A 56,315-nucleotide genomic window follows, 5' to 3' on the forward strand; every position below is an offset into this window, starting at 1 on the left:
AATCGCCGCCACCGATGAAGGCGATCTCGCCCATCAGCGCCTGGCGCAGATGCACGCCTTCTACGACTTCCTGCTCGGCGAGTTGCCCGCCCTGCTGGACCGTTGGCACCAGCAGACCGGCTGACCCCAATCCGGCCGATTCTGCCTGGCCAGGGCCGATGCGCATCATGCCGGAGCCTTATCTGGAACCCGGGTTTGATCCTGCTTCTGACCTGAGGTGATGCAGTGTGGACAGTGTCGTCGACGACGATCATGGAGTTGGCCTGTCGGCAAGGTCCGGCACGTTCGGCGAAAAGGCGCTCCGGCGTGTCGCGAGTTGCGATCCGTCTCAGGATCTCGTCGGCGCGGCGCTCGCCAGGTGCTCGGGTGGATGCGTCGCGGAGTTGCGGGTTGTCGGCTTGCAGCCGGCGGATATGCGTTGTGGAGACCTCCGGGCGGCGTGACAACGGGGGTCGAAACCCAGAGGACGAAAGGTGAGGTCGCCGCCATCTGGTGGACAACCGGCGGCGCTGTTACTGTCGTCATCGGAGCGCCGGGAAGTCTGGTCGGCAATGTCATAGCGGACCGGTTCATGGAGGCGCCCCGTGGCGAACAACCCTGCCTTTGTCGTCAGTGGCCTGACCAAACACTTCGGCAAGGCCCGCGCCCTGAACGGGCTGGACCTCACCGTACAGACCGGCGAGGTCCACGGCTTCCTCGGCCCGAACGGCTCGGGCAAGACCACCACCCTGCGCATCCTGCTCGGCCTGCTACGCGCCGACGCCGGCCACGCCGAACTGCTCGGCGGCCACCCGTGGCACGACGCCGTCGAGTTGCACCGGCGGCTGGCCTACGTGCCCGGCGACGTCGTGCTGTGGCCCACTCTGTCGGGCGGCGAGGCCATCGACCTGCTCGGCCGGCTGCGCGGAGGCCTCGACCGGCGGCGCAAGGCGGCGCTGCTGGAACGCTTCGACCTCGACCCTGCCAAGAAGGGCCGCGCCTACTCGAAAGGCAACCGCCAGAAGGTGGCCCTGATCGCCGCGCTGGCCTCCGAAGTCGAGCTGCTGCTGCTGGATGAGCCGACCTCCGGTCTGGATCCGCTGATGGAGGCCACCTTCCGCGAGGTCGTCGGCGAGGAACGCGCCCGCGGCCGGACGGTGCTGCTGTCGAGCCACAGCCTGTCGGAGGTCGAGGCGCTCTGCGACCAGGTCACCATCATCCGCGACGGGCGGACGGTGGAGACCGGCACCCTGGCCGGGCTGCGCCACCTCACCCGTGCCACCATCGACGCCGAACTCGACCATGTCCCCGACGGCCTGAACGATCTGGCGGGCGTGCACGGCCTGGCCGTCAGCGGCTCCCCGGTCCGGTTCCAGGTCCGCTTCCAGGTCGACGGCGAACATCTCCAGGCGGTGCTGCGCCTGCTCACCGACGCCGGCGTGCGCGCACTGACCTGCCGGCCGGCCACCCTGGAGGAGCTCTTCCTGCGCCACTACCGGGCCGCAGCATGAATGGCATGACCGGCACGCTGACGCTGGTGTGGCTGGCGCTGCGCCGGGACCGCGTCCTGGTGCCCGTCTGGATCGTCGTGATCGCCGGCCTCGTCACCGTCAGCGCCTCGGCCATCGCCGAGTTGTATCCGCAGGCCGGCCAGCGCATCGCGCTGGGCGTCACCATCGGCGCGGCCCCCGCCCTGCAGGCGCTCACCGGACCGGTCTTCGACGCCACCTCGATCGGCGGGCTGACCGCGTGGCGGGCCACCACCATCGCCGCGGTGCTGGCCGCCTTGATGAGCATCCTCGTGGTGACCCGGCACACCCGCGCCGAGGAGGAGACCGGCCGCGCCGAGCTGGTCGGCTCCTGCGCGGTGGGCCGCCAGGCGGTCCCGGGCGCGGCGGTGCTCGTGGCCACCGCCGCGAACGTGCTCATCGCCCTGCTCATCACGGTGGGCCTGGCCGGCCAAGGGCTGCCCGTCGCAGGTGCGCTGGCCTTCGGCGCGGCGGTGGGCGGGACAGGCTGGGTGTTCACCGGCGTCGCAATCGTCGCCGCCCAGCTCACCACGCATGCGCGCACCGCCAATGCCCTGGCCTGCGCGGTGCTCGGGGTGGCGTTCCTGCTGCGGGCGCTCGGTGACGCCGCGAAGGTGGAAGCGCTTGCCTGGTCGTCCCCGCTGGGGTGGGCGCAGCGGGTGCGGGCCTTCGCCGGCGAGCGCTGGTGGGTGGTCGCGCTGCTCGCCGTCACCGCCCTGGCGCTGATGGCCGCGGCGGCGCTGCTGGCCAGGCGGCGCGATCTCGGCGCCGGACTTCTGCCGTCGCGCCCGGGCCTGCCGGAGGCCCGCCCGTATCTCGCCGGCCCCTTGGCATTGGCGTGGCGGTTGCAGCGCGGTGGCCTGCTCGGCTGGGCGATCGGCTTCGCGGTCGCGGGCATGCTGTTCGGCGCCCTGGCCCACAGCATGGGTGACATCGTCGGCGACAACCCGCAACTGGCCGCCCTCCTGGCGCAGCTCGGCGGCACCGACGCGCTGACCGACGCGTTCCTGACCGCCGAGCTGAGCGTGCTGGGCCTGGTCGCCGGCGGTTACGCGGTCCAGGCGACGCTGCGGCTGCGCGATGAGGAGTCGGCGCTGCGGGCTGGACCGGTCCTGGCCGCGGCCGTGACCCGCCGCCGATGGAGCCTCAGCCACCTGGGCGTCGCCCTGGGCGGCAGTGCCCTGATCCTGTCGGTGGGAGGGTTGGCGGCCGGGCTCGCGCACGGCCTGCGGATCGGCGAACCGGCCGCTCAGGCCGCGCGCATGCTGGGTGCGGCGCTGGTGCAGGCGCCCGCTGCCTGGACCCTGGCCGCGATCGCGATGCTGTTGTTCGGGCTGCTGCCCCGGCTGACCGCGCTGGCGTGGGCGGCCTTGCTGGCCTTCGCCCTGCTCGCCCAGCTCGGCGAACTGCTTCAGCTGGACGACTGGGTCATGAACCTGTCTCCCTTCGCCCACGTCCCGCAGACGCTGAGCCAGCCCGTGGACGCCGGTCCGCTGTTGGGTCTCGGCGTGGTCACCGCTGCGCTCCTGGTCGCCGGGATCACCGCCTTCCAGCGACGTGACCTGCAGGAGGGCTGACGGTTCGCTCTGTCTTTGGGCTGCTGCCAGCTCCTGGGGTGATCATCACCGGCTGCGTCACCTGCTTGACGCAGCCGGTGACGGCCTCGATCTCGCGCCCACGGTAGCGACGCATCCACGCGTTCGGCAGCTTCGGCAAGACCTCGGGCACCTGACACGCCTGCCTGCCCGCGCTCGCACCGTCTCCGGGCGGAAGGTGCCCGGCGATGTCAGCGGCTAACCAGTCACCTGTTGCTGCGACCCGCCGGTCCCTGACAAGCGCGATGCTGGTGACTGTCTGCGCCCTGGCGCCCCGGTAGCGGGCGTGGCTCAGTGCTGCGTGGCCGAGGACGGCAGGTGCGGCGGCCTCCAGCGCCAGGTGGCGTTGCCCTCAGCGGCGATGCCTCGGCGCCAGAGCGAGGCGGGCGTCAGCCGGATCATGGTCGTCAGGCCCCGGTGCAGGGCGGGGGAGGTGGTGCGGCGCCCGTCGGCGCGGGCGCCCCGCGCGGTGGCCTGAGTGTGCGGGCGGCGTTCAGTGTCGTAGCTGCGCAGCGCGGCCGCGACCGTCGGTTCACCGGTCAGGGCCGCGGCGAGCACGACCGCGTCCTCCAGGGACTGGCCGGCGCCTTGGCCGCGGTCGGGGCTCATGGCGTGCGCGGCGTCGCCGAGCAACGCCACCCGGTCGCGGACGTAGGCCGGCAACGGGTCCAGGTCGCAGATGTCGATGTGGATCACCGCATCGTCCGGGGTCGCTGCGATCAACGCCGGAATCGGCTGATGCCAGGTGGTGACCCGGCGGGCGACCTCGGTCTTTTCCTCGGCGTAGCGGATCTCAGGGTGTTCGGCGGCAGTGACGTAGGCCCAGTAGGCGCGGCCTCGGCTGATCGGGTGGATGAGGAAGTAACCGCCGGAGCCCATGGTGATGCTGCCGGGCAGTCCGTCGGCGGCGGCGTTGGCGATGCCCAGCCAGGCGGTACGCCCCAGAAAACGCGGTGCCGGCGCCTCCGGCCACAACAGCCGGCGCACCGTACTGCGGATGCCGTCCGCGCCGATCAGTAGATCGGCACTGGCCTCCCCGCCGCTCCAGGTCACCGTCACCTGCCGCTCGGTTTGCCGGATGCCGGTGACCTCCGTGCCGGTGCGCACCCAGCCCGCGGGCACCGCCTCCAGCAGCACGCGATGAAGGTCGGCACGGTGGAAGGCGGTCAATGGCGTCGGGTCGCCGGGACGGGCCTGCTGCAGGTAGCGGCCGTCCGGCAGGCGCAGGTTGGCGGCGGAGTAGGTGGGCACCCCGGCCGATCGGGCCTGCTCGCCCACACCGAGCGCATCCAGCGCGCGCATCGCGTTCGGCGCCTGGGACATGCCCGCGCCGATCTCACGCACCTCGGCGGCCCGCTCCAGGACGACGGCCCGCCAGCCGATTCGATGCAGCGCGACGGCGGCGGCCAGGCCACCGATGCCGCCGCCCACCACGATGGCCTGTCTGGTCACGACTTCTCCTGCTCGGTTCCGGTGTTCAGGGATGGGGCGTTGTCGAAGATCTTGGCCATCCAAGCGAAGGCGGCGTGCGCCTGGCGGACTCGCGCGGCCCGCTCGTCGTCCGGACCGGCCAGTTCCACGCCGTCACGGGTGATTTCCAGGAAAGAGGTGATCGAGGCGATCTGCCGCTGCACCACGACCGCCCAGGCGTCCTCGGCCATCCGGTAGTAAACGGTCCGATCCCCCGGCCGTGTCCGCCAGGTCAAAAAGCCCATGCTCGTCAGCAGCCGTAGGTTGGACGTCAGCGACGCGCGACTGGCACCGATCGCCTCGCTGATCTGCCCGGCCGACTGCTCGGGCGGATCGCAGATCATCAGCCAGCCCAGCACCCGCCCGGCGATCGGCGGCACGCCGTCACGCGCCAGGTACATGGCGACGCGCTCCACCCACTCCAGCAACGACTCTTCGTCACTCAAGTCATCCCACCTCTCCACACTTCAGTTATTTCAGTATGAACTAAAATAAATGTATGCGGCAAGGAGTCCCTGCGGCGGGCTCACCACGAAGCACCTTCCAGCGCAACACCGCCCGAGCATGGGCGGGAGGTGGACCGGCTGAGCATGCCGGTCCACCTCTATGAGCTGCCATGCCTTGGAGGTTGTGTCCAATGATGTGCTCGGCACCGCCAGTGGTGGTGACCCAGGCCGTGGATCGACTGGTCGATGGAGCACCACTTGCCCACGTCCTGTCGAGTCGCCGGGACATCGGCGCCGGCCTCGCGCTGCCGCGGCCCGGTCCCGCCCATGTGCCGAACACCCTGCGCGGGCCGCTCGGGCCGGGGCGTCTGCTCTCGGCTGTCCGGCACCGTCGTCATCGTCTTGGCCTTCGCCTACCGCCTGGACTGCGGGGAATGCCGAGGTGCCCCTCAGCCGTCCGACAGCTTCTCCAGGCGGGCGACGGCGACGGCGACACCGTCTTCGGTCGCCAGATGTCCGGCGAGCGCATGTGCGGCCGGGGCAAGGTCGGCCGCGGCGGTGATGGCGGCGGCAAGCCGCTCGGGCCGGAGCCGGCGCGGCAACGGGGGCGCGGCGACGCCGAGGTGGTGCAGGCGGGCGGCCCAGAACGGCTGATCGCCCAGGAACGGGCGGACGACCTGCGCGACGCCCGCGCGCAGCGCCGCCGCCACCGTGCCGACACCCCCATGGTGGACGGCGACCGCCATGTGCGGCAGCAGCCAGTCGTGCGGCGCCTCCTCGATCACCAGGACGTCGTCCGTGTGCCGGCCCGGCCGTAGCGCACCCCAGCCGGTGGCCAGCACCGCCCGCCGGCCCGACATCCCGATCGCCTCCAGCACCGTGGCGGCCAGCGCTTCGGGATCGCCACCGACCGAGCTGCCGAAGCCGACGTATACCGGTGCTTGCCCGTCCGCCAGGAACCGGGCCAGAGGTTCGGGCGGCGCCCAGGCGGCCTCGGCGGGCATCGTCCAAAAGCCGGTTGGGTGGGCCGCGGCGGGCCAGTCGGCCGGAGCGGGCAGCAGGTGCGGGCTCCACGCGTGCAGCACTTCGCCTTCGCGCACCAGGTCGGACATCGGCCGGAAGGCGCCCGCCAGGCCCAGTTTCTCGCGGCGCCAAGCCCGTACGGTGCCGCGGTAGGGGGCCTCGATGGCCGAGGTGATACGCCAGCTCGCCCGGTTGAGCACGGGCGGCACCCGTACCGGCAGGATCGGCGAGGCGAAGGCGGAGGTCGGCAGGTACAGCGGCAGCAGCAGGCCGGCCAGGGCGGGCACGCCGAGCTTCTCGGCGACGTACGGCCCGCCGAGCGACTTGGGATGGTAGACGACCACGTCGAACTCCCGGCGGGTGGCGAGCGCGGCCTGATCATCCAGCAGGCGGCGCAGCATCGGCGTGACCGAACGGGCGGCGGTGATGGCCGCGCGCACCCCCTGACCCTTGACCGAGTCCTGCAGGCCGAGCATCTCGTCGTCGAGCGGCGCGAACTCCACGCCGCGCGCTGCGGCCAGGGGCGCGAAGCGGCGGGGCGCGGCCAGCAGCGGCCGGTGCCCGGCGGCCAGCAGCCCACACGCCAGAGCCAGGTACGGCTGGACGTCGCCGCGGCTGCCCACAGTGATCAGTAACGGTCTCATCGCCGGTCCTTCAGCTCGTCCCACTCCTGCAGCAGGCGCGGGAAGCGGTCCATCATGAACGCGTACATGTCGCGCATGAGCTCCAGCCGCCGCCGGCGCTCCGGATCGTCGCCCACCGCCTGCAGCCCCTGCTCCGCAAGCGCCCGAAAACCCTCGAACTCGGCCATCTTGGCGCGAAACGCGCGGGCGAAGACGTCCTCGGCCAGCCGGTAGCGGTCGCGCCGCCCGCCTCGCACCCGGAAGCGCTCCACCAGCCCCGCCTGCTCAAGCTGCCGCAGCGCGACACTCATGCTGCTCTTGGCCACGGCCAGCGCCTCGGCCAGTTCCGGCGCGTCGGCGTCGCCGGTCTCGGCGACCAGCAGCCAGCCCATCACCCGCCCAGCCGTGCGGCTCAGGCCGAGCCGCTCATAGAACAGCCCGGCGTCTTCCACGAAAGCATCCACCATCATAAGACGAATATATCGGATTGTTCGGATATATCCGAACAATGTGTACGCGGTTCCTGGCTTGAAAGCGGCGGAGCCGGTCCGCTTGCGCCGATCACCAGGTGCGCCGGCGGCCACGATCGCCATCCGGCGACGGTCTTCCAACTTAATCCACCCGCCTTCCGTTGCCCCTGGCAGGTGAGGCGTCGCCGGCTGTCCACCGCCCGGAGCCGGACCGCAACGAACCGGACGAAAGCGCCCAGATCGTGGCAGACCCTTCACGCGGCTGTCCGCCGGCGGGTGGGTAGAGTGAACGCGGTGTGCCGGGAAGTCTGGTCGGCGATGTCCGACTCGTTCCCGAATTCTGGAGCACTGCATGAACGCTCCCGTCCCGCCGCGTACCCCTGCTCTCCTGGGGCGCGGTTCCTGGGGTGAGGCCCGCCGCATCGCCGACATCCTGCGCAAGGAGACCGTCGGCGGGGCACTGCTACTGGCCGCCGCGGGGGCGGCGATGATCTGGGTCAACTCCCCGTGGGCCGACGCCTACGAGGCGTTGCGCGATCTGCGCGTCGGGCCCGAGGCGCTGCATCTGAACCTCTCCCTGGCCGGCTGGGCCGGTTCCTGCCGACCGCGCTACGCACCTTCCTGCTCACCTTGGCCGTGGTCGACGACCTGGTGGCCATCGTCATCATCGCGCTGTTCTACACCGAGCACCTGGGGCCGCTGACGCTGGCCGCGGCGCTGGTGCCGCTCGCCCTGTTCACCGTGCTGGTGCAGCGCCGGGTGCGCTCCTGGTGGCTGCTGCTGCCGCTGGCCATGACCACCTGGGCACTCGTGCACGCCTCCGGTGTGCCCGCCACCGTCGCCGGAGTTCTGCTCGCCTTCGCCGTCCCGGTGCTGCGCAGCGAACAGGCCGGCGGCCCGCAGGCCGGCCCCGGCCTGGCCGAGCACTTCGAGCACCGCTTCCGCCCGCTGTCGGCCGGGGTGGCCGTGCCGGTGTTCGCATTCCTGTCGGCAGGGGTGTCCATCGGCGGCCTGGACGGCCTGGCCGGCGTGTTCGGTGACCCCGTCGTGCTGGGCGTCGCCGTGGGCCTGGTGGCCGGTAAACCGATCGGAATCATGGGCGCGACCTGGCTGATGTCCCGCTTCACCCACGCCGACCTAGACGAGGACCTGGCCTGGATCGACATGCTCGGGTTGTCGATCCTGGCCGGGATCGGCTTCACCGTCTCCCTCCTCATCGGCGAACTGGCCTTCGGCGCCGGCCAGGACGCGCACGTCAAGGTGGCCGTCCTGACCGGCTCCCTGACCGCCGCACTGCTGGCGACGGTGATCCTGCGCCTGCGCGACCGCACCTACCGGCGCATCCACGAGAAGGAGACCGCCGACCTCGACCGCGACGGCATCCCCGACGTCTACGAGACCGGCGACCCCGAAACGCCCGACCGCTGACAGCCGAGCAACGCGGCATTGAGCGCGACGATTTCACGCTGATGGCGCCGATAGCTGCCGTGACCAGCCCAGCCACGTCTACTTCCGGAATTGTCCAATTCCGGAAGTAGACTCCAGAAGCGACTTCCGGAAACACAACCGCAGAGAACGCGCAGGCCCTCGGATCAGCTTCCGGAAATACAAACCGGCCGCCAGCCGTGGCGCTCCCCGGCCCGTACGCCGCCGCGCTCGAGCGCTCACCGCTGGCCGACTCCAGCAAGACCAAGTACCACTCCCGGCTGCGCGGCTACCTGCCCTGGCTCGCCGACCAAGCCGACGTCGGCGCCCTCGACGGCGCCCCGCTCACCGACCCCATCACGGCCACCGGCGCGGTGCGCGACTTCCGCCGCCACCGGAAGAACGGCCACCGCGCCCCCAACACCACCGACACCTACCTGTCGGCCATCGACGACGCCGTACGCCAGTGAGCGGACATCGCCAGACAGCCCCCGCACATCGAGCCCCAGCGACTCGACGAGTGTCCACGACGGGCATCCGGTCCGCATCGCCATCCGATCAACCCAAAAGAAGAACGACTCGTCGGGCTGCGGCTCAACACCAACGCCAGGCGCCGAGAGAGGAATCCAACTCTCATCTTCGGCTCCTCACTCTCGAGTCGACTCTCAAGATGCGCGCCGAACTCTCAAGTTCGACGGCGCCAGACCCCCATCCCACCGCCGTCCCACTGTTGACAACATCAAATGAACGTTCTTTTAATTGACGCATGGGGCGTATCGCAGGTGTCACCGCCGCCGAGACCCGTGAGCGGTTGCTGCGCGCGGCGGCCGAGTCCTTCGCCGGACGTGGCTACGACGGCACGCGCGTGGCCGACATCGCCTCTGCCGCCGGGGTGAGCAACGGTGCCCTGTACGCGCACTTCGGCTCGAAGGCCGAGTTGCTGGTGGCCGCGCTGCGCGAGCACGGGCCGCGACTGCTGGCCACGTTGTTCGCCGCGGACCCGGACCAGTCGATCACGAAACTGCTCGCCGTCGTCGGCCAAGGGCTCCCGCACAGGAGGCCCGACGCCCACAACCATCTCATCGTCGAGGCACTCGTGGCGGCACGCCGCGACGAGGACGTCGCCCGGCCGATGCGCGACTACGTCGGCGAGCGCACCGACTGGCTCGCCGGACTCGTCCGCGCCGCACAGAACGACGGCGAACTGGACGGCGCGCTGTCGCCGAACGCGTTGTCGCATCTCTGTCTGCTGCTCGCGATGGGCAGCGCGCTCGTCACACCCGACCTGCACACGGTCGACGAGGAGGAGTGGGCCGCGTTGCTCACCCGTCTCGTCGCCGCCTTCGCCCCTGACGGCGACACGCCACACCCCTCGCCCCCTGCCGACACCACGGCACGGAGAGGAGTTCGACAGTGAGAGTAAGGATCAACCCCGAGGGATGCCAGGGACACGGTCGCTGCTACGCCCTCGCCCCCGCCCTGTTCGACGAGGACGATGAGGGCTACGGGCAGGTCGTCGGTGACGGCGTCGTACCGCCGGGTGAGGAGCGGGCGGCGCGCCTCGCCGTGGCGAACTGCCCGGAAAGAACGATCGAGATCCTTCAGGAGGCGCGACATGACCGTCGATGACCGTTTCAGCCAGCAAGCGCTCGACGGGAGGCAGCAGGACCGCCCTGACGGCGTGCGCAACGAGATCATCACCGGGCCTGTCTCGGACTGGGCGACCGACTTCTCCCACACCGAGCCGGAATGGGCGGCCGACCCGTACCCGATCCAGGACGACCTGCGGCGGCGCTGCCCGATCGCGCACACCGATCGGTTCGGCGGTGCCTGGCTGCCGACCCGCTACGAGGACGTCGCGGCCATCGCCTACGACACCGAGCGCTTCTCCTCCCGGTCGATCATCGTGGGCAACTTCCGGCCACCACGCGAGGCGGCCCCGGTGGGCGGCACACCGCCGATCTCCTCCGACCCGCCCTTCCATCACGACGCGCGCAAGCTGCTGCTGCCGATGTTCACCAAGACGGTGGTCGCCAGGCAGGAGCCGGCGACGCGAGCGTTCTGCCACTCGCTCATCGACGCGCTTGAGGGGCAGGACGTCGTCGACGCCGCCCGTGACTACGCCCAGCACATCCCGGTGCGCGTCATCAGCGACATGCTGGGCTTCCCGCCCGAGGACGGTCCGCGGTTCCGTGAATTCGTCGAGAACGCGCTGGAGGGCGTCAACCGGCCACCGGAAGAGCGTATCGCCAGGATGGACAAGCTCTTCGACTACCTGCTGGAGCAGATCCGCGACCACGTCGCCAACCCGCGTGACGACCTCACGACCTACCTCGTCAACGCGGAGCTGTACGGCAGGAAGCTGGAGCCGGCCCATGTGGCGGGCACGATGGCGCTGCTGCTCATCGCGGGCATCGACACGACGTGGAGCGCGATCGGCGCGTCGCTGTGGCACCTGGCCAAGACTCCGGACGACCGTGAGCGCCTGGTCGCCGAGCCGGCTCTGCTGCCGACCGCGATGGAGGAGTTCCTCCGGGCCTACGCACCGGTCACGATGGCCCGGCTGGTCAAGGAGGACATGCACTGGAACGGTGTCGACATGAAGGCCGACGACTGGATCCTGCTGTCGTTCCCGGCGGCCAACCGCGACGAGGCCCAGTTCGACCGGGCGGGCGAGGTCGTCATCGACCGCGAGGTCAACCGGCACGCCGCGTTCGGCCTGGGCATCCACCGCTGTGCGGGCTCGCACCTGGCCCGGATGGAACTGCAGGTCGCCCTCGAGGTCTGGCTGGAGCGGAACCCGCGCTTCGGCCTCGACGACCCGGCGGCGGTGACCTGGTCCACGGGCCAGGTCCGCGGGCCACGCGCGCTCCCGCTGCGCATCGGCTGACCCACGCCCAGGTCTTGTCCGCCCAGCGTGGCGCCAGGCTTTCGCGGCCGGATCCGGCGGCGGCCGGACTAAGGTGGCGGTGTCCACGTCGGTCCACGTCGGTCCACGTCGGTCCACGTCGGTCCACGTCGTGCGACCGACGATGTGGCGCCGCTCCCCCTCACGCTTCGAAAGAGGCAGAGGAGAGAGCAACATGCCCCGTCGCCGCATCGCCACCACGGGGGGCATCCTGGCGATCACCACACTCGCCCTGGCGTCTCTTCCAGCCGTCGCCACGCTCGCCCTGACGCCCCCTACCACCGTCACCACACCCCGGACGGCGGGCACCGCGCCCTCGCACAAGACCCGCCTCTCAAGCGCCGCGTGCGCGCCGACACCCCGTCCCACCGTCAACACCTCCCCGACGACGTGCCCCGCGCCCGCACCGACCGCCGATCCCAGCGTCACCGCGCCTCCGCCGCCGGACCCCTCCATCCTGTCGAACCTGCCGCCGGGCCTCATCGAGGCGCTCCAGCGCGACCTCGGTCTCACCAGGAAGCAGGTCGCGACCCGGCTGCTCAACGAGGCCCGGCTGACACCGGTCGAGGCGCGGCTGCGCGAGAAGCTCGGCGACCGTTTCGGCGGCTCCTGGTTCACGGGAACCCTCGCGGAAACCCTCATGATCGCCACCACCAGTCCCGCCGACATCCCGGCGATCGCCTCCGCGGGCGCCACACCAAAGGTCGTCCGCGCGTCGTTGGCGACGCTGAGCGCGGTCAAGGGAAGACTCGACGATGTGCTGTCCGCCCATCCGAACGACGGGACCATCCGCTACGTCGACGTGCGGATCAACAAGGTCGTCGTCCTGTCCAGGAACGCCCCGGCGACCCTGAATGTCGTCAAGTCCATCGGAGTGGACAGCGACCTGGTGGTCGTGGTGCATTCCGAGGAGGACCCTCGGCCCCATCCCCAAAGCGGTGACGCCCACCACGTCGGTGCGGGGCCCCGCACCCTCCAGCCGATCCGCGAGATCCTCCACTCCTCACGCCTGACCCCGGTGACCGCCGTCCCCGGCACCGTCTCAAGCTCTGTGGGCCGGTGCCGGGCGGGTCAGCCCGCGAAGAGGAGGAAGAGGCCCACCACCGTGTAGACCACCATCAGCACGAGGAGGGGAATCTGTCCCAGGACGGCGGTCCTGCGTGGGAACAGGGCGAGCGCGCGGTCGTGGGCGAGCACGGTGCCCAGCACGTGACCGACGATGATGACCGTCACCTGGAGCATGGCGATCCCGGCGGGGGAGGTACCGGCCGCCTGGACGGTCCACCCCGCGGTGCCCAGCCAGTTGGCGCCGGTGCCCAGCGGATCGGAGAGCAGGGCGAGGGTCCGCTGCCCTTCGAGGAGGAGCAGCGTGTAGTAGTGGGCGACCACGTACCCGACGGCGATCGGGACGACCGCGTGGGCGAGTTCGCCCGCCGTCGTCCCCGGCCCCGCCGCCCCCCAGCGACCGGCGAGCGCGGTCGCCCCGCGATACGCCGCGAGCACCAGGCCGATGACGACGAGCAGCCCCGCCGTTCCCATGACCGGTGCCGGCAGCGAGCTCTCCTGCACGAAGCGCACCCAGACCGGGGCGTTGGAGAGACTGTCGTACATGGTGGAGCCGAGAAGCACGACCACCAGCACCGTCAGCCCGGGCACCGGCCGGAGCCCGGCCATGCCGTCGAGCGAGTTACGCCAGGTCACGACGCCGTCGGGGCGTCTGGTCACCGGGGCGAGGTGGCCGACGAGGGTGCTGTAGACCTCGAACGCGTCCGCGTGGTCGAACCAGCGCGACCCGAAGAGCACCGCTCCCCCGAGCACGAACACGACGTACACGGCGAGCCAGGCCCCGATGACCGGCAGGGTGGCCCGTTCCGGGGCGACCAGCTCCAGCCAGACGAAGGCGAGGAGACCGCCCGCCGCGGGCCAGTAGCCGAGCCCCGACGGCAGCGGGCGCATCCCGGTCTCGGGGTCGCGTCCGAGTCCCCGGCAGGCCAGCAGGTGCAGTGTCCGCAGCGGGTTGAGGACCGGCCACACCGGTCCGAACAGCAGCGAGAGCGGCACCAGGCCGACCCAGAACAGGACGTAGAACACTCCCGCCGTGGGATTCTCGACCCGGTCGGGGCCGAAGAGCAGGCCCACGCAGAAGTACGCCGCGGCGACGAGCCCGGCGACTCGCCAGAACCACGGCCACGCCCGCGCGGAGACCACACTCTGGACCAGGGAGGCGAGCGGGCGGGGACGGCGGGCGTCGACGCCCAGCCGCGGCTCGGTCCACAGGGCGCCCAGCGCCACGAACGACACCAGCAGGGCGAGGATCGCGCCGATCAGCGCGGCCTCGAAGGGGATCGGCAGGTCCTGGCGCCCGCCGATCCCGTGAGCCAGGAACATCACGTCGGCCTAGCGCACCACGAGCTGGAAGAGCTGCAGCTTCGAATCGTGGGTCTCGACCTCGAACAGGCCGTCCTGGTCCGCGACGAACTCGATCGTCGCGGGCGTGCCGGGCGTCAGGGTCGCGGCCTTGTCGTAGCCGTGGACGTGCGCCTCGTCGGGCGCGTCGCCGGTCACCGTGATCCTTACCGTCTGGCCCTTGGTCACGTCGATCCGTCCGGGCGGGGGCGTCACCTGCCGTCCGGCGATGGTCACCGTGATCTCCTTGACCGTCGAGGCGCCGGGCTCCGCGGCGGACGAGCCACAGGCCGTGGCCGTCAGCAGGGTCACGCCGAGCATGAGCACGGCGAGCAGGCGGCGGGCAAGGGGGGAGGTCATGACTGTTCTCCTGGGGGTCGGTGGTCGGGCCGACGAGTCGGCGGGGAGGCGGGGACGGTGAATCGGTACGGGAGCGGTGAGCCGGTACGGGACCGGGTGTCGTCGGCGGAGCCGGAGCGCGGGAGGCGGGTCAGCGTCGTTTGGCGGACTTGACCGCCTTCGCGCTCCCCGTCCTGCGCGACGCGGCCGTCGGCCGACCCGCGGGTTTCCTCCCGGGCGGCCCGGTGGAGCGTCGCCGGACCTGCGCGCCGGAGGGCGAAGGCCGCCGTGCCGCCCGGACCACCATGAACCCCGCTCCGACGACGAGGAGGGTGGGCAGCAGCCACACCGACAGGTCGAAACCCGAGGTGGCCTGGGGCGCGTTCGAAGCCGCGGCCTGGGGCGTGGCCTGCGAGCTGGCCTGGGGGACGACGGGTCCGGCCGCCGCGGCCGACGGCGTGGTGGCGCCGGGTTCCAACATGGCGAGCAGCGCGGGGTCGGGTTCGTTCACGGGGGCCTTCCAGCCCTTGGGCGGACCCGACGTCGGGCCCTTGTAGGTGAACCGGACCTCGCCTTCCACCTTCTCGCCGTCCGAGGCGACCGACATGTAGCGGGCGACGTACAGGCCCTTCTCCGGCCAGTGGGCGACGGGGACGGTCGCGGGAAACCCGGTGTGGTACAGGCTGGGCTGCCAGGTACCGTCCACGAGGTTGTATTCCCTGACCGGCTCGTCGAGGCGCTCGGGCTGCCCGTGCGACCAGGGCTCGTCGACGCGGACACCGCTGGGGGCGGTGACGGTGAAGTACGCGTTCGGAGCGGGCTTCTCGGTGAAGTAGAGCGCGAGCGACTCCAGCGGCTCTTTCACCGTGCTGTCCTTGGCCGGTGTCGACATCGCGAGCTGACCGTGCGCGGAGGCGGGCGTCGCGAGGGTGGTCAGCGCGACGACGGCGACGACGGCCAGCACGAGCAGCTGGCCCAACCAGCGCGCCATCGCCACCCCTGCTCTCCACCGAAAGGCCCGCTGGCCTGCGGAATCACGGACGATTCCGGCCGATCACGGTCAATGCTCGTCGAGAATAACCGCTTTTGTCCCATATGAACAGAACTTTGGCACGCATCCAACCGAAGAACGTCAAGGACTGTGAGCCTCACCGTTCCGCACCTGTTCACGCCGATCGGGCGCCCCGCACCCCGCCCCGCTCCCACCCACGTCCCACGCCCGTCCGGCACCTGTTCCGCGGCACGCGACGGCTTCCTCGAAGCCCGGCGACCGAGACCGCCTCCTTCCACTCGAGGTGACCGGGTACGGGCCTTCCCCGGCCGCCCCCACCGCGGCTCGCGCGTCCCGCGCGGCTCGCGCGAGCCATGCCGTTCCGGATCCCGACCCGCCGCGGATCCGGAACGGCAAAGACGCATCGTCCGGCCTCAGTCGTCGACCCAGCCGTGGGACCGGGCGAACGTCAGGAGACGATTCCTGACCTGCCCGATCTGCGCGCCCGTCAGCGTGGGCGCGTGCTCGATGAGCAGCTCGGTCACCGCGCCGTTGAAGGACTTCGCCGACAACACGTCGCACACCCCCTCGTCGTCGCCGAACTGCTGCGAGGAGACGGCGTCCGAGAGAGGCACGGTCGCGACCGGCCGTCGGCTCGGCGGCGGGTCCAGAAGGCTGACGGTCGAGACCTTCAGGCCCCGCTCGCCCTCCATGACCTCGTACTCCACTCGCAGGCCGGGCTGGAGGACATGCCTGCTCTCACCGAAGTCGTTGGCGTGGAAGAACACATCCTCGCCCCCGCTGACCGCGGCGATGAACCCGTACCCGCGTACCTCGTCGAAACGAAGGATCGTACCAACTGCCACCACAACACCACCTACACCGAGAGTCGCACCACTTCGCGCTCACCTTCCGGCACTGTCCGGCCGGTGAATCCGGCCTGCCTGTCACACCGGACGACCCGATGCTAGACCGGACGGCGCGCCGTGTCCTCATCGATTCCGTGCCGCGGCGCCATCCCACCAAGCACCGCGCACACCGCCTCACGACACCGCGTACGGGTCGCGTGCCGGGGATCGTCGCCGTGACTCCGCCCCCGGTACACCGTCCGTACGACGGGAATGCCAGGCTTCGAGTAGCCGCGCCGACCGAGGAGAGCCAGCCGATGTCCCAGTCATCGACGTCCCCGATGTCCCCGACCTACGACGACGTCCTGAGCGCCGCCGCCCGCATCGCTCCGCAGGTCCACCGCACCCCCGTGCTGCGCTCACGCCGGATCAACGAGAGCGTCGGCGCCGACGTGGTGTTCAAGTGCGAGAACTTCCAGCGGATGGGCGCCTTCAAGTTCCGCGGCGCGTTCAACGCGCTGTCACGGTTCACCTCCGAGCAGCGACGCTCCGGCGTGATCACCTACTCCTCGGGCAACCACGCCCAGGCGATCGCCCTGGCCGCCCGGCTGCTCGACATCCCGGCCACGATCATCATGCCGCACGACGCGCCGGCCTCGAAGGTGGCCGCCACCGAGGGGTACGGCGGGAAGATCATCCGCTACGACCGCTACACCGAGCACCGGGAGGAGATCGGCAGCGCGCTCGCCGCCGACCGCGACCTCACGCTGATCCCGCCGTACGACCACCCTCACGTGATCGCCGGTCAGGGTACCGCCGCCAAGGAGTTGTTCGACGAGGTCGGCGATCTCGACGCGCTCTTCGTCCCCCTGGGCGGAGGCGGGCTGCTCTCCGGCACGGCGCTGTCGGCTCGCGCGCTGTCACCCGGCTGCGCGCTGTACGGCGTCGAGCCGGAGGCGGGCGACGACGGGCGGCGGTCGCTGCGGCAGGGCTCCATCGTCCAGATCGACACGCCGAAGACCATCGCCGACGGCGCGCAGACCCAGCGGCTCGGCACCCATACGTTCGAGATCATCCGCCGCGAGGTCGACGACATCGTCACCGCCACCGACGCCGATCTCGTCGACGCGATGAAGCTCTTCGGATCGGCCATGAAAATCGTCGTCGAGCCCACCGGATGCCTCGGCCTGGCCGCCGTCCGCGACCTCGCCGACCGGCTGGGCGGGAAACGGGTCGGTGTGATCGTCAGCGGGGGCAACGTCGACCTCGACCGCTACGCCTCACTGCTCGCCTCCTGACCGCCACACCCGGGAGCCGGCCGAAGGGCCGGCTCCCGGGACGGTCTTCGCGGGGCCTTGGGACGAACCGGCCCTCGCCGTGAGAGCTTCCACCGGGCGGTCGGTATCCTCGCCACCCTCGCCGACCTCGCTGTCACGGTGGTACGGCCTGGTCAGCGGAGCGAGCGGTAGGCCGGGATCGTCCCCATCGGGGGGCGTTCGGCGACGGCGACGTCCCTGACGCTCACCTGGTGGCCGTCCGCGCCCCGGCGGAACTGGGCCAGGCGGGGAGACGGCCGATGCAGGGAGACCATCATGTTCTGGCGCTCCAGGCGTGACCAGGAGGTCTGCAGGATCTGGGCGGCCATCCCACCGAGCGCCTCCGTCGACTGGTGGGAGTGCACCCGGCGTCCCAGATCGACCTGGGCCAACGCGTCGAGACCCGCGAGATCGAGCAGGTCGATCAGCAGGGCGAGCTCCACGCCGTAGCCGGTGACGAACGGGACGCGCTCCAGCACGGACCTGCGCCCGGCGTACTCCCCCGCGAGGGGTTGCACGAACCCGGCCAGCCGTGGCCAGTGCAGGTTGAGCAGGGGGCGCGCGACCAGTTCGGTGACCCGCCCGCCACCGCTCCTCGCGTTCCACAGGGGCCGGTCGTAGCAGCCCTTGACGTAGACCACCGCCGGGTCGGCGAGCAGCGGGCCGAGCAACCCGGTCACGAAGGACGTGCGGAACTCGCGCAGATCGGCGTCGACGAAGACCAGCAGGTCGCCGGAGGTCGCGGCGAGGGACTTCCAGAGCGCCTCGCCCTTGCCGTCCAGCGGTTTGAGATCGGGCAGAACCTCGTCCTGGGCGACCACCCTCGCCCCGGCCCGCGCCGCGCGTACGGCGGTCTCGTCGACGGAGCGGGAGTCGATGACCACGAGTTCGTCGACGAGCGGAACGGCCTCCATGAGATCGCGGCGGATCGCCGCGACGATCTCCCCGACCGTCTCCTCCTCGTCGCGCGCGGGCAGCACGACACTGATCGTCGTCTCACCCTTGGCTTCCAGCAGCTCCGGCAGCGCCCAGTCACCCGAGGATGAGGTGCGCCCGCGTAGCCATGCCTCGACCTCAGGCAGCACGACCCACCCTTTCCATCACCTCGGCGGTTAGGGGTATCACCCTATGTGGCGCTGATTCCCGACACCTACCGGCTCCCGTCTCCGCCAAGCAGGTGGGAAGATCAGTCCAGTCCGGAATGAGGGGGGACGGGATGAACCCGGTAGCCGTGATGCGGGCGGCGCGCGGCGTCCGCGACGAGCTCGACAGCCTGATGGGGGGCGCCTCCGGCGAGCTTCGTGACCGGCTGGATCCGCTGCTCGCCGAGGTGGGCAGCCAGCCCTCGGACCAGCTGGCAGACGCGGTCATCAGGCTCGTCTCCGAGTACGGCCCCGCCTGGGACCGGCTCACCGCGCTGCTGAGCCTGGAGCGGGGCGTCACCCCCGAGCAGGTGATTCCCCTGCTCTCCCGGCGGCCGGGCGCCGAGCCGGGCTCGCACGGGAGCGGCCTCGGCTTTCCGCCGGGCGGCGTGGGCCCCACCCCGTCCTCCTGGGGCGCGGCGTCCCCGAACGGCACGGACCCCTCCGGCTGGGAGCCGATCGACGCTCCGGCGACCGGTTCCTACACTCCCGCCTGGCTGCTCCCCGACATGGGCGGGCAGGGGCGTCCCGCTCCGGGTTCCGGGCAGACGTCCGGAGAGGATCCGCCACCGTTCCCCGAAGCGCCGCGGACGCCCCCGGAGCCACCGCCCCCGACACCTCAGGCGTCGTCACCGCAGGTCCCCGCGCCGCAGCCCCCGGTCGCGGCACCGTCGGCGACCGAGCCTCCGGCCGCGCCGCCGCGTCCCGCGGAGAGCCGGGGTCCCTCGGTTCTCGACCGGCTGACCGGGGCCTTCCGCAGGCGGCGCAAGGAGACTCAGGCTCCGGCCCCGGGGCCCGGCTGGGAGGCGATCCCGCTCATCGAGGCTCCCGCGGAGGCGGCCGCGGGCTGGGGCTCGGAGGTGACGGTCGGCGTCGCCCCGGGCCAGGGGCAGGACGGCACCGCGACACCGCGCGAGCCGATCGACCTGGACATCCAGATCGTCGCCGAGGGCTTCGACGCGCCCGGTGGCCGGCGGGTGCGGCTGCGTGCCGACGAGACGTCACCGTACCCGCGGGCCGTGGTCAACCTCGTCGCCCTCGCCCAGGAGGAGCCGGAGGCCGCCCGGCAGATCCAGGTGACCTACTCCGTACGCGGTCAGGTGGTCGGGTTCGGCCTGCGGGCGGTCACGGTCCACGGTTCGCCCGGCGGCCTCGGCGGACACGAGGCGCTGGAGCCGGTCTCGGGCACCCGTATCCGTCCCGCCCTCATGGGGGAGCCCGCCGACGTCACGGCGATCATCGTCCACGGAGACAGGCCGGGACTGCTGTGGTGGACCTACCAGTCACCGCACTTCGTCACCCCGGACCAGGCCGAGCCCTGCGACCTCGGCACCCGGGCCTCGGAGTTCGGCCGGCACCTGACCGATCGTGGCCGTCTCTCCGAGGAACTGGGGCGGGAGGTCGGCTCGCGCGTGCCCTGGGGTTTCTGGGAGCTGCTGTACGCGGTGGCCGGCCGGGTCGCACCGCGCCGCCCGAACGTGCTCATCCTCTCCCAGGAGCCGCACGTGCCCTGGGAGCTGGCCGTGCTCGAGCAGCCGTACGATCCCTCCCTGCCCCCCTACCTGGGCTGCCAGATGGCGACCGGCCGCTGGCCCCTCGGCGGACGGCGTCCCGAGCTGCCCCCTCCCGTGCACGCGCGGGCCGACCACATCGCGGTGGTGTACGGCGAGGCGCAGGCGCATCCGCTGGTGACGGAGTACGGCGCCACGCAGGTCTCCCCCGCGCTCGGCGACGTCCTGGGCGCGCTCAGGCAGGGACCCGACATCGTCCACTTCACGGACGGCGGATCCGCCTCCGAGGCGCTGGACTACGAGCTGGCGGGTGCCCCGTTCGTCTTCCTGGAGGAGCCGGGGGACGCCCAGGCGTTCCTGCTCGCGGGCGCGAGCGGGGTCGTCGCCCCGCTCTGGCCCGCGGGCGGCGGTCTGGCGCCGGAGTTCTATCGGCGCTGCTTCGCCGGTGAGCCCCCGGCCGAGGTGCTGCGGTCCATGCGCGGGCAGGCCCCCGACAGCGCGGGCGCCTACCGGTTCCACGGCCACCCGTCCCTGACACTGCGCCGGACGGCCCAGCCCACGGGGTGACACGCTCCTTTTCGCCGCCGGCCCGCGACATGGTCCCTGGGACGTGGATCTTCATCGCGGAGGTCCTCGGAGGGCGCCCCCGCGCGTCTCAGCCCGCGGCGTGGCGCTCCAGGAACGTGTAGACGTCGGCCTCGTCCACCCCGGGGAAGGACCCGGGTGGCAGCGCGGCCAGGATGTGGGAGTTGCCGCGGGCCGAGGGCCAGGCGTACCCCTCCCAGCGCTGGGTCAGCTCGGCGGGCGGGCGGCGGCAGCACTCGCCGGTGGGGCAGCCGGATCTGGTGCGGGTGGTGGTCTCCCTGCCGCGGAACCAGCGCGACTCCCGATAGGGAACGCCGAGGGTGATGGCGAAGTCACGCTCGCGCGAGATGTCGACGTGCGCGAGACAGAAGTAGGTGCCGGTGGGCGAGTCGGAGTACTGGTAGTGGACGGAGAAGCGGTCGGGTGACAGGAAGACCTGGCGCCCCGACCACTGCAGGCACATGCGCTGGCCTTCGATCGCGCCCTGCTCGTCGGCGGGGAAGACGATGCCGTCGTTCTCGTACGCCTTGTAGATGATCCCGTCGGCGTTGTTGCGGACGAAGTGGCAGGCCAGGTCGAGGAAATTGGTGGCCAGGTTGGTGAAGCGGTGCGCGGCCATCTCGTAGGAGACGGCGAACACGTCGCGCAGGTCCTCCACGCTCAGCGCGCGGTCCTTCTTCGCCTCCCGCAGGTACGGCACGGCGGCGGCCTCGGGCACCAGGACGGCGGCGGCGAAGTAGTTGGCCTCGGTCCGCTGGCGCAGGAAGTCGGCGAAGTCACGGGGCCTGTGGTGGCCGAGGGAGAGATGGCCGAGGGTCTGCAGCAGGATCGTACGCGGGGTGTGCATGCCGACCTGCTCGTGCTTGACGTAGATGCGCCGGTTGCGCAGGTCGGAGATGGAACGCACGGTGCGCGGCAGGTCCTGGACCGTCTGGACGGTGTAGCCGAAGTGGCTGACCAACGCCTGGACGGTGCTCTGCGACAGCGCGCCCGAGCGGTAACCGACCGCGGCGAGCGCCTCGGCGGCGGCCTGCTCGATCTCCGCGAAGTAGTTGCCCTGCTCGCGCTGCTTGCGGCGGAGTTCGGCGTTGGCCGCGCGGGCCTCCTCGGGGGTGGCGGTCCCCCTGGCCTGACGCGAACGCAACTCCTCGTAGAGGCCGAGAATGTGTTCGAGCACGTCGTTGGGGACACGGGCGGAGATCTTCAGCCTGGCGAGGCCGAGCCCCGCGTACAGGGGGTCGCGCTGCGCCTCCTCCAGCGCCATCTCCAGCTGGGCCCGCCGGTTGGGTGCCTGCCTGCGGAGCAGCTCCTCGACCGGCACGTTGAGCGCGGCGGCCAGCGACTTCAGCAGCGACAGCTTCGGCTCGCGCTTGCCGTTCTCCAGCAGGGAGAGCTGGCTGGGCGCGCGGCTCACGCGTTCGCCCAGGTCGGAAAGGGTTAGGCCACGCTGCTTCCGCAGGTGTCTCAGCCGCTGGCCGAACGCGATGAGATCGAGCTCCTGCGTCAAGGAAAGCGGTTCTTCACCGACCAAAGATGCCATGACCCGATGCTAAACGAAATTTCCGAGGAAATTTCGCCCCCGGCAGGTCGCGGGGCGGACATCGCCGCACCCGCGCCCGGAGCCGCCGGAGTCGTCCTCACATCGGCTCCACCCGGAGTCGCGATCATCAAGCCCTCGCGACGGCCCGGAACCGGCGACCGCGATCACCGAGCCCCCTCGCCGGAGTTCGGGTGTACCCCCGGCGGGGACCCGCGCACACCCGATCCCGGCACAAGAATTGGTCTAGTCCATAGAGAAAACTATTAACTTCTTCTCCCCTGAATACCAACAAGTATTGATATCAGGAGAATAATTTCCATTCTTTCGTCCGACTCGACCTTGTTTGACCGTTTCGTCGGAGCACACACTCGAAGTAGGCCACCCAGGGGACGAAAAGGAGTCACCGATGAACGATCGCCTCAAGGGAGCCGCAGACGAGCTGCGGCACGAATGGGAGACCAGCCCTCGCTGGAAGGGGACCGAGCGGACCTACGCGGCCGAGGACGTGGTTCGACTCCGAGGTTCCGTCCAGGAGGAGCACACCCTCGCCCGGCTCGGCGCCGAGCGGCTGTGGGACCTGCTGAACACCGAGGAGTACGTGCACGCCCTGGGCGCGCTCACCGGCAACCAGGCCGTGCAGCAGGTCAAGGCCGGACTCAAGGCCATCTACCTGTCCGGCTGGCAGGTCGCCGCCGACGCCAACCTCGGCGGCCAGACCTACCCCGACCAGAGCCTCTACCCGGCCAACTCGGTCCCCGCCGTCGTGCGGCGTATCAACAACGCGCTGCTGCGCGCCGACCAGATCACCTGGTCGGAGGGCGACCGGGACGCGCCGCACTGGCTCGCGCCGATCGTGGCCGACGCCGAGGCCGGCTTCGGAGGCGTGCTGAACGCCTTCGAGCTGATGAAGGGCATGATCACCGCGGGTGCCGCCGGAGTGCACTGGGAGGACCAGCTCGCCTCGGAGAAGAAGTGCGGCCATCTCGGCGGCAAGGTGCTCATCCCCACCGGCCAGCACATCAAGACCCTCAGCGCCGCCCGCCTCGCGGCGGACGTGCTGGGCGTGCCGACCCTGATCATCGCGCGGACCGACGCTCAGGCCGCGACCCTGCTCACCACCGACGTCGACCCCCGCGACCAGGCGTTCACCACCGGCGACCGCACCGCGGAGGGCTTCTACCGGGTCCGCAACGGCGTGGACGCCTGCATCGCCCGCGGCCTGGCCTACGCGCCCCACTCCGACCTGCTCTGGATGGAGACCTCCACCCCGGACCTGGACGTGGCCCGCGAGTTCGCCGAGGCGATCAAGGCCGAGTACCCCGACCAGATGCTGTCCTACAACTGCTCGCCCTCGTTCAACTGGAAAAAGCACCTGGACGACTCCACCATCGCCAAGTTCCAGCGGGAACTCGGTCACATGGGCTACAAGTTCCAGTTCATCACGCTGGCGGGCTTCCACTCACTGAACCACTCGATGTTCGACCTCGCCCGGGGGTACGCCGAGGAAGGCATGACCTCCTACGTCGAACTCCAGGAGGCAGAGTTCGCCTCCGAGGCACGCGGCTACACCGCCACCCGCCATCAGCGCGAGGTCGGCACCGGATACTTCGACCTGGTCAGCACGGCCATCGCGCCGGACTCCTCCACCACGGCCCTGAAGGGGTCGACGGAGGAGCAGCAGTTCGCAGAGGCTCACTGACTTCTCCGAACCGAGCCCGCCGCCGGCGACCTCCAGGGCATGGGAGACACCCCGAGACGGGCTCGACGACCAGGTCGTCGACCAAAGGGCCCCGCCGCACGGACTTCCCCCGAGTCCGTGCGGCGGGGCCCTCCCGTCCTCCCACCCATTCCAGGTCCGCGGCCCGGGGTATCCCGTTCGACCGCCCGCCGTTCCCGGGAGTACTCCTCATGGGAACGGCGGGCGGCGGCCGGTCGGGGGCATCTCAGCGGCCGACGGCCTCGATGAGCTTGCGGCGCTGCTGGGTACCGAGACCTCCCAGCCGGCGTGCCTCGTCCACGTCGGCCTGCTCCATCAGCTGCGCGGCCTTGACCGTTCCGACCCCGGGCAGGGCTCGAAGGGCCTGGGACACCTTGATGCGCTTGGCGATGTCGTCCTCACGGCCAAGCAGTTGCTCCAGGCTGAGCGCGCCGTTCTTGACCTCGGCGAGAAGCTTGGCGCGAGCTGTGCGGGTCTCGGCGGCCTTGACCAGGGCGGCCTGACGCTGTTCGGGGGTGAGCTTGGGCAAAGCCATGGTGTTTTCTCCCTGATGACGGTAATTCCAGGGTCCTGCTACCCAAAGCAACCCGGTTAATCATCGGAGGACATACAGATAGATCCCCGGCATACGTACTGTGCATCACGATATGCCTGTTTGGTTACCCCGCTCTTACCTGGTTCTCCGTAGCCTCGGGCTCATGGGTATCTGGCGAAGCCCTCAGGGCATCGAGGTTGAGGCGATCGTGGTCCGCGACGGCCCCTGTCTGCTGGTCACCCGCCGGATCGACGGACGGCGGGTCCTGGTGGCGTACTGCATGAGCATCCGCGAGGTCGGAGAGCACGTCGACCTGGCGGAGCTGGTCCCGGCCTAGGCGGATCCCCGCGCATACCGACGATCGAAGTCGGATCAGGTCCGAGTCTTGTTCGGTACGCCTGTCAACTTCCGAGACCACTGGGACGTCAAGTAGTCAGGGAGGCTCGATGGATGTTCTGATCGGCCTCGTTGACGAAGATCTCCTTATGGAGCTCATCCTCGTCGAGGCACTGCACACGGAGGCGGAACGGCTGGCCGCCCAGCCCGAACGCTGAACGAGGACGGGTGCCCGCCGCCTGAAACGGCGGGCACCCGCGCGGCGAGCCCGGCAACAGACGACAGGGGCGCGCGTTGCCTTCGTGGTCCGGCTCACCGGAGGGCATCCCGCTCTCGCGGCCGGTGCGAGTGGAGAACGGGGCTCGATTCACCGGGTGGTGATGGCGTTAACTGTCTCCATGAACAAGCGCGAGCTGATCGAGAAGGCCGCCGCCGAGGCCGGGCTCACCCGGAGGCAGACGGCCGCGGCTCTCGACGCGATTCTGGGGACGATCCAGACGGCCGTGGCGGCCGAGGAGAAGGTGGCGATTCCCGGGTTCGGGTCCTTCGAGATCGTGCACAAGCCCGCACGGACCGGACGCAACCCGCAGACCGGGGAGCCGCTGGAGATCGCGGAGACCTGGACGGCGAAGTTCAAGCCCAGTCCGGGGTTCATGGGCCTGATCCGCCAGCGCAAGAAGGACTGACCTTCCCGCGACCCTACGCACCGACCGGCCTCTTCGCGCCCGCGCCGACCGTCCGGGGCCTCGCCCCGGGACGTGGGTGGAGCCAAGGGCTGCGTCCGGGGGAAGACGGCGGCCCCCGGGGAAGTATCCATTCCCCGAGGGCCAGTGTGCCGCCATATCGGGGCACCGGCACGTTTAAGGATCCGGGTCATCATGATGAGGTCGCACTCTGCCGTTAAGTTATAGGCGCATGTGGAGCACCCAGCGGGATTCGAACCCGCACTCGACCTCGTCGCCCGCATCCGTTCGATCCGGCGCCCGGCGGCGAATGCTGAATCTGGAGCGAGAGTCTGAGCGTGAGCGGCTGCCTCTGCCTGTTGGGCTATCCCGGCTCGACGGTGCCGGGAGAGGGACTCGAACCCCCACTGTGACCGCGTGTCAGTCTGACGGTTCAGTTTCAGCTTTCGCGCATCCCCGTGCTCCAACGGGGAGTCCTGTGATCTTACCCGAGAACGTAGCCCAGCACCTTCTCGCCGACGCGCTGGTAGGTGATCTCGGTGCCGTTCGCCTCCTCGCGGGCGAATTTCACGGCGTTCTGAAGCCTGCCGACCCGCTCCAGGAGCTCGTTCACCCGCTTCTGGGGCACGGCTCCCGAGAAGGTGACCTTGGTCCAGAAGCCGACGACGATGTCCTCGTGGTAGACCTCGACCTGGGCCGGATGCTTGTCGGTCGCCTCCGCCTTGACGTGGTTGCGGGGCACCTTCTTGGTACGGGTCGTCTTGACCGGCTCGGTCCGCCAGCAGTCGGTCGACTGGTCCAGCGTCCACGCCTCGGCGGCGTCCAGGACGGGCAGCTTGGCGATGAAGGTGTGCAGGTCGACCAGCTGCTTCTCCAGGAACAGCAGGTAGGTGACGGGCACGTCCTCCAGGAGGGTGGAGCCGTCGACCTTGATGTCGGCCCTCGCGGAGCAGTTGGCCCAGTCCTTGGTGGCGGTGACGTCGAACAGCCGGGTGAGCGCGGCGCCCACCTGCTTGAGCAGATCCTCGCCCTGCACCTGCACCCGGGTCGACTCGGGGGGCAGTTGCTCACCCTCGTCGTCGATGGGCTGGTAGGTCCGTGAGAGACCCGACAGCAGGGCGTTCTTCTGGGTCGTGTGGTAAGCGTCGGTCACCTTGCGCTGGGTGTCGGACTTGACGCCCTTCTCCACGGCGAGGATCTGGTTCAACTTGGTCGCCATGGGTGACACCGTAGCGGGAAGATCACCCGCATAACACCGCTTTTCCGCAGATCACCCCTCGCGGTACCCGCCGCGTACCGCGCGGGCGGCCCAGCGGCCGTCGAAGTGGTCGACGCGCAGCGGACGCCCGAAGCACTCCGAGAGGTTCTCCGCGGTCAGGATCTCCGCCACCGGACCGCCCACCTGGACGCGGGCGTCGCGCATCAGCAGGGCGTGGGTCGTGGTGGCCGGGACCTCCTCCAGGTGGTGGGTGACGGTGACCGTGGTCAGCGCCGGGCGGATCTCCGCCAGGTCCTCCACCGAGGTGATCAGATCCTCGCGGGCGGGCAGGTCCAGCCCGGCGAACGGCTCGTCGAGCAGCAGGATCACCGGCTCGGACATCAGCGCCCTGGCGACGCGGACGCGGGCACGCTCTCCCTGGGAGCAGACACGGAAAGGCCGGTCCGCGAGGTCCTTGCAGCCCATGTCGGCGAGCAGGTGATGGGCGCGTTCGTGCTCGGCGGGGCCGTAGCGGTCCCAGAGCGGGGCACTGGTCCCGGTGTGGCCGGTCAGCACGACGGTGTGGGCGGTGGCCCCCTCCTCCTCCAGCAGTTCCTCGTCGACGAGCCGCTGGCTGGCCGCGACGAGACCGATGTGGCGGCGCAGCTCGCGAAGGTCGACCCGGCCCAGCCGCTGGCCGAGCACGGTGACGGCCCCCTCGGTGGGATGGCGTACGGCGGCGGCCAACGAGAGCAGCGTGGTCTTCCCCGCCCCGTTGGGGCCGAGCACCACCCAGTGCTCTCCGTATCCGACCCGCCAGTCGACGCCCTCCAGCAGGGTACGGCCGACCACCCGGACCCCGACGCCGCTCAACTCCACCGCACCGAACACAGGCCCGCCCATCGGTATCCCCCTCCGCGTCGATTCGCGGCGCTCACTTTAACCGATGCACCGATACCTCCCCGTACATCGCCTGCAAAGCAGGTCTCAGCCCATCTGTATGGACGGGCCCGGGGTGGGGTGCGGGGTGATGGTCGTCCCCGAGGGGGCGGGGACGGTGGGGGTCGGGATCGGGCTCTCACCGTCGCCCGTCTGCGGGATCTGGGTGAAGGAGGGCCTGGTGCCGCCCGAGGGTCTAGTGCCGCCCGAGGGTCTGGGATCGTCCGAGGCCGTCGGGCAGTCCCTCGCCCTGCCCTTGCCCCTGGCGGTCGCGTCCGCGCAGTCACGCGGGTCGTCACCGTCGTCGGGCGAGTCGCCGGAGCCACCGGGGCCGCGAGGCCGTTCGGGCGCCGGCTCCTGCCGTCCGTCGCTGCCGTCATAGCTCGTGGTGGGCAGTGAGACGGTCCTGGTGGTGGTGATCTCCACAGTGGAGGGGGTGGTCGGCGTCCGCTCCAGCGACGTGCCGGAGGGCGGACGGGTGGCGGCACGGAAGATGGAACCCGAGGGAGTGCCCTCGGCGGGGAGAACCAGCGGCACCGACTCGGGGACATCGGAACCGCCGTCCGAACCCGACCCGCCGCCACCGGTCGCCGCGGCCACGGTGACCGCCGCCATGGAGACCGTGGCCAGCGCCGCGAAGCCGGCCTGCGACAGGTGCGCACCCTTGCGCGCGGCTCTGCGGGCCCCCTTGCCGGAGATCTCCACCGGGACCGAGGGCTCGTCATGCAGGCGCGAGGGAGGGGAGGACTGGGCGAACGCGTGCGACAGACGCGACGGCGACGGCGGCGATGGCGGTGATGGCGGGGCCTCAAGCCGTACCCTCCCGGTTCCCGGGGTGTAGGGCACCGGTGTCCAGATCTCCGCCAGCACCTCCGCGACCGCCTCCCGCAGATCCCAGGGATCGCCCACGCCGCCCGCGGCGAGCAGCGCTCCGAGCAGGTCGGCCGCACCGGGTCGTTCTGCGGGGTTCTTGACCAGGGACGCCTCGACGGCAGGGCGCAACAGGGCGGGCACCGAGGCCACCCTCGGCGGCTCGACCAGGATGCGCCGGGTCAGCGTGTCCGCCTCCCCCGCGCCGAAGGGGTGGTGGCCGCCGGCCGCGTAGGCGATCAGGCAGCCCCAGGCGAAGACGTCGGAGGCGGGCATCGCGAGCCCTCCGGTGAGCCGCTCGGGGGCGACCCAGCCGGGGCTGCCCATGACCTGCCCGGCCTGCGTGTGCGCGGCGAGCACGTCGACGTCCCTCGCGATACCGAAGTCGATCACCCGGGGACCGGTGTCCGACAGCAGCACGTTGCCGGGCTTGAGGTCGCGGTGGACCAGCCCCGCCTCATGCACCGCCACCAGCGCGGCGGCCACCCCCAGGGCGACGCCGTACGCCAGGTCGGGGGTGAGGGGGCCGTACGCGGAGACCACCTGGGAGAGCGCGGGGCCGGGAACGTACTCCGACACCAGGTAGGGACGGTTCCCGTCGATACCGTCCTCGATCACCGCGGCGGTGCAGAAAGGCACCACTCTTCGGGAGAATCGCACTTCTTCGGCGAAACGGGCGCGGAGCGTGGCATCGTTGAGATGCACCGGGTGCGGCGTCTTGAGCGCCACCACCCCGCCCTGCGGATGCTCGGCCAGATAGACGATGCCCATCCCACCCACTCCGAGGCGGCCGAGCAGAAGGTAGCGGCCGATACTGACCGGGTCCCCGACGGTCAGCGGCCGCACACCGGTCGGCATGCCGTTCACAGAACCTGCTCCCCCACGTGCCATCCTCGTTGAGCCTCTCGTGCGCGGGCTACCGGCAAGCACACTGTGGCGGGATTCGAGCGTCCTTCGCCCCCGACCGGCCAGAAGGGGTATGAGAGGTAAGGCGAATGATCCCTCAGGGTAAGAAATCCGTGGTGTGAGGGATGCCCTTGGGACGTGGTGGAACGGCGTGACCAGCGCGGAAGGCCCGAGGCCTGTCGCGGGCGCCGCGTCTCAGGCGGCGGCGGATCCGGGGCGCCCGGGACGCTTGCGGAGCGCCGGACCGGTGTCCTCCGGAGTGAGATCCGACCCGGAAAGGTCGGGAACGGAAAGCCCCGACGGGAGAAGATCCGGTACGGAGAGATCCGACGCGGTCAGGTCCGACGCGGTCAGGTCCGGCATCGCGCGGCTCCGCTTCGAGCCTTCATGGACGGGCGGGAGGTCCTGGGCCGCGGCGAGGAAGCGGGCGATGTGCGGATACACCTCGCGGGCCTCGGGGACGACGTCGGCGAGGATGGGGAAGACGTGCGGCATGCGGGGCCACTCCTCGTACGTGACCGGCACCCCTGCGGTGCGGGCCCGCTCGGCCACGCGGCGTCCCTCGTCGCGCAGGACCTCGGTGGAGCCGGTGACGACCATCAGCGGGGGCAGGCCGGTGTAGTCGCCGAGGACCGGGGAGAGCAGGGGGTCGTGGGGGTCGAGGCCCGCGGTCCAGCGGCGGGCGAGCCAGTCGACGCGACCGGCCGGGATCATCGGGTCGAGCAGCCGGTTGACCCTGCGGGGCGCGCCGGTGAGATCGGTCCACGGGGAGAGACACACGGCGGCGGACGGCAGCGGCATCTCCCGGTCTCGGAGCGCCAGGAGCGTGGCGAGGGTGAGGTGGCCTCCGGCGGAATCCCCGCTGAAGACGACGTCGGCGGGGTCGTACCCGTTCTCCAGGAGACATTGGTAGGCGGCGATCGCGTCCTCAAGGGCCTCGGCCGGCCTGTGGACGGGACCCTGGCGGTAGTCGACGGCCAGTACCGGGCGCCGGGTCGCGGCCGCCAGGCGCCAGGTGATCGGCCGGTGGGTCACCGGGGAGCAGGCGAAGTAACCTCCGCCGTGGAAGTAGAGCAGGACCTTGTCCTCGTCGAGTTCCTCCCCGGCGCGTACCCACTCTCCCGGGCACGGTCCCGCCTCGTCGGGTGTGACGGTGACGTGGACGGGCAGGCGGAACGGCACCCTGCCCGCCAGCGCGACGATGCGGGAGGCCGCGGCGAAGCCGACGTCGTTCCTCAGCAGCAGGTCGGAGATGGGTTTGAAGGTGCCACGCATGATCACGTTAAGGGCTGCGGCCTGCCAGCTGAAGGGATAGGCCGGACTGACGTCCATATCGATCTCGTCGTGCATGGGGGACCTCCAAAAAAGGACATTCCCCCCAGAATGGGCTTCTATCGGCGATTGAACATATCGAGAAGATTACAACTATGTATCACGCAGGTACACGTCACCCGTAAGTCACATCCGCACACCGACCGTAATCATGCCTGCAACCCTGATCGGGATCGGCTCGACGGTCGACCTCCGTCGCCCTCTCGTCTCATGGCGTCACCGAGGCCGGGACGGTGACCCCTGTCACACCGGCGTTCGACGAGATCGGGAACGGCCTGGAGGCGACCGGCGAAACCCTCCGGACATCGACTCTCCGACCACCTCGACGTCGGCCAGGACACCGAAGCCAGAGGCCGAGATGCCTACTACGAAGTCCCGCCGAGTTAAATGTGATGTTTGTCACACAATGGGCGATCACCGCGGGTCGCGGGACAGCTCCTGGTGAGGGCTTGAAGCGCCCTTGACCGGAACGGTCTCCCCGTATGCGGACCCGGCCTTCCGGCAGCACCCGCCACTCTCCTTTCCCCCGAAATCCCTTGCGCGTAGCCACAAACCTCTCAGACGGAGGTGAGCGAAACGGTCGGTCGATCATCGGCCCGAGGGCGGACGGCCATCATGAACGATCTACCAAAAGCGGCTCTGAGCAGGGATTCCCCAGGGAAAGGGAAGCTTTCGTGGGAGTGATACTGCCGCCTTGTCAAAGAGTTTCTGACATACCGTAAATGTCATGGACAGTGACAAGCTCCTGGGTGAGTTCCTGCGCGCCCGGTCCGCGCACGCCCTGGACCTGCTGGGCGGCCTCTCCGCGCCGGCGTCGTCATGAAAAACGCGGAGGGATCACGACTGCGCTCGATTCAGGCGCGATACACGATCATCACGACGATGGTGCTCCTCGTCATCCTCTCCGTGGTGGGGGCGAGCATCGACATGGCGATCCGCTACCGGATCCAGGACGACGCCTTCGGCAACGCCGAGCAGGTCGCGAGCCAGTGGAGCGCGATGGCGAGGATCGGCACCCTTCCCGATCCGATCCCCGGCTCGGCTCCGGTCGATCTCGTCCAGGTGGTGAACGCCCACGGCGTGGTCGTCAACTCCAGCACGGGAGCGATGGGCATGGCGCCGATGAGCTCCTTCCGTCCTCCGCCCGACGACCGGTTCCAGCAGCTGACCGAGGGCTCCCTCATGGTCATGGCCATTCGGGTCTCCGCCGCGGCCGACTCACCCGTCGTCTACGCGGGCCTCAGGGAGCCGGCGATCCTGCAGAAAAACCACCTGGAGTACTTCATCAGCGCGGGTCTTCTCGTTCTCCTCGCCCTGGCGTCCTGGATGACCTGGTGTGTCGTGGGCCGGACGCTACGGCCGGTCGCGGCGATACGTGCGCGAATGTCGGAGATCACGGTGAGCGACCTGAGCCTGCGGGTGCCCGTCCCGCCGGGCGAGGACGAGATCGCGTTGCTCGCCCGCACCGCCAACCAGACCCTGGCGCGGCTGGAGGAGGCCGTGGAACAGCAGCGTCGTTTCGCCTCCACCGCCTCCCACGAGCTCAGGACCCCGATCACCGGGCTGCGCGTGCAGCTGGAGGAGGCACTGCTCTATCCCAACGAGACCGATCCTCGCGACACCATCCGGAGCGCGCTCACGACCAGCGGCCGGCTGGAGGCGATCGTGAACGACCTGCTGCAGCTGGCCAGGCTGCGCGCCGCCGACCCTGCGCCTCAGGAGCCGATCGATCTCGGCGCCCTCGTGACGGAGGAGGCGGCCCAGGGCATCGGGATGCCGATACGGGTCCATGCCTCCGACGGAGTATGGGTCCGCGGCTCCCGAATCCAGCTGATCCGGGTGGTGGGCAACCTTCTGAGCAACGCGCGACGACACGCCGACAGCCGCGTCGAGGTCTTCGTCGGCGTCGAGGACGGCAAGGCCGTCGTGGCCGTGGTCGACGACGGCGCCGGCATCGCGCCCGCCGATCGCGAACGCGTCTTCGAACGCTTCACCCGCCTGGACGACGGGCGTCTGCGCGACTCCGGCGGCAGCGGGCTCGGCCTCGCCATCTCCCGCGACATCGCCCACGCCCATCGGGGAACCCTGCTGATCGAGGACTCGCCGCGAGGGGCGAGGTTCGTCCTGCGGCTACCGCTGTCGGACGCGCGGCCGCGCGGGAACGGTCCGCAGGCCACGTTCGACGACGCGTCGAAGGCCCCACCTCCCGCCAGGAGTACCACCGGCGAGAAGAACGACGGCGCGGAGGGCCGCGGCGAGGAGAAAACGGTCAGCTCGGCCGGGCACCACCGGCGGTGACAGGGGTCACGCTCATCGGACCTCTTCGTAGTCCTCCTCGTACTCCTCGTCGTCCCGGAACCGCGGTGCCCAGCGGGAGGGCATCAGCACCGGCAGGAAAAGCAGGATGCCGAGAAGTGCGTAGACGCCGCTGGTCAGCAACAGGCCCATGCCGCGACCGGCCTGCAGGAGCACCTCGTGGAAGGTCGGATCGTCCGGGACCAGGCCCATGGCGCGCCTGACGTCCAGGGCGTAGACCACGGTCCAGGCGAGCAGGACCATCGACGGGACGAAGGCCGCCATCGGGGAGACACGACCGGCGACCACCAGACCGACCAGGAGACCGATCCCGGCCATCACCCCGAGGGCGATCCAGGTCTTCGAACCGCTCTCCGCCGGGGGAACAGACGCCAGGCTCACCCCCGCCTCCTGTACGGCCCAGCCCGCACCGAAGAGAAGCACGGCCGACACGACCAGTCCGACCAACACTCCAGCGACGTGCCGCATCGCCATCACCTCGGCTCGAAGGAGCTGTCACGGTCGCGGCAACCATAGCGACAAAAACACTAAAACGGCAGACGCCCCGGAACGTGAGAATATGTGGGTCACCATGCGCGCTCGCCTCCCATTACGCCTCATGCGCGCGGCCGCCTTCTCGGCCGTCTGCCTGGCACTCGCCGTCCTCGGCCACGTGGCCGCGGGCGGTTCGGTGCCGGGGCCGTGGGCGGTGGCCGCGGCGGGCACGGCGGTCACCGCGATGGCCGCGCTGCTCGCGGGACGGGAGCGGTCGGCGGTGGCGATCGGTGCCGGGCTCGCCACCTTGCAGCTGTCGCTGCACGAGGTGTTCGCCCTCGGTGACGCCACGGGGATCTCGCTTCCTCATCCGCACGTCAGAGGGCTGGGCGAGAGTCTCGGCATGCTTGTCGCGCACCTCACCGCGACCCTCATCACCGGCTGGTGGCTGGCCCGCGGTGAGAGTGCCCTGTGGGCGCTGCTCCGTTCGGCCGGTCGACGTCTCGGCGCCGTGTTCCCGCTGCTGCGGCCCCCGGCGGCCGTCGCCTCTCCCCCACGCCCCGCGTACGCCCCGGTCACGCCTGTTCTCCCGCGTGCCGTCCTCCGTCACTTCGTCAGCCGACGCGGTCCTCCACTTCCCGCCGCCTGACTCGACCAAGGAAAACCCGAACCTCCGAAGTGGAGAACCCCCATGTCGCTCACGCATGCCTGCCGTCGACTCGCCGCCGTCACCGCCGGTGTCACCGCGCTCACCCTCGGCCTCGCCCTTCCCGCCCTCGCGCACGTCACCATCAATCCCGGCAGCGCCCAGCAGGGCGGTTTCACCAAGGTCGCCTTCCGGGTCCCGAACGAGCGCGACGACGCCTCGACGACCAAGCTCGAGGTGACCTTCCCCACCGACCACCCGCTGGCGTTCGTCTCGGTCAAGCCGGTGCCCGGCTGGGAGGTCAAGGTGGTCGAGGGCAAGCTGCCCAAACCGGTCACCACCGAGTACGGCGAGCTCACCGAGGCGGTCACGAAGGTCACCTGGTCGGGCGGGAAGATCGATCCCGGCCAGTTCCAGGAGTTCGAGGTGTCCATGGGAGCCCTGCCCACCGACACCGACCAGCTCGTCTTCCCCACCACCCAGACCTACAGCGGCGGCGAGGTCGTGAAGTGGGCGGACGAGCCCAAGGCCGACGGCTCCGAGCCCGAGCGCCCGGCCCCGACGCTGAAGCTCACGCCCGCCTCCGCCGAGGGAGACGGCCACGCCGCAGCCTCCGCCACTCCCTCGACCGCAGCCCCCGCATCGGCACCTTCTGTGGCCCCGGCCGCCGCCTCCGCCGAGGGCTCGGACGGCACCGCCCGCCTGCTCGGCGGGGCCGGGCTCGTGCTCGGAATCGCCGGACTCGTGGTCGGTGCGCTCGGCCTGCGCCGCGGGCGCGCCTCCTGAACATCCTTTGATCACCTTGTGATCGTCTTCTGATCGCACGCGGAACGGCCCCGGGAAGAGGAGCTTCCCGGGGCCGTTCCGCGTCCGCCGCGCCCGTCCACACCTTTCCCGGAAACCGGCGCAGGCCCCGGCACGGAGGAGGCGGTGGCGCCGTTCGAGATCAGGCGGATCAGGCGGTGATGTCCTTGCCGGTGAAGCGCGCCCAGGCGACGGAGCCGAAGACGGCGATGTAGGCGGCGAAGACCAGCAGCCCCTGCCCCATCTCACCGGTGGCCACCGGATCTCGCAGGACACCGTCGAAGCCGCTCCACCAATGGGTGAGCAGGTAGGGCTGGATCGCCGACAGCTGCGGGATGACCCCCAGCAGCTGGGACACGATGACGACGACCACGGCCGATGCGATGGCCCCGACGGACACCTCGGTGAAGGTCGACAGCGCCAGCGCGACGGCGGCCAGCGCGGCCATGCCCGTGGTGACGTACAGCGCCACGACACCGATTCGCAGCACGCCGTCGAGGAAGGGGATCGTCCCTCCCGACAGCAGCGTGATCGGCCCCGCGGGGAACAGCAGCAGACCGACGAGCAGCGCGGACAGCGCCACCGCGGCGACGGCGGCCAGGCAGAAGACGACCGCGCCGGCGTACTTGACGGCCAGCAGGCGGGTCCGGCCGGCCGGGGCCGCGAGCAGGTAGCGCAGCGTGCCGATCCCCGCCTCCCCCGCGATCGAGTCACCGGCGACGACCGCGACGGTGACCGGCAGCAACAGCTGGACCAGCACGGAGAACGCGGCGAAGGTGAGGAAGAGCCCGTTCCCCGCGACCTGTTCGAAGATCGCCGATCCGCCTCCGGAGCCTCCCTCTCCCCCCATGGATCCGCTGAACATCCGCAGCGCCATCCCGATCAGCACCGGGATCACGGCGAGCACGGCGAGCATCGTGATGTTCCTCGGCCGCCGGAAGATCAGGCCGATCTCCGAGCCGAGCAGCCGCAGCCACGCCCGGGGGGCGCCCACCGCCCGCGCGAGCGGAGGGGCACCGCTAACCGTCGACATCGAATCCCTCCCCGGTCAGGCCCACGAACATGTCCTCAAGGCTCGGTCGCTGGACGGCGAGGCCGCGGACGGCGACGCCTTCGGCGACCAGGGCTGCGCACACCAGCTCCGCCGCGCCGCCCCCCAGCGCGGCGCTGACCTCACCGTCGCCGAGGCGGATCTCCGCCAGGCCGAGCCCCGCCAGCACGGCCGCCGCCTCGACGGTGTCGGGGGTCTCCACCCGGATCCTCACCGTCTCCTGCGCGCGCAGATCGGCGATGGATCCCTGGGCGACGAGCCGCCCGGTTCGCATGACGGCGATGTGGGAGCACATCTGCTCCACCTCGGCCAGCAGGTGGGAGGAGACGAACACCGTCGTCCCCTCGGTGGCGATCTCCTTGACCAGGCCACGCACCTCACGGGTGCCCTGCGGGTCCAGGCCGTTGGTCGGCTCGTCGAGGATGAGCAACTCCCTCGGGCCGAGCAGCGCGGCGGCGATGGCAAGCCGCTGGCGCATGCCGAGCGAGTAGGCGCGGTAGCGCTTGCCCGCCGCGGCGGCGAGGCCCACCCGTTCCAGCGCGTGCCCGATCCTGGCCGAGACCGTGCGCGGGTCCGCGGAGGGGTCGGCGGCGTCGTAGCGGCGCAGGTTGGCCTCGCCCGACAGGTAGGGGTAGAAGGCCGGCCCCTCGACGAGTGCGCCCACTCTCGGCAGCACGCCGCCCGCCCCCGAGGGCATCGGCGCGCCGAGCAACCGCCACTCCCCCGCCGTCGGGGCCACCAGGCCGAGCAGCATACGAATCGTGGTGGTCTTTCCCGAGCCGTTGGGGCCGAGGAAACCGAACACCGACCCGCTGGGTACGGCCAGGTCGAGGGCGTCCACGGCCACCTGACCGCTTCCGAAGCGCTTGGTCAGCCCGCTGGTGACGATGGCGAGATCCCCGTCCGCGGCGGGACCCGGCACCGGTCTCTCGGCCATCAGCACGGTGCCCCCGGCCACCCCGCCGTCCCTGACCTCGCCGGCTCCGCTCTCCGAGGCCTCGCCGCTCCGGTTCTCACCGTCCCCGCCGTTCCTCGCGTTCTGGACGATCGGCACTTCTCCCCCACTGCTCGTCGGTCGCGGGACGGCCGCGCGGCCGTCCCGCCTCATCTCACGCCCCGGACATTCACGAGCACCCACGAACGTGATGGATCCGCTTGCTTTCCCGAACGCCCGCGTGGTCCGGAGGGCGTCCGGTTCACGCCCCCTGATCCCGCACGGGGAATCGGAGGACGCCCGCCGGGAGCCGGGCGCGGACACCTGACTCCCGGCATCGTGTTCACTTCCGACCGGCCGCCTCGGACAGCTTCTCCGGGGTGACGGCACCGACCAGCAGGCGGCCGTCGTCGGTCAGCAGCGCGGAGACCAGCTTGGTCTGGACGACCTTGCCGCTGCCCCACGTGCCGCTGATCGGCTTGGCCGACTTCAGCATGGCGTCGGTGATCGCATCGGCGTCCTGTCCGACCGCGTCTCGCGAGGCCTCGCCCTGTGGTGCCGAGGTCAGCTTCCGCATCTCGGAGGCGGGGATCACCGCGATCGTGGTCCAGCCTTCGCCGACGATCTCGGCCTTGTTCTTGATCTCCTCACCTTCCCTGAGCTTCTCTCCCTGTCGCCCGCGCTCCTCGGCGAGCTCGCCGAGCGACGTCTCCTCGACCTTGGCGCCCGCGGGCGGGGTGAAGGCGAAGTTCTCCGCGGCGGGCGGGGAGAAGGTGACCGAGGTGAAGCCGACCTCGAAGGCGGGCTCGGCGGCGTTCCTGGCGTACACCTGGATCCGCAGCGGGACGAAGGTCTCCCCGTCCAGCGCCACCTTGACCTCCTTGACCAGGGACGAGGTGTCCTTGGGCGCGAGGACGAGCTGGTAGGCCGCACGGTCGGCGACCTTCTCGGTGTTGGTCACGCTGATCGCGGTGTCGTCCCCGGCCTTCTCCAGCAGCTGCTGGACGAACTGCTGCGGTGTGGTCGCCGTGGGCAGCGCCCTACGTGCGGCGCCGTCGGCCGGCCCCCCGTGCCCGAGGCCCTCGGCGTCTTTCGCCTCCCCCACCTTGATACGGGTGGCCTTGTTCGCGTCGCTCTGCCACATCCACACCTGGTCGCCGTTGACGATCAGGTTGGTCTCGCTCATCCGCCCCGGAAGGGCGAAGCGGACCTTGTCCTCACCGCCGTACCAGACTTTGAGCTCGTGCGAGCCCGCGAGCAGGCCCGCGGGCGAGGATCCGCCCATGCCCGCCACATCGGGCAGCCCCGGCAACCCGAGTGAGGCGGTCTGCACGACGGTGCCCGACATGGGTTTGAGCCCGGCCTGGCTCGCCTGGACGGCGTCGGCCAGCAGCTGCTCGGCGGTGCGCTCGGGCAGCGCGGGGTCCCCCTGGACGGCGGCGATGACCGGTCCGGCTCCGATGGCTCCGGCGACCACCGCGATCGCGGCGACCGGCACCGCCCACCTCACCGCGCGCCCCCGTCTCGCTTGCTCAGACATCTCATTCCTCCACGGTATGCCGTCAATCCCTGTCAGCAGCAGCCTGCGCGACGGGTCCTGTGCCGAAGCTGAGACAGACTGAGAGGCCTCACAGGCTTCTCAGCCGCCTCTCAGGCGGGGTGGTCGAGGATGGGCACGTCGAGACGGTGAAAGGGGCAGTCATGCGGGTTCTCGTCGTCGAGGACGAGCGGAGGATGGCCGCCGCCCTGCGGCGTGGCCTGCAGGCCGAGGGGTTCGTGGTCGACCTCGCGCACGACGGGGAGGAGGGTCTGCACCAGGCGAGGCACGGCGACTACGACGTCGTGGTGCTGGACATCATGCTGCCCAGGATCTCCGGCTACAACGTCTGCAAGCAGCTGCGGGCCGAGGAGAACTGGGTTCCGATCCTCATGCTGTCGGCCAAGGACGGCGAGTACGACATGGCCGACGGGCTCGACCTCGGCGCCGACGACTACCTGACCAAGCCGTTCTCGTACGTGGTGCTGGTGGCCAGGCTGAGGGCGCTGCTGCGGCGCGGGGCGAGCCGGCGCCCGGCCGTGCTGAGGGCCGGGGATCTGGAGCTCGACCCGGCGCGGCGGCGCGTCGCCAGGGGTGAGACGCCGGTGGAGCTGACGCCCAGGGAGTTCGCGCTGCTGGAGTTCCTGCTCCGCCACCACGACGAGGTGGTCTCCAAGACGGAGATCCTGGAGCATGTCTGGGACACCTTCGACACCGATCCCAACGTGGTGGAGGTCTACGTCGGCTACCTGCGGCGCAAGATCGACGTGCCGTTCTCCCGGAACGCGCTGCAGACGGTACGGGGAGCGGGATACCGGCTGGCCGGCGATGGCGGCTGATCCGGCCCACCGGGATTTCGGGGACCCACCCGCCAAGGCGGGCACGGGTTCCCTCACCGGCACGGGCGCGGGTTCCCCCACCGGCACGGGCGCGCACGGAGGAGGGCGTGCGGTCGGCCGGTGGCGGCGCAAGAGCCTGCGCTTCCGGCTGACGGCGGTCGCCTCGGCCGTGCTGGCGGTGGCGCTGGTGGTCTCGGCCTACGTGATGATCACCGTGCTCGGCAACGCGCTGCGGGGCACCATCGACGAGTCGATCTACCAGCGGGCCAGGGACACGGTCTCGCTCGCCGACGCCGGACGGCTGCCCGACGAGATGACCTCGCCGGACGGCACTCTCCTGCAGGTGATCGACGGCGCGGGGCGGATCACCCACACGACCACCGGCACCGACAGGCTGGTGCCGCTGCTGGACGCGGAACAGCGGGCGGCGGCGATCGGCGAGGGCGAGGCACGGTTCCTGGACGGCAAGCCGTACGGCATCCCGCACCTGCTCCGCGTCCGGGTGCTCAGCGCCGACCGGGGGCAGACGGTGATCGCGGCGCGTTCCTTCAGCGAGGTGCAGACCAGCATCTCCACGGCGGGAAACGTGCTGATCGTCGGCACGCCGCTACTGCTGGTCCTCCTCGCGGCGGCGAGCTGGGTGATCATCGGCGGAACCCTGAGGCCGATCGCCGCGCTGCGCCGGGGTGCGGACGAGATCACCGACACCGCCCGCTCGCGTCGCCTGCCGGTGCCCGAGGCACGCGACGAGGTGCACAGCCTGGCCACGACGCTGAACGCGATGCTGGCCCGGCTGGAGAAGGCGGGCATCCGGCAGCGGGCCCTGGTCTCGGACGCGGCGCACGAGCTGCGCAGCCCGCTGGCGAGCATCCGGCTCCAGTTGGAGGTGGCTCTCGGCCACCCCGAGGGGCAGGACTGGCGGGAGACGGCCGAGGGCGTGCTCGAGGACACCATGCGCCTGTCCCGGCTGGCCGAGGACCTGCTCTCACTCGCCCGCCTGGACGAGCGCGGCGGCACGCCCGCGCGGGGGGAGCCGGTGGAGCTGGACCAGCTCGTCCCGCAGACCGTCGAGCGGTACGGCGAGGCCGTCACGGTGAGGATCATCGGCGAACCGGACGGCGCGCGGGAGAGCGGCCCCGCCCCGGTCGGCGGCGCGGTCGTCGACGCGACCGAGGGCGTGTCCGGCGGCGTCGCCAGCACGTCGGAGAACGGGTCCCGCGACGCCGGCGGCGCGGTGGAGAGCAGGTCGATCACGGTCACCGGGGACGCGCTGGACCTGGGCCGGGTGCTGGTCAACCTGGTCGACAATGCGCTGCGGCACACCTTCGCCCCCGTGGTGGTCGAGCTGCGGACCGAGGGGGCCGACGCGGTGCTGACCGTCACCGACGACGGGCCGGGCATCCCCGAGGCCGACCGGGAGCGGGTGTTCGACCGGTTCACCCGGCTGGACAGCTCGCGCAGCCGCGACGAGGGCGGAGCCGGACTGGGCCTGGCCATCGTGCGCGAGACGGTCCACGCCCACGGCGGCGCGGTCCATCTGGAGGGCGCCTCCCCGGGTCTTCGCGCGGTCGTACGGCTTCCGCTGTCCTGAGCGAGGCCGTTAACGAGGCCGTTGGATCACCCGCTTGGCCGGGCGACGGGCCTCCGTCGTATCCCCCGCACGGGTCGATTCGTGTGATGCTGGCATTTTCCCGGCGGCCCTCGCGGGCCGCTCCCTTCCGGCCCGCGCGAGCCGTACCCCCGAGGAGAGCGATGAGCCTGCCTGACAAGGGCCGCAGCACCGAGGAACTGCTGGCCGAGATCACCCGCCTCAAGCGGGAGGACCTGCCGGTGCGCGGCGGCAAGGTGACCGCGTACGTCTACGACACCGGGCGGCCCGAGGTGCACGAGGCCGCCGCCAGGGCCTACTTCGAGATGCTGGAGGTCAACACCCTCGACCCGACGGCCTTCCCCAGCGTGGTGGAGATGGAGAAACAGGTCGTCGGCGCGGTCGCCGATCTGCTCGGTGGTGGGTCGGGCATCTTCACCAGCGGCGGCACCGAGTCGATCATGCTGGCGGTGAAGGCGGCGCGGGACGCGCGGAAGACCGAAGGGCGCCCCCGGATGGCGGTCCCGGTGACCGCGCACCCGGCCTTCCACAAGGCCGCGCACTACCTGGGGCTCGTGGTGGACGCCGTGCCGGTGGACCCGGTGACCTTCCGCGCCTCCCCCTCCGACGTCGAGGCCGCGATCACCGAGGACACCGTCCTGGTGGTCGCCTCGGCTCCGTCCTACCCGCAGGGCGTGATCGACCCGGTCGCCCGGATCGCCGGAATCGCCGCCGCGCGTGGCGTGCCGTGCCACGTGGACGCCTGCGTGGGCGGGTGGCTGCTGCCGTGGCTGCGCGAGGCCGGGGCGGACATCCCGCCCTTCGACCTGTCGGTACCCGGGGTCACCTCGCTCTCGTGCGACCTGCACAAGTTCGGCTACGCCCCCAAGGGCGCCTCGGTCGTGCTGTTCGCCGACCCGGCGATGAGACGGCGGGCGTACTTCGCCTCGGCGTCGTGGCCCGGCTACACGGTGATCAACGCCACCGTGCAGAGTTCGAAGTCCGCGGGCCCGCTGGGCGGCGCGTGGGCCACCCTTCAGGCCCTCGGCAGGGAGGGCTACCTGGAGCTCGGCCGCACCACCCTGGCGGCGGCCCGCGAGCTCCGCGCGGGCATCGCGAAGATCCCCGGGCTGCGGGTGCTCGGTGACCCGGAGTCGGCGCTCGTCGCCTTCGGCTCCGACGGAGACTCCGGCGGGGACTCCGGCGGGGACTCCGGCGGTGACTCCGACGGTGACGGGGTGGACGTGTTCGTGCTGTCGGACGAGGCGAGGAGGCGCGGGTGGTTCCTGCAGCCGCAGCTGTCCTACGCGGGCATCCCGGCCAACATCCACATCACGGTGACCGGGGTGACACTGCGAGGCGTCGAGGCGATGCTGGAAGTGATCGCGGAAGCCGTGGAGGCCGCGCGAGAGCGGGGTCCCGCCAAGCTGCCGGAAGGGCTGGTGGAGCTGGTGGCGGGCCTGGATCTGGACGCGCTCGACGACGCCGCCTTCGGTGAGCTGGCGTCCGCGGTCGGGGTGGACCTGGGCGGCTCCGGGCAGCCGGAGATGGCCGTGGTCAACGCGGTTCTCGACGCCCTTCCCGCCGATCGGCGAGAGGCGATCCTGATCCGCTTCCTCTCCGTCATCTATTCCTGATCCACCGGCGTCACCGGCGCAGTCTTTCGACGGTGGCCAGGGCGGCGCGGGCGGAGGCGGCGTCGTGGACGCGGAAGACCCGGGCGCCCTGCCAGGCGGAGACCGCCAGCGTGGCCATGGTCCCGGCATGGCGTTCGTCCACCGGCAGGCCGCCGAGGGTCTCTCCGACGAAGTCCTTGTTGGAGACCGCGACGAGCACCGGCCAGCCGGTGGCGACCATCTCGTCCAGGCGGCGGCTGACCTCCAGGGAGTGCCAGGTGTTCTTGCCGAAGTCGTGCGCCGGGTCGATGAGGATCGACTCCCTGTGCACCCCCGCGGCGACGGCGCGCTCCGCGAGGTCGACGGTGTAGCCGATGACGTCGGCGACCACGTCGGCGTAGGCGATGCGGTGCGGGCGGGTGCGCGGGGTCACGCGCCCGGCGTGTGCGCAGACCAGGCCGATGCCGTGCCTGGCGGCGACTCCTGCCAGCTCAGGGTCCACCCCGCCCCAGGTGTCGTTGAGAAGGTCCGCGCCCGCCTCGGCGACGACCTCGGCGACCTCGGCGCGCCAGGTGTCGACGCTGACGATGAGCCGGGGATGACGGCGCCTGACCTCGGCGACCAGGTCGGCCACCCGGCGGATCTCCTCGGCGGGATCGACCTCGTCGCCGGGACCCGCCTTCACACCGCCGATGTCGACGATGTCCGCGCCTCCCGCGACGGCACCGTCCACCGCCTCCAGGGCCGCCGCGAAGCCGTACGTCCTTCCCCTGTCGAAGAAGGAGTCGGGGGTGCGGTTGACCACCGCCATGATCGCGAACTCGCCGGGCCGGAACTCACGGCCACGCAGGCGCAGGATAGTCATCGAGACCGAGCCTATAGCCCCGGTGTCGGAGAGGACGGCGCTCCCACCTGCGCCGCCTCTGGGGGAAATCTGGGAAAACCAACGAACCACAGGGTCCTTACGCGGCCGACCCACTTTCGGCCACGGACAGGAACTCCTGGGCGATGGCGGGCAGCCGCCGTCGCGCGTGAACGATGGCGATCACCCGGCGGACCGAGGGATCGAGGGTGCGGACCACGAGCCCGGCGCGGGAGGCCTGCTCGGCCATTCCCCGGTACCAGAGCATCGAGGCCGTACCCGAACGGACGGTGCTCAGCCAGTTGCCGCGCTCGTCGAGCTGCGTCGCCACCACGGGGACCACACCGTGCTTGGCGAAGAGCGCGTCGAACTCCCTGCGCCGGGAACTGCCGGGAACCGGCAGCACCAGCCGCATGCCGTTGAGTCTCCTCATCGGCACCGGGTCGGGCAGGTCCACGCCGGGCGGGGAGATCAGCACGATCTCCTGGCGCTCCAGCGGGTGGCTGACCAGATCGGTGGGGACGGGCAGGTCCGTCAGGCCGAGATCGGCCCGTTGGTCCCTGATGGCGCTCACCACGCCGTCCCGCCCGTCACAGCGGACGATGTGAATGCGTACCCCGGGATGTTCCGCGGTGTACGCGGGGAGGAGGCGTCCTGCCAGCCCCGGTTCGAGGCTGGGTATCGAGGCGATGCGGAGCTCCGCCTCGGACGCGTGGCCGTGCGTGGACAGTGACTCGATCTCGCGGACGGCGTCGAGTGCCTCCCGGGCCAGCTTGACCACCCGGCGTCCCTGTGCCGTGACGACCACGCCACGTCCGGAACGTGCGAACAACGTCATCCCGAGTTCTCGTTCCAAATCCCTGATCGCACGGGAAAGGGCAGGTTGTGCGATGTACAGCGACCTGGCCGCGTCGGTCATGGTGCGATGCTCCGCCGTCGCGACCACATAGCGGAGCTGCTGCAGATTCATGGTTTGAAGCTAGGTCACGGGCCCTGGATCGGTCCGGTACATAGCGGAGATCACCTCGGATGATTTCGGAATGTAATCGAATGCAGCGACATCCGTGACGGATGATAAATCAGTATGCTTACGCCCCAAATTCGGCAAAAGTCCGGACCTGTAGCTCATATCGGACGCTCGGGTTAACGGGGAGACAGCGTGACAGGCAACGGACAACATCCTCCACCGCCCCCTCCACCTCGGGGGCAACCACCTCAGGAGCCACCCGTGTGGGCGGCTCACGGCCACCCCCAGCCGCCACCGCCGGGGTATCCGCAGCAGCAACCGGGACAGGGAGGCCGTTCGGCGTCGCCGGGGCAGGGACACCCGTCGCCGCCGGGGCAGGGCTATCCGCATACGCTCATCCTGCCCACGTACCCGGAGCAGGGGCACCCCTCGCCGGGACAGGGAAACCCTCCGGTACCGCCTCCGGGAGAGGCCGGATATCCGTCGGGACAAGCCGGATATCCGCCGGCACCACCGTCGGGACAGGCCGGATACGCACCGGCACCACCGGGACAGGGAAACCATCCAGCGTCGCCGCCGGGGCACGGGAGCCACCCGGCGTCGCCGCCAGGACAGGGATTCCCTCCCGGCTACGGGTATCCCCCCGCCTCCCGTCAGCCGAGCCCGCCCCAGGGCCACCCCCAGCCACCGCCCTCCGGATATCCGCCCCGGTTCCCGCCCCCGCCGGCGCGCCCGCAGCAGCCGCCGCCGGCACAGGGATACCGGCATATGCCCACACTGCCCGGGGGTCAGACGCCATACGGCCATCCGGCCCCACCGCCACAACCGCCGTACGGTCATCCACCCCAGCCACCATCGCCGTACGGTCATCCGGCCCCGCCACCACCGCCATACGGCCATCCGGCCCCGCCACCACCGGACCTCCGGCAGCGGCACGCCTACCCGCCGCCGCAGTGGCAGCCGCAGCGCTCTCGTTCCAGCGGCGCCGGAGCGATCGTCGGCGGGTTCCTCGGCGTGTTCGCGCTGGTCTTCCTCGGGCTCGTGGTGATGGGCGCGGTGGCCAAGAACAGCCGCCGCTCGGATTCGGTCTCGCCGGTCGCGATCTCGTCGCCGCCCACCTCCCTGGACGGCAGGCCCACCGCGAAGCCCGCGCGGTCCGCCTCCAGCGAGCCGAGGCGGACGACGACCTCCTCCGACGCCTCAAAGGACACGGTCACGCCCCCGACCAGGGCGCGGGCGCTCAACACCAGCTTGGAGAAGAACACGCTCTACCGGGCCGGAGGGCTTCCCAGGGTGAACTGCCCGGCGGGATCGGCCAGCATCTACAGCCACAGTCAGCTCAAGGCACTGATCCTCAAGACCTCCAAGTGCATGGACAAGGGCTGGTCCCAGATCATGCGCGAGCAGGGCATGGACTGGCGTCCGCCCGGCTACTCCCTCACCGCGACGAAGGGCCGCGGCGCCTGCGGCGACTTCCCCTCGCCGGGCAGCATGGTGCCCTACTACTGCCCGCGCAACACCACCATCTACGCCTCGACCAGGGCGATGGTGCGAGGGGTCGGCAACTCCGGCGGGTACGGCTCCATCACCGACTGGCACGGCGGGGTCGTCAGCATGATGGCGCACGAGTACGGGCACCACGTGCAGCATCTGTCGGGGTTGTCCAACACCTGGTGGCAGAGGTCGCTCCGCTCCAGCGGTCAGAGCGGAAGGCTCGCGCTCAGCCGCCGGTTCGAGCTCCAGGCGACCTGCTTCGGCGCGATGTTCATGCGCTCGGTCTCGGCCAGCTATCCGGTGACCCCCGCCCGGCGCAACACCCTCTACTACTTCTACTCCCGCGTGGGCGACTGGCCCGGCTACCCCCGTGACCACGGCTCCCCGGCGAACAACCATCGGTGGTTCCGTCAGGGCTACGAGAAGAACAAGACGTTCCAGTGCAACACCTGGTTGGCGCCGTCTTCGGCGACGTCTTAGATAACATCACGACTTAAACGATCATTCACCACAGATTAGCTATCTGTCTGTCATGTCCAGGTATGGGGACTAGAATCCTGGCAAATTCCGTTCAATCGGGGAACCTTGGCTGTTTTGCCAGGTAGACCGGGGCAAGACGTAGTAGGAAGCGATGTGACGATGCGCCTTGGGCAAGACTCGGGGGATCTCGCCGGCGACAGTGGGAACGGGAAACGGCGCCCCCGGCGCCGCAGCGGTGGCCAGGGTGCGGGCCGCGGCGGCGGCCAAGGTGCGGGTCGTGGCGGCGCGCAGGGGCCGGCCGAGACGCAGTCCCCCTCCGCTCCACCCGGCACGCCACAGGCCCAGGGCGCTCCCTCCGGGCAGAGCGCGCCCCCCTCCAGGGACGCGAGCGGGCTCCGGACGGCTCCCGGCCAGGTCCAGAGCGTGCCGGACGGGCGGGGAACACCCCCGCAGACCCGGCCCGGCGTACGGGGCGCCACCGACGGGCAGGAGGCGCGCTCCCCTCAGGGCGCGCACAACGGGCCGAAGGCACCCTCCCCCCACGACGTACGCGACGGGCAGGAGACGCTTCACCCGAATGTCGTACGCGACGGGCAGGCCACGCACAACGCGCAGGAATCCCTTCCTTCCCGGGGTACGCCCGAGACCGAGGCGGCCTCTCCCTCGCAGGCCGGAGCGGCCCCGCGGCCCGACCGGACCGCGGGGCCGGCTCAGCCTCAGGGAGCAGCCCAGACCGGAGGGCCGAGCCGTCCCGGAGGACCGGGCCAGGGTGGAGGACCGGGCCAGAGCGGGGGACCTGGCCAGAGCGGAGGACCGCCCCCCGGTCCCCCTGCCCCTCCCGGGCCGCCCGGGAAGCGGCCGCGGTTCGCCAAGCCGATGACGGTCGGCGCGCTCATCGGCTGGACCGCGTTGTCGGCGCTCCTCCCCGGCGCGGCGCACCTGCGGGCGGGCCACCGCCGCACCGGGTACATCCTCCTCACGATCTTCGGCGCGCTGTTGCTCGCCGCCCTGGTCGGCGCGCTCGTCCTCAGCGGTGAGGGAAACGCGGGCTTCGTCGCCCGCGACAGCACGCTGATGACCGGAGCGGTCCTCGCCATCGTCGGCGCGATCGCCTGGTTCCTGCTGGTGCTCTTCTCCTACGTCTCCCTCGGGCCCGACCGGCTCAGCGGCAGGGGACAGATCGTGTCGGGTGTCGCGGTCGGCGTGCTGTGCGTGTCGGTGATGGCGCCGTTCGCATTGACCGCGAGCACCGTGCTGACCGTCAAGGACGCGGCCAACAGCATCTTCGAGAGCGCCTCGGCCAACCCCACGGCGGCTCCCGTCAAGCACGAGGACCCGTGGGGCGGGCGCAAGCGGGTGAACTTCCTGCTCGTCGGCGGCGACGGCGCCGGAAACCGGGAGGGCGTGCGGACCGACAGCATGACCATGGCCAGCGTGCACGTCGCGACCGGCAACACCGCCATGTTCAGTCTCCCTCGCAACCTCCAGCACGTCCGCTTCCCGCCGAACACCCCGCTCGGCAAGCGGTTCCCCGACGGGTTCATGCGCGAGCTGCCCAACGGGGGCCTGCTCAACGAGGTCTGGCAGTACGCCGAGGACCACCCCGAGCTCATGCCCGACGTCAAGGACGGCCATCGAGGCCCTCGGGCCCTCATGGACGCGATCGGCTACACGCTCAACCTGAAGATCGACTACTACGCCCTGGTCAACATGTTCGGTTTCGCCCACCTGGTGGACGCCATCGGCGGTCTCAGGATCAGGGTGGAGAGCGACGTCCCCTGGGGCGGCCTCTACGGCACCGCGGGGACCATCAAGGCCGGATACCGGAAGCTCACCGGCGAGGAGGCCCTCTGGTACGGGCGCTCCCGCGTCGGCAGCGACGACTTCTCCCGGATGGCCCGCCAGCGCTGCGTCATCGGCGCCTTCACCCAGCAGGCCACCCCGTCGGTCGTGCTCACCAACTTCGTCAAGATCGCGAACGTGGCCAAGAAGATGGCCAAGACCGACATCCCTCGCGAGTTGCTTGAGCACATCACCGAGCTGGGGCTGAAGGTCAAGGACGCGAGGATCGTGAGCCTCCAGTTCGTGCCGCCGGAGTTCTACACCGGCTCCCCCGACTGGCAGAAGATCCGTGCCGCGACCGCCAGGACGCTGCGCCAGTCACTGCAGCCCGCCCGCCGCCCCCTCGCCGCGACGGCCTCCCCCGGCACGAGCGGTGCGAGCGGATCGACGCCCACCGCCACACCCAAGCCCTCCAGGACGGCGGTGGCCAAGCCGAGCCAGACGCCCACCCCGAACGGCAAGGGCGAGGCCGCGTCCCTGGACGAGCTCTGCGGGTTCTGACCGCCCCACGTGACCGGCTTCGTCGCCGACCACCCCGCACGTATGTGGCCCGCCCTCCGCGAAGGAGGACGGGCCACACGTTTTTCCCCCGGAGCCGGCCGGGCTCAGCCGACCTTGGCCGCTCCGACGCCCCTCGCGGTCCTGGGCAGCAGGACGAAGGCCCCCAGATAGACCAGGCCCGCCACGATCAGCAGTGCCTGGTAGCCGATGACCAGCGCCAGATACTCCAGGCAACCTCCGACCATCGCGCCCAGCAGGTTCGCGCCGAAGGACACGGTGGCGTCCGCGGAGTCGGCGAAGCGCTTGGCGAACACCACGTTGGCCGCGAAGATCGGCAGGAACGCCACGACCACGGCCGCCACCGCGCGCACCGGCAGCGGCAGGCTCAGCAGCCACGAGTTGGGCACCAGCCAGGCGAGGACCAGCCCCGCGAGCAGCACGCCGTACATCACGGGCAGGGACGGCACCCTGAAGCGGCGGGTCACCTCCACCGCGGCGAGCACGGCGACCAGCACCCCTCCGAACACGATCGCGTTCACCACCCAGGTGGTGCCGAACAGCAGCGCGAACCCGGTCACGCTCTTCGTCTCCAGCAGCAGGAACGCCACCCCGAGCAGGAAGAGGTCGGCGTACGGGCGCATCCGCCGGTAGGGACCGGCGACGGCGCGGACGGCGAGCAGGCTGACGATGAGGATCAGGCCGAGGGTGATGATGTAGATCTGCGGGATCGTCCGGTCCTTCAGGTAGAGGAAGGGCCGGTCGTCACCACTCGGCGGCGGGGTGTCGGCCTTCGCCCCCGCCCATTCGGAGTCGCAGCGCTGCGCCTCGGCGGTGAGCCCCGCGGTGATCACCGCCTGCTGGCCGGTCTCGCTGACGATGTCGACGCAGGGCTTGTGGCCGAAGGCGGCCTGCATGGTGGAGCCGAGGCGGTCCACCAGCCAGGTCTCACGGTAGTAGTTGTACATCGAGAAGGTGCCGCCCGGCTTGAGGTGGTCCCTCGCCGCCTCCATCGCCTGCTGGGTGAACAGGTAGCTCTCCAGCCGCAGCGAACTCGCCCCGGACACCAGGGTGAGCGAGTCGGGCAGCGCGAAGAGGATGAGGTCGTACTTGTCGGAGGTCCGTTCCAGGAAGGCGCGGCCGTCGGTGACGTGGGCGGTGACGCGGGGGTCGCTGTACGGACTGTCGGGGTGGTAGGAGCGGCCGAGTTCGAGCAGTTTGGGGTCGATCTCCACGGCGTCCACGCGCTTGGCGCCCTTCGACAGCGCGATCGACACGTCGGTGCCGCTGCCCGCGCCCACGATCAGCACGTCGTCCAGCTTGCCCGAGGTCGCGCGCTCGTACGGCAGGGCGTACTGGCGTTCCCACTCCAGGCGGCTCTTGGCCGGGCTGGCCTGCTGGTGCGGGATGCCGTTGACCTTGATGTCCATCAGCGGCACGTCGTTCCAGTAGCCGCGCACGTAGGTCACCTTGTAGTAGGGCGACCACAGCGCCCCGGCCGTCAGCGACTCCGTCGCGAGGACCCCGACGACGATGAGCGACGGCACGAGCAGCGCCGCGCGGGCCCAGACCTTGCGGGGCCAGAGCAGCACCGCGTAGGCGACCGCGGCGATCACCCCCCACACCACCGGGGGCGCGCTGAGGAACGACAGCGCGGTGAACAGCGCGATGCCGCCGAGGCTGCCGATCAGGTCGTAGCGGTAGGCCTCCAGCCGTTCCAGCTCGGGGAAGCACCGCCCGACCAGCTCGGCCGGGCCCATCAGCACGATCGCCGCCGCGGCGAAGATCACCGGCAGGATCAGCCAGGCGGGCGGCCCGCTCTCGCTCAGGCTCGTCCAGTACAGGACCCCCTCGGTCTGGCGGTCCACGGTGACCGGGAAGAGCCACACGACCAGCACCAGGACGGCGAGCACGATCGGCGAGTAGTACGGCTGCCGGGTGGTGCGTCCTACCCGGAGGAAGCCGAGTCCGATACCGAGAAAGGATCCCAACAGGACGAAGTTGGTGAAATAACTCAGATGAACGATGTTCGATCCGGTCCACCGGATCAGGGCCAGCTCCAGGAAGAGCATGAACCCACTGGCGACGATCAGTCTGGGCCGTGTGCTCAGCCAGTGGGTGTGCCGGACATCTGGGGTGGGGGGTGGAGTCGTCTCCGCCTCTGCGGTCATGCCGCCCAACGCTAGTCACCGGCACCCGCGCAGGGAAGGAAATCCATCCCTGTCGTTTGTGTGGGTTACCTGCCATGAGGCCAGATAAGGGGTGGTTTCAACGGCTGGACGCGATCGAGGCGGATGCAGGAACGTGGTGGAACCCGATCCTCTCAAGTCCCGGTGGTGCACATGCGGGTCCTGCTCCAGCTCCGTCCATCCCCCGACGTCGTGGCGGCCGTGGCCGACCCCTCGGTGAGCACGACGGCGGCCGACGTCGCCGACGCGTTGCCCGGGGTCGTCGTGGACCCCTCCTTCACCCCTGTCGTCGCTCCCCGCCCGGTCCCCCTCGCCGGGGGCGATCCCCTCTCGCTCAACCAGCCGCTCACGTTCTCCTTCGCCGACGACGAGGCCTCCGTCCTGGTCCGCGGGGAGATCTCCGACGACGAGATCTCCACCCGGATCACCCTGCTGCCCTCGCTGCGTCCCGACGTGGTTGGGGTCTTCGCCGACCCGATGATCCAGCGGAGCCTCACCTGCGGCGGAACGCCACCGGTGGGCGACTGGCGCGACGTGGAGCGGCTGCTCCACGTCCCCGAGCTGGCGCGCGAGGGCCTCGACGGCTCGGGCGTCGCGCTCGCGGTGCTCGACAGCGGCATCAACGCCGCGCACGTGGCCCGGCAGCTCGACCGCGGCGTGGCCCTCGACGCCCAGCGCAGCTGGAAGCCGTCGGGGGTGCGGGGCGAGGCGGGCGAGTTCCCCGTCGACCACGGCACGATGTGCGCCTTCGACGCGCTCATCGCCGCCCCGAGGGCGTCGCTGATCGACGTGCCCGTGCTGCTCTCCCGGCGTCCGGGCGGCTCGGCGCTGGACGGCCTGCTGTCGGACGCGGTCGCCGCCTTCGCCCACCTGCGCACCGTCCTCGAAGACCAGCCCGCGGCCTCACGCTCCCTCGTCGTCACCAACAGCTGGGGCTCCTTCTCCCCCACCTGGGACTTCCCCGCAGGCCATCCCGGCAACTACTCCGACAACCCCGCCCACCCGTTCAACCTGATCGTCTCCAGCCTGGAGCGGGCGGGCGCCGACGTGCTGTTCGCCGCGGGAAACTGCGGGCGCGACTGCCCCGACGGCCGGTGCGCGTACGCCAACCGACCGATCACGGGCGCCAACTCCCACCCGCGCGTCCTGTCGGTCGGCGGAGTCGACATCCGTGGCGAGCGGGTCGGCTACTCCTCGCAGGGCCCCGGCCGCCTCACCGCGAGAAAGCCCGATCTCTGCGCCTTCACCCACTTCTCCGGCTCGCGGGCCTTCGGCGACGACGAGGCCGACTCGGGCACCTCGGCTGCGTGCCCCGTCGTCGCCGGGCTCGTCGCGGCCATCCGCACCCTGTGGCCCTCCTCCCGTCTGTCACCCTCCCAGCTGCGCACCCTGCTCCGGCGCACCGCCGACGACCACGGCGACATCGGGTTCGACCACGACTACGGCTACGGAGTCGTCGACACCCCCGGGATGCTCGCCTCGTTGCGACGCCGCGCCAGGCGCGTAGCGTGAGTGCATGCTCCTGATCACCGTACGGCTTCCGCCCGACGCCACGCTCGCGCAGGCCATGCGGCACCTGAAGCTGCCCGAGGATGACGTCGACACCGACTACGGCCTGGTGCTCATCGACCCCGACCAGGGCCTGTACGGCCTGCGGGTGAGCGAGGCCGCCGCCCGCCGGGTCGACCCGAAGGCGGGCGGCGGCCCCTACTCGGACCCGAGGATCGAGCCGTACGGCCCTCCGCACTGAACACCGCGCTCGCCGGACGGGACGGCCCCCTGCCCCTCCGCCCGCCGGACGGGGCACCGGGGCAGAGCCGTAAGCAGTGGTTCGGCACCCTCTTCCCGGCACGGAGCGTTCCCGTACCACAAAGATCAAATATTTTGGGATATCTCGCCTTACGAAAGGCGGATTTCGGTCTTCACCGGTCCGTTATGATCTTTGCTTGTCCTTGGCCTTTCCGACTTCCGGGAGTCCCCGTGCCACCGCGCGAGCGTCTCCGCCGCCTGCTCGAAACGCACCGTTTCCAGCAGTTCATCATCACCGTCATCGTGATCAACGCGGTCACGCTCGGGCTGGAGACCTCGGCGACGCTCGCCGAGCCGTACGGCGCGGTGCTCGCCGCCGTCGACCACCTCGCCCTCTACATCTTCGTCGCCGAACTCGCCGCCAAGCTGTACGCCTACGGCTGGCGGTTCTTCCGCAACCCGTGGAGCCTCTTCGACACCGTGATCGTGGCGGTCTCGCTGCTCCCCACGGCGGGCGGGCTCTCGGTGCTGCGCGCGCTGCGCATCCTGCGGGCGCTACGGCTCATCTCCGTGCTGCCCAGCCTGCGCCGGGTGGTGACCGCGCTGCTCACGGCACTACCGGGGATGAGCTCGATCGTGCTGCTGCTGGCACTGGTGCTCTACGTCGCGGCGGTGATGAGCACGAAGCTCTACCACGTCACCGCCCCCGAGTACTTCGGCGACCTGCCCACCTCGCTGTTCACCCTGTTCCAGATGATGACCGGGGACGCCTGGTCCGACATCACCAGGGAGGTGATGGACGAGCATCCGTCGGCGTGGCTGTTCTTCGTGGTGTTCATGCTGGTGTGCACCTTCGTGGTGCTGAACCTGTTCATCGCGGTGGTGGTCAGCGCGATGGAGGAGGAGCACGCCGAGGAGTCCGTACAGGCGACCGAGGAACTGGGCAGGACCGTGCTCGCCGAACTGGCCTCGCTCCGGGCCGAGGTGCGGGAGTTGCGGGACCGGGTCCCGGCGCCGATGAACGGCACCGCGGGGGCGAAGGGCACGGCGAACGGCGACTCGGGCTCCGCAGGGAAGAACGGCGCGAACTCCGGGGGAGGGAACGGTTCAGGCTCCGGGGGGAAGAACGGTTCCGAGGGAAAGAACGGCTCGGGTTCGAAGGGCGCGACGAACGGCGGCGTGAGAAAGCCCGCCGCCCGGAAGGCGGCGGGCCGGCGGCGCGGATAGGCGCCGGGTCAGCGCGAGTAGAACTCCACCACGAGCTGCTCGTCCACCGGGACCACGACCTGCTCGCGCAGCGGGCGGCTGAAAAGGGTGAACCGGAGGTCGGCGTGGTCGACGTCGAGGTAGGCGGCCGTCCGGTCATCCGCGTACACGCCCTCGGACGCCGCGACGAACGGCTGCATCCGGCGTGACCTCTCGCGCACCGCGACGACCTGGCCCGGCTTGACGAGGTAGCTGGGGATGTCGACCTTGCGGCCGTCCACGGTGATGTGGCCGTGGGCGACGTACTGGCGGGCCGCGTAGATGGACGGGGCGAGGCCTGAGCGCAGGACGAGAGAGGCGAGGCGCGTCTCCAGCAGCACCACCAGCTCCGCGCCCGCCCGCCCGGTGCCGCGCAGCGCCATGTCCCAGTAGCGACGCATCTGCCGCTCGGAGACGTCGTAGTACCAGCGGAGCTTCTGCTTCTCCATCAACCGCAGCCCGTAGTCACCGGTCTGCCGCCGGTTGGTCTTGCGACCGTGCTCACCCGGCGGGTAGGGGCGCTCCTCGAAGTATCGGACGGCCTTGCGGGTCAGCGGCACGCCGGCCCTCCGAGAAAGACGCACCTTCGGCCCGGTGTAGCGCATACTCACTCCCCTGTGGTTAGGTTTACCTTAGTTAGGCAAGGCTAATCTTACACACAGCAGTGTCCCCGACCTCAAGGAGAGCCGGTTCATGCAGCCCGTCACCGCTCCGCCGATCCCCGAGCGGGTCCGCACCCTCGCAGCCACCGCCGCTCCCACCCACGTGTCCGTCTCCGGAACCAACGCTCCCGCGACACCCGCCAGGGGCGGCGTGGACGGCGCCGGGCGACCCGTGCTGCTCGTCCTGCCCGGCGATCCGCTCCATGACGTGCGAGACGAGCCCGTGGTGACCGTGGATCTGACGTCGACCCGCTCACTGGGAGGGCACGAGCTCTCGCGGGGCCTGCTCAAGGTGCAGGGCTGGGCGCAGGCGGTGCCCGAGGCCGAGGTGAGGGAGACGGCGGTGGCGATCGCCGAACGCTGCCCGGACGAGGCCCTGTTCGAGACGCTGGAGGGGATGGACGGCCCTCGGCTGATCCGCGTCGACGTCGGCAGGGTGATCTATCTCACCGGGCCGGAGTCAGGCCTGCTGGACGCCGAGGAGTATCTGGGCGCAGCCCCCGACCCTCTGATGGACGACGCCGAGCGCATGCTCCACCACATCAACGGCTCCCACCGCCGGCAGTTGGAGGCCGCGCTCGTCTCCCTGCTCGCCGCACCGGCGCCGGAGGCCTGGCTCTGGGAGCTCGACCGCTTCGGGGCGACCGTCCGCTGCGGCGTCGACAGCGACCCGACGCTGATCCGGCTTCCATGGCCCTCGCCCATCGGCGACGCGGAGTCCCTCGAACACGCCGTACGCTGCCTGCTCTGCCGACACTGACGCGGCAAAACCGGCCGACGGCCCCTCGACGACCCCAAAGGCGACGATTCATCGCGCGGCACCGTTTTTATCGCGTGGCGCCATTTCCGAGCGAGGCCGAAAATGGCGCCAGACCATTCCATGCGAAATACGCGGAGAGGCAACAGGAAACCACTCCGAAAGCGCGATCGCTCCCGGAGTGAAATACCCCCCGGGAGGAAATCGCCCTCGGAAACGGCAGGTCAGCCTTCGGACACCACCTCGCTGGTGTTTTTGATCACCTGGTCGACGAAGCCGTAGTCTCTGGCCTCGGTGGCGGTGAACCAGCGGTCGCGATCCCAGTCCTCCTCGATCCGCTCCAGCGACTGGCCGGTGTGGAAGGCGATCCGCTCGCGCATCATCTGCTTGGTGTAGAGCATCTGCTCGGCCTGGATGGCGATGTCGGCGGCCGTGCCCCCGAGGCCTCCCGAGGGCTGGTGCATGATCACTCTGGCGTGCGGCAGGACGTAGCGCTTTCCGGGAGCGCCGGAGCAGAGCAGGAACTGCCCCATGGACCCCGCGATGCCCATGCCCACGGTGGCCACGTCGTTGGGGACGTACTGCATCACGTCGTAGATGGCCATTCCGGCCGACACCGAGCCACCGGGTGAGTTGATGTAGAGCCAGATGTCGCGACGGTCGTCGTCGGCGGAGAGCAGAAGCAACTCCCCGCAGATCCGGTTGGCGACCTCGTCGTTCACCTCACTGCCGAGCACGACGATCCGCTTGCGCAGCAGCCTCTGATACAGCTGGTCTTCGGGGACGATCTGGGGACCGCTCATGTCTTCCACCTACTCCGAACCCGAGGTTTGCTAATAAACGAATACCCGCGACCATAGTCCAGCAGGGAGCCGCGTTTTCCGTTCGTTCGCTGTCAGCGCTTTTCGCTGAAAGCGCAGCATCCCTCATTTCGTTTTCCTGCCGGGCGCGGTCGCCGCCCGGCCGGAGCGGCCGTTCTCGCTGGACGCGATCGTTTCCCGGCCGGGGGCCGGTCGCCCCCCGCAGGGGGGTACGGCCCCCGGCCGGGGGGCGGCCCCGGGCCGGGGGGGGATACCGGGGCACCCCACACGAGCCCCCCCCCG

General features: G+C 70.6%; 51 protein-coding genes and 1 tRNA gene (1 of these 52 only partly in view). 27 read left to right on the top strand and 25 right to left on the bottom strand.

Features of this window, described 5'->3' with window-relative positions; genetic code table 11:
* The 3 genes from ACIBH4_RS35625 to ACIBH4_RS35635 form a co-directional block, all read left to right on the top strand.
* On the top strand, positions 1–124 hold the final stretch of the coding sequence (locus ACIBH4_RS35625; RefSeq protein ID WP_362506123.1) for a helix-turn-helix domain-containing protein. It extends 335 nt beyond the left edge of the window; only the last 124 of its 459 coding nucleotides appear in the window; its start codon lies beyond the left edge, outside the window; the stop codon is at positions 122–124.
* 460 nt (positions 125–584) lie between these two features.
* A complete protein-coding gene (locus ACIBH4_RS35630; protein ID WP_362506120.1) occupies positions 585–1,490 on the top strand; it encodes an ABC transporter ATP-binding protein in 906 nt (301 codons plus the stop codon).
* A gap of 5 nt (positions 1,491–1,495) precedes the next feature.
* Entirely contained in the window at positions 1,496–3,085 is a 1,590-nt protein-coding gene (locus tag ACIBH4_RS35635; protein WP_362506117.1) for an ABC transporter permease, read from the top strand.
* Between the two features lie 309 nt (positions 3,086–3,394).
* Here ACIBH4_RS35635 and ACIBH4_RS35640 read toward each other — a convergent pair whose 3' ends face one another.
* The 4 genes from ACIBH4_RS35640 to ACIBH4_RS35655 form a co-directional block, all read right to left on the bottom strand.
* Positions 3,395–4,555 carry an FAD-dependent monooxygenase gene (locus ACIBH4_RS35640; protein ID WP_362506114.1) on the bottom strand — a complete coding sequence of 387 codons (1,161 nt, stop codon included), beginning with the start codon at positions 4,553–4,555 and terminating at the stop codon, positions 3,395–3,397.
* Entirely contained in the window at positions 4,552–5,019 is a 468-nt protein-coding gene (locus tag ACIBH4_RS35645) for a transcriptional regulator (protein ID WP_362506111.1), read from the bottom strand. Before ACIBH4_RS35645 ends, ACIBH4_RS35640 begins: the two co-directional genes overlap by 4 nt.
* Positions 5,020–5,468: 449 nt before the next feature.
* A complete protein-coding gene (locus ACIBH4_RS35650; protein ID WP_362506108.1) occupies positions 5,469–6,686 on the bottom strand; it encodes a glycosyltransferase in 1,218 nt (405 codons plus the stop codon).
* Positions 6,683–7,135, bottom strand: a complete 453-nt coding sequence (locus ACIBH4_RS35655) for a MarR family transcriptional regulator (RefSeq protein WP_362506105.1) — start codon at positions 7,133–7,135, stop codon at positions 6,683–6,685. Before ACIBH4_RS35655 ends, ACIBH4_RS35650 begins: the two co-directional genes overlap by 4 nt.
* 352 nt (positions 7,136–7,487) lie before the next feature.
* On the opposite strand from ACIBH4_RS35655, the gene ACIBH4_RS35660 reads away from it, so the two are divergent.
* The 7 genes from ACIBH4_RS35660 (at position 7,488) to ACIBH4_RS35690 (ending at position 12,579) form a co-directional block, all read left to right on the top strand.
* A complete protein-coding gene (locus ACIBH4_RS35660) occupies positions 7,488–7,838 on the top strand; it encodes a Na+/H+ antiporter NhaA (protein WP_362506102.1) in 351 nt (116 codons plus the stop codon).
* Entirely contained in the window at positions 7,772–8,563 is a 792-nt protein-coding gene (locus ACIBH4_RS35665) for a Na+/H+ antiporter NhaA (protein ID WP_362768069.1), read from the top strand. Before ACIBH4_RS35660 ends, ACIBH4_RS35665 begins: the two co-directional genes overlap by 67 nt.
* 197 nt (positions 8,564–8,760) lie before the next feature.
* The gene (locus ACIBH4_RS35670) at positions 8,761–9,030 is read left to right on the top strand and encodes a hypothetical protein (protein WP_362768013.1); all 270 of its coding nucleotides are present in this window, start codon (positions 8,761–8,763) and stop codon (positions 9,028–9,030) included.
* A gap of 296 nt (positions 9,031–9,326) precedes the next feature.
* On the top strand, positions 9,327–9,977 hold the full coding sequence (locus tag ACIBH4_RS35675) for a TetR/AcrR family transcriptional regulator (protein WP_362506096.1): 651 nt from the start codon (positions 9,327–9,329) through the stop codon (positions 9,975–9,977).
* Positions 9,974–10,189 carry a ferredoxin gene (locus tag ACIBH4_RS35680; RefSeq protein WP_362506093.1) on the top strand — a complete coding sequence of 72 codons (216 nt, stop codon included), beginning with the start codon at positions 9,974–9,976 and terminating at the stop codon, positions 10,187–10,189. The genes ACIBH4_RS35675 and ACIBH4_RS35680 overlap by 4 nt, the downstream gene beginning before the upstream one ends.
* On the top strand, positions 10,176–11,450 hold the full coding sequence (locus ACIBH4_RS35685; RefSeq protein WP_362506090.1) for a cytochrome P450: 1,275 nt from the start codon (positions 10,176–10,178) through the stop codon (positions 11,448–11,450). Before ACIBH4_RS35680 ends, ACIBH4_RS35685 begins: the two co-directional genes overlap by 14 nt.
* A 193-nt stretch (positions 11,451–11,643) precedes the next feature.
* Positions 11,644–12,579 carry a S1 family peptidase gene (locus tag ACIBH4_RS35690; protein ID WP_362768010.1) on the top strand — a complete coding sequence of 312 codons (936 nt, stop codon included), beginning with the start codon at positions 11,644–11,646 and terminating at the stop codon, positions 12,577–12,579.
* On the opposite strand, the gene ACIBH4_RS35695 is transcribed toward ACIBH4_RS35690, so the two are convergent.
* The 4 genes from ACIBH4_RS35695 to ACIBH4_RS35710 form a co-directional block, all read right to left on the bottom strand.
* On the bottom strand, positions 12,540–13,856 hold the full coding sequence (locus ACIBH4_RS35695; RefSeq protein WP_362768007.1) for a hypothetical protein: 1,317 nt from the start codon (positions 13,854–13,856) through the stop codon (positions 12,540–12,542). The genes ACIBH4_RS35690 and ACIBH4_RS35695 overlap by 40 nt on opposite strands.
* Positions 13,857–13,865: 9 nt before the next feature.
* A complete protein-coding gene (locus tag ACIBH4_RS35700) occupies positions 13,866–14,234 on the bottom strand; it encodes a hypothetical protein (protein ID WP_362506081.1) in 369 nt (122 codons plus the stop codon).
* A gap of 130 nt (positions 14,235–14,364) precedes the next feature.
* A complete protein-coding gene (locus tag ACIBH4_RS35705; protein WP_362768004.1) occupies positions 14,365–15,204 on the bottom strand; it encodes a copper resistance protein CopC in 840 nt (279 codons plus the stop codon).
* 434 nt (positions 15,205–15,638) lie between these two features.
* Positions 15,639–16,070, bottom strand: coding sequence for a cold shock domain-containing protein (locus ACIBH4_RS35710; RefSeq protein WP_362506075.1), 432 nt, complete (start codon positions 16,068–16,070; stop codon positions 15,639–15,641).
* A 299-nt stretch (positions 16,071–16,369) separates the two neighbouring features.
* Between ACIBH4_RS35710 and ACIBH4_RS35715 the strand changes: the two genes are divergently transcribed.
* Positions 16,370–17,350, top strand: a complete 981-nt coding sequence (locus tag ACIBH4_RS35715; protein WP_362506072.1) for a threo-3-hydroxy-L-aspartate ammonia-lyase — start codon at positions 16,370–16,372, stop codon at positions 17,348–17,350.
* Positions 17,351–17,502: 152 nt separating this feature from the next.
* Here ACIBH4_RS35715 and ACIBH4_RS35720 read toward each other — a convergent pair whose 3' ends face one another.
* Entirely contained in the window at positions 17,503–18,453 is a 951-nt protein-coding gene (locus ACIBH4_RS35720) for a glucosyl-3-phosphoglycerate synthase (RefSeq protein ID WP_362506069.1), read from the bottom strand.
* A gap of 131 nt (positions 18,454–18,584) precedes the next feature.
* Here ACIBH4_RS35720 and ACIBH4_RS35725 point away from each other — a divergent pair, with 131 nt between their 5' ends.
* On the top strand, positions 18,585–20,588 hold the full coding sequence (locus ACIBH4_RS35725) for a hypothetical protein (protein WP_362768001.1): 2,004 nt from the start codon (positions 18,585–18,587) through the stop codon (positions 20,586–20,588).
* 88 nt (positions 20,589–20,676) lie between these two features.
* Here the strand turns inward: ACIBH4_RS35725 and ACIBH4_RS35730 are convergent, their stop codons facing one another.
* Complete coding sequence (locus tag ACIBH4_RS35730; protein WP_399173619.1) at positions 20,677–22,146, bottom strand: helix-turn-helix domain-containing protein; 1,470 nt, start codon at positions 22,144–22,146, stop codon at positions 20,677–20,679.
* Between the two features lie 406 nt (positions 22,147–22,552).
* On the opposite strand from ACIBH4_RS35730, the gene aceA reads away from it, so the two are divergent.
* The gene (aceA, locus tag ACIBH4_RS35735) at positions 22,553–23,845 is read left to right on the top strand and encodes an isocitrate lyase (RefSeq protein ID WP_362506063.1); all 1,293 of its coding nucleotides are present in this window, start codon (positions 22,553–22,555) and stop codon (positions 23,843–23,845) included.
* Positions 23,846–24,089: 244 nt separating this feature from the next.
* Here the strand turns inward: aceA and mihF are convergent, their stop codons facing one another.
* Positions 24,090–24,398, bottom strand: coding sequence for an integration host factor, actinobacterial type (gene mihF, locus ACIBH4_RS35740; protein ID WP_329083125.1), 309 nt, complete (start codon positions 24,396–24,398; stop codon positions 24,090–24,092).
* Positions 24,399–24,561: 163 nt separating this feature from the next.
* On the opposite strand from mihF, the gene ACIBH4_RS35745 reads away from it, so the two are divergent.
* A complete protein-coding gene (locus tag ACIBH4_RS35745; RefSeq protein WP_362506059.1) occupies positions 24,562–24,735 on the top strand; it encodes a hypothetical protein in 174 nt (57 codons plus the stop codon).
* A 397-nt stretch (positions 24,736–25,132) separates the two neighbouring features.
* Positions 25,133–25,420, top strand: coding sequence for an HU family DNA-binding protein (locus tag ACIBH4_RS35750; protein WP_350949101.1), 288 nt, complete (start codon positions 25,133–25,135; stop codon positions 25,418–25,420).
* A 232-nt stretch (positions 25,421–25,652) separates the two neighbouring features.
* Here ACIBH4_RS35750 and ACIBH4_RS35755 read toward each other — a convergent pair.
* The 5 genes from ACIBH4_RS35755 to ACIBH4_RS35775 all read right to left on the bottom strand — a co-directional run bounded on the left by ACIBH4_RS35755 (position 25,653) and on the right by ACIBH4_RS35775 (position 30,680).
* Positions 25,653–25,785 (bottom strand) — tRNA-OTHER (locus tag ACIBH4_RS35755).
* Between the two features lie 116 nt (positions 25,786–25,901).
* Positions 25,902–26,636 carry a hypothetical protein gene (locus tag ACIBH4_RS35760; protein ID WP_362767998.1) on the bottom strand — a complete coding sequence of 245 codons (735 nt, stop codon included), beginning with the start codon at positions 26,634–26,636 and terminating at the stop codon, positions 25,902–25,904.
* A gap of 51 nt (positions 26,637–26,687) precedes the next feature.
* Positions 26,688–27,518 (bottom strand): ATP-binding cassette domain-containing protein, encoded by an 831-nt coding sequence (locus tag ACIBH4_RS35765; protein WP_362506055.1) that lies wholly within the window; start codon positions 27,516–27,518, stop codon positions 26,688–26,690.
* Positions 27,519–27,602: 84 nt separating this feature from the next.
* On the bottom strand, positions 27,603–29,282 hold the full coding sequence (locus ACIBH4_RS35770) for a protein kinase (protein WP_362768066.1): 1,680 nt from the start codon (positions 29,280–29,282) through the stop codon (positions 27,603–27,605).
* Between the two features lie 243 nt (positions 29,283–29,525).
* Positions 29,526–30,680, bottom strand: coding sequence for an alpha/beta hydrolase (locus tag ACIBH4_RS35775; protein WP_362767995.1), 1,155 nt, complete (start codon positions 30,678–30,680; stop codon positions 29,526–29,528).
* An 864-nt stretch (positions 30,681–31,544) separates the two neighbouring features.
* Here ACIBH4_RS35775 and ACIBH4_RS35780 point away from each other — a divergent pair.
* The gene (locus tag ACIBH4_RS35780; RefSeq protein ID WP_362767992.1) at positions 31,545–32,960 is read left to right on the top strand and encodes a HAMP domain-containing sensor histidine kinase; all 1,416 of its coding nucleotides are present in this window, start codon (positions 31,545–31,547) and stop codon (positions 32,958–32,960) included.
* Between the two features lie 12 nt (positions 32,961–32,972).
* Here the strand turns inward: ACIBH4_RS35780 and ACIBH4_RS35785 are convergent, their stop codons facing one another.
* Positions 32,973–33,446, bottom strand: a complete 474-nt coding sequence (locus ACIBH4_RS35785) for a hypothetical protein (protein ID WP_362506046.1) — start codon at positions 33,444–33,446, stop codon at positions 32,973–32,975.
* A 103-nt stretch (positions 33,447–33,549) separates the two neighbouring features.
* Between ACIBH4_RS35785 and ACIBH4_RS35790 the strand changes: the two genes are divergently transcribed.
* Both ACIBH4_RS35790 and ACIBH4_RS35795 read left to right on the top strand, forming a co-directional pair.
* On the top strand, positions 33,550–34,101 hold the full coding sequence (locus tag ACIBH4_RS35790; RefSeq protein WP_362767989.1) for an MFS transporter: 552 nt from the start codon (positions 33,550–33,552) through the stop codon (positions 34,099–34,101).
* 42 nt (positions 34,102–34,143) lie between these two features.
* Positions 34,144–34,884, top strand: coding sequence for a YcnI family protein (locus ACIBH4_RS35795; RefSeq protein WP_362506040.1), 741 nt, complete (start codon positions 34,144–34,146; stop codon positions 34,882–34,884).
* Between the two features lie 169 nt (positions 34,885–35,053).
* Here ACIBH4_RS35795 and ACIBH4_RS35800 read toward each other — a convergent pair whose 3' ends face one another.
* The 3 genes from ACIBH4_RS35800 to ACIBH4_RS35810 form a co-directional block, all read right to left on the bottom strand.
* A complete protein-coding gene (locus tag ACIBH4_RS35800) occupies positions 35,054–35,935 on the bottom strand; it encodes an ABC transporter permease (RefSeq protein WP_362767986.1) in 882 nt (293 codons plus the stop codon).
* Positions 35,922–37,007: an ABC transporter ATP-binding protein gene (locus tag ACIBH4_RS35805; RefSeq protein WP_362767983.1), complete on the bottom strand. Its 1,086-nt coding sequence runs from the start codon at positions 37,005–37,007 to the stop codon at positions 35,922–35,924. The genes ACIBH4_RS35800 and ACIBH4_RS35805 overlap by 14 nt, the downstream gene beginning before the upstream one ends.
* Positions 37,008–37,230: 223 nt before the next feature.
* The gene (locus tag ACIBH4_RS35810) at positions 37,231–38,427 is read right to left on the bottom strand and encodes a DUF2092 domain-containing protein (protein WP_362767980.1); all 1,197 of its coding nucleotides are present in this window, start codon (positions 38,425–38,427) and stop codon (positions 37,231–37,233) included.
* Between the two features lie 161 nt (positions 38,428–38,588).
* Here ACIBH4_RS35810 and ACIBH4_RS35815 point away from each other — a divergent pair, with 161 nt between their 5' ends.
* From ACIBH4_RS35815 to ACIBH4_RS35825, 3 genes are all read left to right on the top strand, one after another.
* The gene (locus ACIBH4_RS35815) at positions 38,589–39,263 is read left to right on the top strand and encodes a response regulator transcription factor (protein WP_362506028.1); all 675 of its coding nucleotides are present in this window, start codon (positions 38,589–38,591) and stop codon (positions 39,261–39,263) included.
* The gene (locus ACIBH4_RS35820; protein WP_362767977.1) at positions 39,253–40,854 is read left to right on the top strand and encodes a HAMP domain-containing sensor histidine kinase; all 1,602 of its coding nucleotides are present in this window, start codon (positions 39,253–39,255) and stop codon (positions 40,852–40,854) included. Before ACIBH4_RS35815 ends, ACIBH4_RS35820 begins: the two co-directional genes overlap by 11 nt.
* Positions 40,855–41,015: 161 nt before the next feature.
* Positions 41,016–42,488, top strand: a complete 1,473-nt coding sequence (locus ACIBH4_RS35825; protein WP_362767974.1) for an aspartate aminotransferase family protein — start codon at positions 41,016–41,018, stop codon at positions 42,486–42,488.
* Positions 42,489–42,498: 10 nt separating this feature from the next.
* On the opposite strand, the gene folP is transcribed toward ACIBH4_RS35825, so the two are convergent.
* Positions 42,499–43,332: a dihydropteroate synthase gene (gene folP, locus ACIBH4_RS35830; RefSeq protein ID WP_362506019.1), complete on the bottom strand. Its 834-nt coding sequence runs from the start codon at positions 43,330–43,332 to the stop codon at positions 42,499–42,501.
* A 97-nt stretch (positions 43,333–43,429) separates the two neighbouring features.
* Complete coding sequence (locus ACIBH4_RS35835) at positions 43,430–44,299, bottom strand: LysR family transcriptional regulator (protein ID WP_362506016.1); 870 nt, start codon at positions 44,297–44,299, stop codon at positions 43,430–43,432.
* 765 nt (positions 44,300–45,064) lie between these two features.
* Between ACIBH4_RS35835 and ACIBH4_RS35840 the strand changes: the two genes are divergently transcribed.
* Together ACIBH4_RS35840 and ACIBH4_RS35845 are read left to right on the top strand one after the other, a co-directional pair.
* Complete coding sequence (locus ACIBH4_RS35840) at positions 45,065–46,270, top strand: neutral zinc metallopeptidase (protein ID WP_362767971.1); 1,206 nt, start codon at positions 45,065–45,067, stop codon at positions 46,268–46,270.
* 159 nt (positions 46,271–46,429) lie between these two features.
* On the top strand, positions 46,430–48,613 hold the full coding sequence (locus ACIBH4_RS35845; protein WP_362768063.1) for an LCP family protein: 2,184 nt from the start codon (positions 46,430–46,432) through the stop codon (positions 48,611–48,613).
* 104 nt (positions 48,614–48,717) lie between these two features.
* Here ACIBH4_RS35845 and ACIBH4_RS35850 read toward each other — a convergent pair whose 3' ends face one another.
* Positions 48,718–50,781: a spermidine synthase gene (locus ACIBH4_RS35850; RefSeq protein WP_362506010.1), complete on the bottom strand. Its 2,064-nt coding sequence runs from the start codon at positions 50,779–50,781 to the stop codon at positions 48,718–48,720.
* 171 nt (positions 50,782–50,952) lie between these two features.
* Between ACIBH4_RS35850 and ACIBH4_RS35855 the strand changes: the two genes are divergently transcribed.
* The 3 genes from ACIBH4_RS35855 (at position 50,953) to ACIBH4_RS35865 (ending at position 53,775) form a co-directional block, all read left to right on the top strand.
* Positions 50,953–52,311, top strand: coding sequence for a S8 family serine peptidase (locus tag ACIBH4_RS35855; RefSeq protein ID WP_362506326.1), 1,359 nt, complete (start codon positions 50,953–50,955; stop codon positions 52,309–52,311).
* Between the two features lie 4 nt (positions 52,312–52,315).
* Positions 52,316–52,549 (top strand): hypothetical protein, encoded by a 234-nt coding sequence (locus tag ACIBH4_RS35860; RefSeq protein WP_362767969.1) that lies wholly within the window; start codon positions 52,316–52,318, stop codon positions 52,547–52,549.
* A 230-nt stretch (positions 52,550–52,779) separates the two neighbouring features.
* Positions 52,780–53,775 carry an ion transporter gene (locus tag ACIBH4_RS35865; protein ID WP_362506004.1) on the top strand — a complete coding sequence of 332 codons (996 nt, stop codon included), beginning with the start codon at positions 52,780–52,782 and terminating at the stop codon, positions 53,773–53,775.
* An 8-nt stretch (positions 53,776–53,783) separates the two neighbouring features.
* Here the strand turns inward: ACIBH4_RS35865 and rpsD are convergent, their stop codons facing one another.
* A complete protein-coding gene (gene rpsD / locus ACIBH4_RS35870) occupies positions 53,784–54,398 on the bottom strand; it encodes a 30S ribosomal protein S4 (protein ID WP_362506001.1) in 615 nt (204 codons plus the stop codon).
* An 88-nt stretch (positions 54,399–54,486) separates the two neighbouring features.
* Between rpsD and ACIBH4_RS35875 the strand changes: the two genes are divergently transcribed.
* The gene (locus ACIBH4_RS35875; RefSeq protein ID WP_362505998.1) at positions 54,487–55,215 is read left to right on the top strand and encodes a DUF2470 domain-containing protein; all 729 of its coding nucleotides are present in this window, start codon (positions 54,487–54,489) and stop codon (positions 55,213–55,215) included.
* A 221-nt stretch (positions 55,216–55,436) separates the two neighbouring features.
* On the opposite strand, the gene ACIBH4_RS35880 is transcribed toward ACIBH4_RS35875, so the two are convergent.
* A complete protein-coding gene (locus ACIBH4_RS35880; protein ID WP_362505994.1) occupies positions 55,437–56,015 on the bottom strand; it encodes an ATP-dependent Clp protease proteolytic subunit in 579 nt (192 codons plus the stop codon).
* Positions 56,016–56,315 lie beyond the last annotated feature (300 nt).

Origin of the sequence: Streptosporangium sp. NPDC050284 (genome assembly GCF_044459525.1) — a bacterium.
Taxonomy (GTDB): Bacteria; Actinomycetota; Actinomycetes; order Streptosporangiales; family Streptosporangiaceae; genus Streptosporangium.

Coding starts and splice junctions, on each gene's coding strand:
- ACIBH4_RS35635 (WP_362506117.1), top strand. CDS start 1,496: ATGACCGGCACGCTGACGCTGGTGTGGCTGGCGCTGCGCCGGGACCGC.
- ACIBH4_RS35650 (WP_362506108.1), bottom strand. CDS start 6,686: ATGAGACCGTTACTGATCACTGTGGGCAGCCGCGGCGACGTCCAGCCG.
- ACIBH4_RS35655 (WP_362506105.1), bottom strand. CDS start 7,135: ATGATGGTGGATGCTTTCGTGGAAGACGCCGGGCTGTTCTATGAGCGG.
- ACIBH4_RS35660 (WP_362506102.1), top strand. CDS start 7,488: ATGAACGCTCCCGTCCCGCCGCGTACCCCTGCTCTCCTGGGGCGCGGT.
- ACIBH4_RS35675 (WP_362506096.1), top strand. CDS start 9,327: ATGGGGCGTATCGCAGGTGTCACCGCCGCCGAGACCCGTGAGCGGTTG.
- ACIBH4_RS35685 (WP_362506090.1), top strand. CDS start 10,176: ATGACCGTCGATGACCGTTTCAGCCAGCAAGCGCTCGACGGGAGGCAG.
- ACIBH4_RS35690 (WP_362768010.1), top strand. CDS start 11,644: ATGCCCCGTCGCCGCATCGCCACCACGGGGGGCATCCTGGCGATCACC.
- ACIBH4_RS35695 (WP_362768007.1), bottom strand. CDS start 13,856: ATGTTCCTGGCTCACGGGATCGGCGGGCGCCAGGACCTGCCGATCCCC.
- ACIBH4_RS35700 (WP_362506081.1), bottom strand. CDS start 14,234: ATGACCTCCCCCCTTGCCCGCCGCCTGCTCGCCGTGCTCATGCTCGGC.
- ACIBH4_RS35705 (WP_362768004.1), bottom strand. CDS start 15,204: ATGGCGCGCTGGTTGGGCCAGCTGCTCGTGCTGGCCGTCGTCGCCGTC.
- ACIBH4_RS35715 (WP_362506072.1), top strand. CDS start 16,370: ATGTCCCAGTCATCGACGTCCCCGATGTCCCCGACCTACGACGACGTC.
- ACIBH4_RS35725 (WP_362768001.1), top strand. CDS start 18,585: ATGAACCCGGTAGCCGTGATGCGGGCGGCGCGCGGCGTCCGCGACGAG.
- ACIBH4_RS35730 (WP_399173619.1), bottom strand. CDS start 22,146: ATGGCATCTTTGGTCGGTGAAGAACCGCTTTCCTTGACGCAGGAGCTC.
- aceA (WP_362506063.1), top strand. CDS start 22,553: ATGAACGATCGCCTCAAGGGAGCCGCAGACGAGCTGCGGCACGAATGG.
- mihF (WP_329083125.1), bottom strand. CDS start 24,398: ATGGCTTTGCCCAAGCTCACCCCCGAACAGCGTCAGGCCGCCCTGGTC.
- ACIBH4_RS35745 (WP_362506059.1), top strand. CDS start 24,562: ATGGGTATCTGGCGAAGCCCTCAGGGCATCGAGGTTGAGGCGATCGTG.
- ACIBH4_RS35750 (WP_350949101.1), top strand. CDS start 25,133: ATGAACAAGCGCGAGCTGATCGAGAAGGCCGCCGCCGAGGCCGGGCTC.
- ACIBH4_RS35760 (WP_362767998.1), bottom strand. CDS start 26,636: ATGGCGACCAAGTTGAACCAGATCCTCGCCGTGGAGAAGGGCGTCAAG.
- ACIBH4_RS35765 (WP_362506055.1), bottom strand. CDS start 27,518: ATGGGCGGGCCTGTGTTCGGTGCGGTGGAGTTGAGCGGCGTCGGGGTC.
- ACIBH4_RS35770 (WP_362768066.1), bottom strand. CDS start 29,282: ATGCCGACCGGTGTGCGGCCGCTGACCGTCGGGGACCCGGTCAGTATC.
- ACIBH4_RS35775 (WP_362767995.1), bottom strand. CDS start 30,680: ATGCACGACGAGATCGATATGGACGTCAGTCCGGCCTATCCCTTCAGC.
- ACIBH4_RS35780 (WP_362767992.1), top strand. CDS start 31,545: ATGGTGCTCCTCGTCATCCTCTCCGTGGTGGGGGCGAGCATCGACATG.
- ACIBH4_RS35785 (WP_362506046.1), bottom strand. CDS start 33,446: ATGCGGCACGTCGCTGGAGTGTTGGTCGGACTGGTCGTGTCGGCCGTG.
- ACIBH4_RS35790 (WP_362767989.1), top strand. CDS start 33,550: ATGCGCGCTCGCCTCCCATTACGCCTCATGCGCGCGGCCGCCTTCTCG.
- ACIBH4_RS35795 (WP_362506040.1), top strand. CDS start 34,144: ATGTCGCTCACGCATGCCTGCCGTCGACTCGCCGCCGTCACCGCCGGT.
- ACIBH4_RS35800 (WP_362767986.1), bottom strand. CDS start 35,935: ATGTCGACGGTTAGCGGTGCCCCTCCGCTCGCGCGGGCGGTGGGCGCC.
- ACIBH4_RS35810 (WP_362767980.1), bottom strand. CDS start 38,427: ATGTCTGAGCAAGCGAGACGGGGGCGCGCGGTGAGGTGGGCGGTGCCG.
- ACIBH4_RS35815 (WP_362506028.1), top strand. CDS start 38,589: ATGCGGGTTCTCGTCGTCGAGGACGAGCGGAGGATGGCCGCCGCCCTG.
- ACIBH4_RS35820 (WP_362767977.1), top strand. CDS start 39,253: ATGGCGGCTGATCCGGCCCACCGGGATTTCGGGGACCCACCCGCCAAG.
- ACIBH4_RS35825 (WP_362767974.1), top strand. CDS start 41,016: ATGAGCCTGCCTGACAAGGGCCGCAGCACCGAGGAACTGCTGGCCGAG.
- folP (WP_362506019.1), bottom strand. CDS start 43,332: ATGACTATCCTGCGCCTGCGTGGCCGTGAGTTCCGGCCCGGCGAGTTC.
- ACIBH4_RS35835 (WP_362506016.1), bottom strand. CDS start 44,299: ATGAATCTGCAGCAGCTCCGCTATGTGGTCGCGACGGCGGAGCATCGC.
- ACIBH4_RS35840 (WP_362767971.1), top strand. CDS start 45,065: ATGCCCACACTGCCCGGGGGTCAGACGCCATACGGCCATCCGGCCCCA.
- ACIBH4_RS35845 (WP_362768063.1), top strand. CDS start 46,430: ATGCGCCTTGGGCAAGACTCGGGGGATCTCGCCGGCGACAGTGGGAAC.
- ACIBH4_RS35850 (WP_362506010.1), bottom strand. CDS start 50,781: ATGACCGCAGAGGCGGAGACGACTCCACCCCCCACCCCAGATGTCCGG.
- ACIBH4_RS35855 (WP_362506326.1), top strand. CDS start 50,953: ATGCGGGTCCTGCTCCAGCTCCGTCCATCCCCCGACGTCGTGGCGGCC.
- ACIBH4_RS35860 (WP_362767969.1), top strand. CDS start 52,316: ATGCTCCTGATCACCGTACGGCTTCCGCCCGACGCCACGCTCGCGCAG.
- rpsD (WP_362506001.1), bottom strand. CDS start 54,398: ATGCGCTACACCGGGCCGAAGGTGCGTCTTTCTCGGAGGGCCGGCGTG.
- ACIBH4_RS35875 (WP_362505998.1), top strand. CDS start 54,487: ATGCAGCCCGTCACCGCTCCGCCGATCCCCGAGCGGGTCCGCACCCTC.
- ACIBH4_RS35880 (WP_362505994.1), bottom strand. CDS start 56,015: ATGAGCGGTCCCCAGATCGTCCCCGAAGACCAGCTGTATCAGAGGCTG.